We start from the raw sequence: 51,679 nt of genomic DNA on the forward strand, positions 1-51,679 counted from the left end.
ACCTTTGGTCCAGGTGCCGGATACTTCGCCGGCTACCGATTGCTCCGTTGGCGCTGGGTCTACGGGCGTCGGTTCATCTTTGTCGTCGCTGCAACCGGTGATCAGAAATGCCGCGAGGGCCGAAAGCATAAATAATTGTTTCATTTTGAAATTGTTCATGAGATTTAAAATTTTGATGACTGATTAAAACTTGTATCGTACGCCAAGCAGGTAAGAGCGCTGGTAACGGTCGCGGCGGATGAGCGTTTTGCCGGACAAATCCTGATGCGGAATGTTGGCATTCGAAGCATTGATATTCTTCATATACACTTCCATAGGGGTGTCGAGCAGGTTGTTGGCTTTCAGGAACACGCCCAGACCATTGCGGAATGTCTTTTCGACAGACGCATCCATCTGGACGAAGCCTTTTTGCCAGAGGTCATTGTCGAGGAACTGCGAAACGGTATTGATCCGGTCGCCGGTGTAGCCGCCCGCCAATTGGGCGTCGATCCCGCTCTTCTGGTTTTTATAGAGCACCGAAAGGTTAGCTACATGTGCGGATTGTCCGTAAAGCGGTCGGGTCTGATCGACATTGATCGTTTCAAGATCGCCGCTCTCGTTGCGTATGCGCCTGGACTTGGGTGTGGTAATGCGCGAATGGGTGTAGGTATAATTGGCCTTGATCCCGAACTGTTTTACATATTTGATATAATCGATTTCCAACCCATAATTTTTGGCATTCCCGAAGTTGCCCGGCGAGTAGTAAATATCCTGACCGCGGATTGCGTCGCGTTGTAATGTGTATTCGATAGGATCTTTGATCATTTTGTAAAAAACCCCCACCATAAATTGCTCCGAGGCCCGCGGAAACATCTCGTAACGGAGGTCGATATTGTCGGCAATGGCGCGTTTCAGATCGGGATTGCCGCGTTCCTGGTATTCTTCCTGCACAATGCGGTAGGGTACGATCTCGAAGAAGCCGGGGCGGTTGATCGAGCGGAAGTAGGAGGCCCGCAGATTGATGTGCTCTTCGGGTTTGTATCTGAAATGCAGGCTGGGTAAAATGTCGGTATACTTTTGCTTGCCATCTGGCCTGTCTTCCCCGATCGGAAAGAGCATGGAATAGCCCTGGTCTGTGGCTTCTGCACGCACTCCGCCCAATATTTCCAGATTCTTGGTTTCTGCTTTGAACTGCACAAAACCAGCTTTGATCTGTTCGGTCGCATTGTAGTTCAATGCACTTGCTACGGAGCCGCGCGGGTTCTGGATCGTCCAGCGGATTTGGGTGTAGTTGGTGAAATCTTTTCCGTATTCGGCGAATGGATCGGTCGGACGGAGCTGGTAATTGTTGTAAAAATTGGAGCGCGATTTGTCACGAAACAATCCCCCGGCTGTCCATTCCACTTGCGCCGAGCCGATCGTCGTGTTGTAGACCAGGTTTAAATAGCCCGAAATATCACGGTCGGAGTTGTGTTCCCATCTCCGGGAGGCATCACCCACAGTGGTTTTTCTTTCCTGAAAATTCTCCATGACGCCGGTCAGCGGAACAGTCACGTTGTCGGGCACTTCGTTAGTCGCTTTGGAATACACCGCCGACCATTGCAATGCAAGCGCATCAAGCAGTTGATGTTTCCCCTGCAAAGTGCTGTTGAAAATTTGCTGCTTGGTCAGCCGCGAGCGCGTCGAGTAGCCGAGCGTCGCATTGCCAGCCACCGGGTCGTACCCGCCTATCGTGAGCTGCGTGGATTTGACGTCGCGCACCTGCACGTTGGTCAGGTTCATGAATGCATTATAAAACTGGATCTTGTGCTTGTCATTGATCCGGAAATCCATTTTAGAGTGTAAACCATATCGGATCTGCTGTTCCGAATATGCCCGTTCGCTCATTTTGGTGAGTGTTTCACCGCGTAATGTGTCCACCGCTTCGGAGTCGAAGAAAAGGCTGTTACTGCCGCGGTGGGTGTTCTGGTAACTGCCAGCCAGGAGAATTCCCAGCTTGTCGCGCAAAAAACGGTTACCTACCGCTATGCTTCCCAGCAAATTGGGTAGCGGTGTTTTGGATTTGTAATCAACCGGGGCAGTCGAAAAATCAGCCGGAACAGCATTGTACTGATTTCCATTGCGTTCATATGGTGATTTTGACTGGATATTTCTAAAATCATAGCCCATGAACTTCCGGTCCATAAAAAGCTCATTATAGCCGGTGGAAACATTGGCAGAAAGCGTAAACTTATCAGGAGCGTCTTTCATGACCATATTCACCGCCCCGCCAATCGCGTCACCTTCCATCGCGGGTGTTAATGCCTTGTATACTTCGAGTCGTTCAAGAAGGTCGGAAGGGAAAATATCCAGTGGGACGTAACGGTATTTGTTATCAGGACTCGGGATTTTCACGCCGTTGACAAGCGTGTAATTGTAGCGTTTGTCCATCCCACGCAAAATCGCATACTGGCCGTCGCCGTTGCTGTTCCGTTCAATGGAAATACCGGAAATGCGTTGGATCACATTGGCTACGGTCAGGTCGGGCGAAATCTGGATGGTTTTGCCGGAAACGATATTCATCACCTGGCTCGCATTGCGCTCCATGAGGCGGGCGGTATTGTCACTGGCACCGTCACGTTTTCCCGTCACCGCTACTTCTTGTAGTTTCTGGCCTTCGGCAGCGTCCAGCGACAGGTCTATCTGTACGGTTTCACTGCTATTGATCGTGAACTCCTTTTGCATCGGCGCGTATGAAATATGCCGGATGTTAAGGCGATAGGATCCTTTTTGCAGATTGGATATGGTGAAAGAGCCGTCCAGCCCGGAAATGTCGTGCAGGTTGGTTCCTTCAATAGAGATCACAACGCCCAATGCGGGCTCGCCGGTGGCCGCTTCAAGCAGCTTGCCTTTGAGGGTCCCTGCATGCAGGCTTGTGACTGTAAGCAGTAGGAGGAAGGTATGGAGGAAATTTTGGATCATCGCATCAAAAATCTGAGTAAATACCGGTGGCCGGCTGTCCGCGGTCGGCGGTCGGCCCGCCATTCCCGTTGACGATGCGAAGGTGTGCAGAACGAACTGAGTGATCCAAATGTGGCCCGTTAACAAAAGGGCAACAGGCAATTTCAGAGCGTTACATCAAGGCAACAAGGTGTTGTTTCTTCTATTAAGGAACTGATATTCAGCAAGTTAAATGTCTATTTGCTGCCATTATGTTTGTGTTACGACAGTATTAACAAACTGTTAACCAGTTAAATGGACTGGATATAGGCGGAAAGGTTGTCACCCGCAGCAATGTTCAGTTTTTTCCGTAAGCGGTGGCGGATTACGCGTAGGCTGTCCTGCGAAATGCCAAGGAGCGTGGCAATGTCGGTAGAGGTCAGGTTCATTTTGATGAGGGCGATGAGCCGGAGGTCGTTGGCGGTCAGCGGGCCGGTTTGCAGTTGCAGTCGGTCGAAAAACGACTGGTGAACCTGCTCGAATATGCCCCGGAATTCTTCCCAGTGCTGGTTGTCCTGCAAGCCTTCGCTGATTTGTTCAGAAAGCGATTTGATCTGCTTCCGCTGGTCACGCTTGTCGTCCTTAATCATTTCGTCGAGCTTGGTGCGGAGATCTTCCAGGAGCTGGTTCTTCCGGATGATGTGCAATGTGTAACTGCTCAATTCCTGCGTTTTGGTTTCGAGCTGCTGTTTGAGGTTTTCTTCTTCAAGCTTCTTGTTTTTCAATTCAACTTCCATGAGCTGATTTTGCGCCTCATACACCTGCTTATGCTGTGCGCGGAGCTTCTGCTCGTTCCTGATTTTGAGCCGTTGCTGGCTGATGATTAATGCTGCTACGACGATCACAAGTATAATCACGACAACCGTAGCAATGGATATGAGCGTATCGATGCGCCGGGCCTGTGTAAGCTGAGCTATTTCATTGTCCTTTTTTTCGATCTCATAAAGCGTTTGCAGCAAAGCGAGTTGCTTGTTACTTTCTTCGGAGTAAATGTCATTGAGCAGGCTGCGGCTTAATGTGAGGTAATGGAATGCGCTGTCGTTGCGGCTCAGCAGGTTGTATGCTTTGGCCATGTCGTTATAGGCGCTGGAAATCTGATAGCGTTCTCCGTTGCTTTGGGCGAGCTGTAAAGATTGCATGCTGTATTTCAACCCTTCGCGAAACTGCCCTGTTTTACGGAGCACATCCCCGAGATTATTCACGACCTCCACCTGTGCGCGGGCATTGTGCGTCTGTGCATTCAGCGCGTGGGCTTTGTTGAAATAGAAAAAAGCCGAATCGTATTTTTCGAGATCTTCGTAAATGCTTCCGATATTTTCATAAATCTTCGCGGCACCATCGATATGGCGGTCGAGCTGGTAGGATTGCAGGGCTTTTTGCTGGAAGTAGAATGCACTGTCGTACATTTCGCGCTTTTCGTAGAGGTGCCCAATGCGCCCATAAATCTCCGCCTTGCCTGACTCCTGTTTTAAGTTTTTGTAAATGCCCAGGGCTTCGTCATATTGTTTTCGTGCCAGTTGCGGCCTGCGCGTGCGGTAGTAAAGTTCGCCGAGCATATTCAGGTTTTCGGCCAGTGATTTCTTCTCGTTCAGGTTGCGGTAAATCTTCTCGGCTTGCAGCAAGTAATCCAGCGACTGCGGATAATGTCCCGAAATAAACAGCAGTCCGCCGATCTGCTGCAAATACCCTGCGGCTTCCTTTTCGTTGCTTTGCTTCACCGAACTATTGTAATTCGCCTTCAATTGGAGCAGGAGCGAGTCCGGATTCTGGGGGCTGGCCGAAATAGTGTGTTCTGTCTCCACTAATTGGCTGGTCTGCGCAGATGAATGCAATGCCGAAATCATCCAAATCAAGATCAGAATGATGCCGAATAAAACAGGAGGGACGGGATGCTTTTGGGCGCGGCCGGTATACATGGCAGATAGCGCTGGGTTAATTTACATGCAAGTTACACCCGACGGGCCTGCGTGAATGCGAAAAGCCATTGAAATACATCAATGGCTCTCGCAAATTTAATATTTAGGTAATAGCCAGCCAGCGTCTCAGAGGAAACGGCTGATCAGATTTTCCAGGTATTCCTGTTTGCCGGAAGTGGTTGCGGGCTCGCCTTTGGTAGCAGCGTGCTCGAAGAGGTCTTCCAGTTTCAGTGCGCCTTTTTCATATTCGGCACCTTTGCCGCCGTCGAAGCTTGCGTAGCGGTTTTTGCGGATTTTCTCATATTCACCGTTTTGGATGATTTTGTCGGCAATAACCAATGCACGTGCCACGGTGTCGATACCGCCGATGTGTGCGTGGAACACATCGTCCACATCGGTCGAGTTGCGACGGCGTTTCGCGTCGAAGTTGATACCACCACCCTGCAATCCGCCTGCATTCAGGATCACGAGTAATGCCCGTGTCCATTCAGCCACGTCGTTCGGGAACTGGTCGGTATCCCAGCCGTTTTGGTAATCTCCGCGGTTAGCGTCGATTGAGCCCAGGATGCCTGCGTCGGCAGCTACCTGCAATTCGTGTTCGAAAGTATGGCCGGCCAATGTGGCGTGGTTTACTTCGAGGTTCAGGCTGAAATCACCGAGCAGGTCATGCTGGCGCAGGAAGCCGATCACGGTCGCTGCGTCATAGTCGTATTGGTGCTTGGTAGGCTCGCAAGGTTTTGGCTCGATGAAGAATTTACCTTTGAAACCATTGGCACGGGCATAAGCCACGGAGATTTTCAGGATTTGCGCAAAGTGCTCCTGCTCGCGTTTCATGTCGGTGTTCAAAAGGCTCATGTAGCCTTCGCGACCACCCCAGAACACGTAGTTTTCACCGCCTAATGCAATCGTCGCATCCAATGCCATTTTGACTTGCGCACCGGCATGTGCCACTACGTCGAAATCAGGGTTAGTGGAAGCACCGTTCATATAGCGATGGTGACTGAAAAGGTTGGCAGTTCCCCAAAGTAGCTTCACGCCGGAATCCTTCTGCTTTTGTCCCAGATATTCAGTCAGGGCTTGCAGGCGCTTTTCGTTGGTACGAACGTCGTCGGCATAATCCACCACATCCAGATCGTGGAAGCAATAGTAAGGCAGGCCCAGTTTGGTAATGAACTCAAATGCAGCGTCAGCTTTGTCTTTGGCGCGGTCAACGGCATCAGGTTTTTTATCCCATGGGTAAAAAAGTGTAGGTCCGCCAAAAGGGTCGAGACCTGCCCCGCAGAAAGTATGCCAGTAAGCCACCGCGAAACGCAAGTGGTCTTTCATCGTTTTGCCAGCGATGATACGGTTTTCATCGTACCAGCGGTAAGCCAGTGGATTGTCAGTTTCGGGCCCTTCATAAGCGATTTTGCCGATGCCCTTGAAATACTCCTGTTCTCCGAGTAGAATGCTCATTTTAATGTAGTTAATCGTTTTTTAAGGCTAAACAAGAAATGCCGAAGCGAAGCAATAAGGAACGCCATCGTCCCTTCTTCAATCCTCCCTTTTCTCCTTTATTAATTAATAAGTGTAGGATTGACATTTCATACTGCAATACTATCACTTTTTTCGGAAAATTTTGCAGTACAAATAAAAAGAGGAGCAGATTTAATTTCTGCTCCTCTTTTTTGCTGAGATTTTTACTGAAGTCGATCAGAAGAATTTCGCGCGGTGATCTTCGATTTTGGCGTTCTCACGAATGGCCTCGTTTACCAGGTAAGACATACGGCTTTCCAGTGACTGGGTCAGTTGTGTTTTGTACTGTGTAAAGTCTGCTATTTTCGGAGCGTCGGTTTTGTTGATCAGTTCCACCACAAACACACCGTTTTCACCGGTGAACACACCCGATTTCTGACCTGCCTTCAAACCGAATGCTTTTCCAAGCGCGATAGGATCGAAACCAGCGCTGGTCAGGAAGCCTGTGGCAAGAGAAATGTCGTTAGCGGATTCAACCAATGCACCAGCACCATATTTTTTGGCGATATCTTCGAGTGATCCGGTGGCGCCTTTGAGCTTAGCAGTGATTTGCTCTGCTTTAATCTGGTTACGGACTTTGGTAGTCAGCTCGTCGCGGAAATCATCCACCTTCACATCTTTCGCGTCCGATTTGCCGGTCAATACCGCTACTACATATTGTTCTTCTGTTTCAAAAACAGGTGATACGTTTGACGTTTTAGTGTCGTCTTTGAATGCCCATCTTACGATTTCACGTGCATTCTGGATAGCATTGATATTCGTTGCCGATTCAGGAATGCGGTTTGCATTCGCCAGAACCAACGCTTTGTTCTTCTTAACAGCTTCTTCGAATTGTTCGCGGCTTTTTACCGTGTTGGCAAACTCATCCGCTTTTCTGTAAGCCTCGTCGCGGGTTGCCTGGCTTGGCGCGATCGTTTTACCGATTGTCGCGATGCGGTACAACGTGTTTGTTTTCGGGGCAGTTACTTTAATGATGTGAAATCCAAACTGGCTTTCTACCAGACGTGGGATCAGACCAGGGGCAGATGCCGAGAAAACAGCTTCTTCAAATGGCTTTACCATCGCCCCGTTGTTCTGGAAGTAACCCACATCACCGCCACGCTGTGCCGAACCAGGGTCAGCGCTGGATGTTGCCGCCAGCGCTTCGAAGTTAGCGCCTGCTTTAATTTGTGCAAGAATGCCTTCTGCTTTCGTGCGAGCGGCAGTTTTCGCAGAGTCCGACTGGTTTTCCGCACGGATCAGGATGTGGCTCGCTTTTGCCGAGTACACGGAATCAGCACGGGTTCCGCCGTATTTGTAGATATAATAGGTATTGCCTTCACGGTAAGGTCCGTAAACACCACCCGGAACGAATGTTTTTACAGCTTCTTTCAACTGGTCGGTCATGGTAGCGTACGACTGGTTGATCGGTGTAGGAATGTCGCTGTTCATCGCAGCGAATGCTGAGTCGCTTTGTGCGGTAGCAAGGCCGCGTGCGAGTTCTTTGATCTCGTTGTACAACGCAGCGCTGTCGTCTTTCGCAGGCTGAACCGGGAACGTTACGTACTCGATTGAGCGGGTATCGGTTCCTTTATATTCTTTTTTGTGCGCCCCAAGGTATTCTTCGAGCTGCGCATCTGTTACTTTAATGGTAGTATCTACAACCGAGAAATAAGGTACATAAAGGTAACGCAGGTTGGCTTTGGTATTTTGCGCTATGTACTCTTTTTCAGATTGTGCTTTCGGAATGTACGTCGAAAGGCGAAGCATATTTTCATATTTCGCGCGGGTACGTTCTTCCCGAAGGCTGTTCTCGAAGTTTTCCCACGATTTTTGTTGTTCCAGGGGAAGTGTCTTGAGGTTTTTCAGGTAGTTGATCACCGCATTCTTGTCGAAACGGCCAGTGGTCGGATCTGAAAAAGCTTGCAGAATCGATGGGCTGATGTGGTTGCCCTGCACCATATCGTACAGTTCTTCGTCGGTTACGTTCAGTCCCAGTTTATCGTATTGCTTTTTGTAAGCAATGTCCACCACGAATTGGTTCCACGCCTGATCTCTCAGCGAAGCCAGTTCGCCTTCATTCAGGCTGCGACCCGACTGTGCCTCGTAATTCTGGCGGAACCCGTCTACCCGGCTTTGAAAATCTTTGATATTAATTTCTTTCCCGGCAATCTCTCCCACAGTCTGGTTGTCGTTGCCGCCCAAGAGGGAATTAGGGCCCAGCAAATCGCCTCCAACCATAAAAAGAATTAAACTGATAGCGATAACCGTAACGGCTATCCCGGATTTTTCTCTGATTTTGTTAATTAAAGCCATTTTCTCGATTCAAATTAGTGCGCAAAATAAAAAGTTTTCTTGATGGAATGCAAGGCCTTACACTCCTATTTACAATTATTGGCAACATCCGAGCGTTGCGCGGCGCATCAGAGCGAACAAGAAGGGGCATTCAAGGCTTTAATACATGTGTTTCAGATTGAAAGCGTACAGGATAGCCATAAAGATGCTAAAAAAAACACCTGCCATGGCTGTGATGACGCCCATCCAGCCACCGATCATCAATAACGGGGCCGCAAATGCGACGGCTATGCCACCCAGGTAGAGGTAATATCCCCGTCTCTGGAGATTCCACATCAGATAAGCCGCATACAATGACAGTGACTCAAAAATAAGCATGATGATGGCGCCGGTTTTGATATTTTCGGCGGTAGTTTGCTCAATCACCGCTTCGAACATCCTGTCCATGGTTTTGGCCTCGGCGGTTTGTTGCTGGCGGTCGAGGTTTTCACGGACGGCTTCAAACGTTTCGCGCGTTTTGTCGGCGGTAATGCCGGGGTTCCAGAGTCTTTCGGACTGGGTCCAAAGCCCTGAAACGGCACTCATGAAGGTAAGAAAACACAAAATGGTAAGGAACGTGGGGCGATTCACAGCAGCACTCTTTCAGTTAGTAACGATCAGCAGATTGTCTGATGATGGATGTAAAATTTGCGGTTTTCGGTGAAAACACCAAAGGCATTTGAATATTCTTCCAGCGGGCATACATTTGTCGTTTTTTAATCCAATAAAACTCAAATTCTCTAACAAACGGTACTTATGAGCCTTCAAATCCTGACTGACCGCATTGCAAATATCCTTGGAACTGATAGCGGACTGGATGCCACGGTCAAATTTGTGACCGACGAGGGTGTCCTGTTCATCGATGGCAAATCGGTACCGAACAGCGTTTCGAATACCGATGCGGAAGCAGATTGCATATTCGAAGTGTCGGTTAAAAACGCATTGAAACTCATTGACGGCGATCTGAATGCCATGATGGCGCTTATGACCGGGAAGCTTAAAATAGATGGCGATATGGGCGTGGCAATGAAGATCGCAGAAACGTTCGGACGCCGATAGTAGGCTTTGAAGCCGGATGCCTTTTTTCTTGACACCATAGTTTTCAACAAACGATCACACAAATATGGAGCAGGAGAAGGTATCCGGAAAATCTATCAAAAGAAGGGATTTTATGAAAACCGGCGCATTGGCGGCTGGCAGTTTCATGATCGTTCCCCGCCATGTGCTGGGGCGTGGTTTTATTCCTCCGAGCGACAAGCTCAATATCGCTGCCGTTGGCTGTGGCGGCAAAGCGGATGTGAATATCCGGCAAGCCTTTAACAACGGTACAGAAAATATCGTCGCGCTGTGTGATGTCGATGACCGCCAATCCGAAAAGTACCGCAAGCAATTTCCCAATGCACCTTATTATAAGGACTTCCGTAAGATGTTCGAGAAGGAAGCTAAGAATTTCGATGCTGTACTCGTCACCACGCCCGATCACATGCATTACCCGATCGCGATCGCCGCAATGGAGTTGGGAAAGCATGTGTATGTTGAAAAACCTCTGACAAAAGACATCTGGGAAGCCAGAAAACTAACTGAGGCCGCTAAAAAATACAAGGTAGTAACCCAAATGGGCAACCAGGGCAGCAGCAGCGATGGCACCCGCAATACGGAAGCGCTGGTACAATCCGGCGCCATCGGCGATGTGCATACCATCGAAGTGTGGACGGACCGGCCCGTTTGGCCGCAAGGCGTCAAATCTCCCAAAGACAAAGGCGAGTCTCAGCCCGTTCCCTCCGGCGTAGACTGGGACCTGTGGCTCGGCACTGCCCCCAAACGTGACTACCACGAAGCCTACATGCCGTTCCGCTGGCGTGGTTACTGGGATTTCGGTACGGGCGCACTGGGCGACATGGGCTGTCACTTCATCGACGTACCATTCCGTGCGCTGAAATTAGGTTACCCGACTTCCGTCGAATGCAGTGTGGGCTCGGTTTATGCGGATTTCTTTCAACAGGCATTCTTCGACGATCTCTGTCCGCCTTCGGCCAATATCCATTTAAAATTCGCCTCAAAAACACCAGGAAAGGAAATCAGTTTCAACTGGTACGACGGCGGAATGCGTCCGCAATTGCCGGATGGCTGCGATTATAAAACCGTTTTCGGCAGTGTCGACGGGGGGATATTATTCATTGGAACAAAAGGTATTATCAGTGCTGAAATGTTTGGGGAGAACCCAAGGCTCTGGCCGGAAAAGAAATTTGAGAACGTCCGGATCGGCACCAAGCCGCGTGCATTGGTGCCGGGTGGATGGGAAGGACATCAGCAGCAGTTTGTACAAGCCTGTAAAAAGGGATATGGGGCTTATACCAGCTCGTCGTTCGATCAGGCGGGGCCATTGACGGAGATTGTTCTTATGGGAAATTTAGCAGTGCGCTCCTATTTGCACCGAGAGGCTAAGGCCGATGGTAAAGGCTACACATTCCCGGGCCGCCAGCGGTTGCTGTGGGATGGGGCAAATATGAAAATTACGAATTTCGATGTGGCGAATCAGTTTGTCAAAAGAGAATATCGGACGGGGTGGTGATTGGATGCCTAGTGAAACCGTTACTGTCACCCTGAGCGTAGTCGAAGGGTGACAGTAACGTACAGCACTCGGGGCAATGTGCCATTTCGCCATTGCACATTTCACAACTCCAATTCCCGCAAATACATCTGGATCGTATTTTCCAATCCTATATATAATGCATCGCAGATCAACGCATGGCCGATGGAAACTTCGTCCATCCAGGGGATGCTTTGTTTGAGAAAATGTAGGTTGTCGAGGCTGAGGTCGTGGCCGGCGTTGAGGCCCAAGCCCACTTCACGCGCTTTTTCGGCAGCTTTTACAAAAGGGAGCACCGCTTTCTGGCGGTTTTCGAAGTAGCCTGCCGCGAATGGTTCGGTATAAAGCTCAACGCGGTCGGCGCCGCAGATTTTGGCACCTTCCACCATTTCTTCATCGGGATCTACAAAAACCGAAACACGGATTCCGGCGGATTTGAATATGCCCACCAGGTCGGTCAGTTGCGTGCGGTGGGTGATGGTGTCCCAGCCAGCATTGGAAGTAATGGCTCCTAGTGCATCGGGAACGAGGGTTACCTGGTCGGGTTTGTTAGCCAGCACAAGCTCCACAAATTTTTTTTCCGACGGGTTGCCTTCGATATTGAACTCGGTAGTTACGAATTCGCGGAGATCGTACACATCCTGGTAGCGAATATGCCGCTCGTCGGGCCGGGGATGCACTGTGATGCCCTGCGCACCAAAACGCTCGCAGTCCAGCGCAACTTTCAATACATTAGGATTGTCACCACCACGGGAGTTGCGAAGGGTGGCGATCTTGTTAATGTTTACGCTTAGACGGGTCATGGATGTGTAATGTTGAATGACTGAATGATTGAATGACTGGATGCTGCTATTGTGTGAATGTGTGAATGAATTTTGAATGACTTCTTAACGGGTTGTCGGGGAACGGGGGAACCGAATGGTTGAGTGTTTGAACTGAGTTTTCGGGTGAATCATTAACTTTGCCGCTCAGTTACAAATTTAGCATTTGAGTCTACTAAAAACACTTGCACAGCTAAATTTAGGCCTAGATCAATTTAATCACAACAAATAACCGAATGGTAACGCTTGACGATAACATTCATTCATGGCTCCGGCGGTCGGGCACACATTGACTTATTCAAATTCTGACATCGCTCCGGCGACTCATTCACTCATTCAAAATTCTGACATTCAATCATTCAATCATTCAAAATTAATTACCAATGTCACTAAAAACCCAAGTAGAATCAGGCATTAAGGACGCGATGCGTGCTAAGGATCAGGATACATTACGTGCTTTGCGCGCGATTAAGTCGCTTATTTTGCTGGAAGAGACCAAAGGCGGCGCCAGTGGAGAGCTTTCGGCTGAGGACGAATTAAAATTACTGACCAAAGCGGCCAAGCAGCGCCGGGAATCGGCTGATATTTACAAAACACAGGGCCGCCCGGATTTGCTGGAGAAAGAAGAGGCTGAACTGGCTGTGATCGAACAATTTCTGCCGAAGCAACTGAGCGAGGACGAAGTGAAAACGAAATTGCAGGAAATCATCGCCCGCGTGGGAGCTTCCGGCCCTTCCGACATGGGCAAAGTAATGGGCGTTGCTACCAAAGAACTGGCCGGACAGGCCGAAGGGCGTGTTGTTTCCGCATTGGTGAAGGCATTGCTCGCATGAAATTACTGGATGTTCTCATCCTTCTTCCCCTGCTATGGGGCGCATTACATGGCTACCGCAAAGGCCTGCTGATCGAGATTATCGGCATTTTGGGCATGGTGGTAGCCATGGTTTTGGGTTTCAAATTTTTGGGCCTGGGGATGGAGGTCCTCACGCCGTATTTTAGCGAGGGCGTCGCGCGGAAGATCCTGCCTTATGTGGGTTTTTCGGCAATTTTCTTTCCTACTATTTTTCTTTTGAACCAATTCGGCTACACCATCCGGCGGTCGCTCAGGTATTCTATTTTGGGTACTTTCGACAGTTTTGCGGGCGCTATGGTAGGCGTTTTTACTTGGGTTTTCGGGATCAGCGTGTTTTTCTGGTTGGTGGATGCCATTGGCGTGAAAATACCCGCGCACCGAACCGAGGATACTTATCTTTACCCGCTCGTAGTGCCCGTTGCCCCCACGGTAATCACCAAAGCATTATCATTAATGCCCCAGGGCACCGACATTATCCGCGACTGGAAACGTGATTATCTCGAAAATTGAACTTTCGAATTTCTGTCCGGGTTAAACTTTCATCATTGACTTTCAGTACCTTTGCAGAAAATTACAGTTGAATGCCCTGTGTGTTTGACAGATTATAGCAGAAAATGACCACGATACAGCAAAAGCAGGACATCCGTAAACTAAATGTCGACCAGATCAAAACCTGGATGACCGAACACGGGGAGAAGGCTTTCAGGGCAAAACAGATATATGAATGGATCTGGAAAAAATCAGCCCATTCATTCGATGAAATGACCAACCTCTCGCTCGCCACACGGCAGCTGATGAATGAGCATTTCCTGATTCACTCACTCGATGTCGCCAAGAAGCAGCACAGCAACGACGGCACGATCAAATCCGCATTCAAACTTTTCGACGGCAACCTCGTGGAGGGCGTGCTTATTCCCGCCACCGACCGCATGACGGCCTGCGTAAGCAGCCAGGTAGGCTGCTCGCTGACCTGCAAGTTCTGCGCGACGGGCTACATGGACCGCAAGCGCAACCTCGAAGCCGGTGAAATTTACGACCAGGTAGTGGCCATCGCGCGCCAGGCCGAAACGACGTTCAATGCGCCGCTGACCAACATTGTATATATGGGAATGGGCGAGCCGTTGCTGAATTATGCGAATGTGCTTCAATCTATCGAATACATTACTTCCCCGGAAGGCCTCGATATGTCGCCGAGGCGCATTACCGTTTCGACGGCCGGCATTGCGAAGATGATTAAAAAGTTGGGTGATGACGAGGTACGGTTTAGGCTGGCATTGTCGCTGCATGCGGCTAATGACGAAAAACGGAACCAGATCATGCCGATCAATGAGTCGAATTCGCTGGATAACCTGGCCGAGGCATTGAACTATTTTTATAAGAAGACCGGTAACCGCATCACCTTCGAATACATTGTTTTCAATAATTTCAATGATACGTTGCAGGATGCGAAAGAGCTTTGGGAGTTTACCAAGCGCGTTCCGGCAAGGGTGAACATCATCGAGTACAATCCGATCGCGGAAGCCGATTTTAAAAATACCGAGGCCGATAGATTGGATAAATTTGCCGCATTCCTGGAAGACAGGGGTGTTTCGGTACACGTGAGGAGGAGCCGTGGAAAGGACATCGATGCGGCTTGCGGGCAGCTGGCTAACAAAGAAACAACAGAAGCAAACCCGGCTTAATGATTTCTTAACATTGCATCGGGTGATTATAAGTAGTTTTGCGTCAGTATTTCAACCTATCAACTTCTGTTATGTTTGGTCTCGAAACCGACATTTTTATCCTCCTCGCGTTTAGTATTTTAGCGGCCTGCGCATTTGAGTTTGTCAACGGTTTTCACGATACCGCCAACGCCGTTGCAACTGTTATTTATACCAATTCCCTCAAACCGAACATCGCGGTGATCTGGTCGGGTTTTATGAACTTCTGCGGCGTGTTCTTCGGAGGTATCGCTGTAGCCATGGGTATTGTAAACCTGCTGCCCGTCGAGCTGCTGATCGATCAGAATGTTTATCATAGCGCGGCGATGGTGTTCGCATTACTGTTCAGCGCTATTATCTGGAACCTTGGAACCTGGTACTTCGGATTGCCAAGTTCGAGCTCACATACGCTCATCGGTTCCATTTTGGGCGTGGGTCTTGCATTTACATTAATGCCTGAGAATACACAAGGAACCGGCGTCAACTGGTCGAAGGCGGAAGAGCTTTTTATGTCGCTCCTGAGTTCGCCGATCTTCGGTTTCGCGCTGGCAATCATTATCATGTTCATTTTGAGAAGATCGTTGTCCAAGCAGCTTCGCGAGGTTGTTTTCAGCGAGCCTAAGAAAAATGAAGCGCCGCCACTCTGGATCCGCGCTATTTTGATCACCACCTGTACACTCGTTAGTTTTTTCCACGGTTCCAACGACGGTCAGAAAGGCGTGGGCCTTGTGATGCTGATCCTCATCGGTATTGTTCCGGCGCATTTCGCATTGGATAACTCGAAAGACCCGATCGAAATGAGAACCGATCTTGTCGGTATCGAGCAGGCCATTGGCCGCATCGATTCGACCCGCCTTTCCATCTCCGATCGTCATAATCTGCACACCATCAAAAAGGAAATAGTAACATTAAAGGCGCAGATCAACCATCCACTTCCTGAGCACCGTCTCCCGAAAGAAGAGCGTATGAACGCACGTCGCTCACTGCTGCTTATCAGCCGAAATACAAAAACCATTTTGGACAATGGCCAGGCAAATCTCAATTCGGCCGACTTTGCATTCCTGAAAAAACAATCAGGTAGTGAATCCGGTATCAGAAGATACACCGACTACGCCCCTGACTGGGTTATCCTGATGATTTCGCTTTCGCTTGGTCTCGGGACAATGGTAGGCTGGAAACGTATCGTGGTAACGATCGGTGAGAAGATCGGTAAGCAGCATTTAACCTACGCACAAGGTGCTTCGGCTGAGCTTGTGGCGGCAAGTACCATTGGAGTGTCGTCTTATTTGGGACTTCCAGTAAGTACAACCCACGTTTTGTCGTCGGGTATTGCCGGTTCGATGGTGGCGAGCAAAGGGGTGAAAAACCTTCAGGGGGGCACTATTCGTAACATTGTGATCGCCTGGGTGTTGACATTGCCGGTGACCATGGTGCTGTCGGGTACGCTGTATGCATTCTTCCGCTGGATATTGTAGGATATTAAGTGATACAAATAGTCGAAAGCCGCCGGGACCCGTTCCGGCGGCTTTCGTTTTAGGGCAGTGGCCGCACTTTCTTTGCTTTTCATTGGTTTAATATCGTAAATTCGGCATGGATTTTAGTATTAAATAAAAGCCAATTATTCACCATAATGACTACAATTGAAGCGCAGGTTAACCGCTACGGATATGTGACGGAGGCTATTGCAGAAGATATCGATCTCGTTGCGGAGATCAACCGCCTGAAAAAAGAAAAGAATGCGGTAATCCTGGCGCATTATTATGTGGACGCGGAAATCCAGGACCTGGCCGATTACATCGGCGATAGTCTCGGGCTTTCTCAGCAGGCGGCCGCTACCGACGCCGACATGATCGTTTTCTGCGGCGTGCATTTTATGGGCGAAACCGCCAAGGTTTTGAGCCCTCATAAAAAGGTGGTGATCCCGGATCTGAATGCGGGCTGCTCCCTGGCCGATTCGGCGCCTGCCGACAAGTTCGCGGCGTTTAAAGCACAATATCCCGATCATATCGTGATCAGCTATATCAACTGCTCGGCGGAGATCAAAGCATTGACGGACATCGTTTGCACATCGTCGAATGCGTTGCATATTGTTGAAAGTTTGCCAAAAGATCAGAAGATCATCTTCGCGCCCGATGCGAACCTGGGCCGTTATGTAGCCCACAAAACCGGCCGCGACATGGTGCTTTGGGATGGAGCCTGTATTGTACATATCGATATTTCAAGGGAGAAATTGGCGCAATTGCGGGAAGAAAACCCGGATGCGTTGCTGATCGCCCACCCGGAATGTAAAGAGGATATTCTGAAACAGGCGGATTACGTGAGTTCGACGACCGGCCTTTTGAAATTCGTGAAGGAATCACCGCACGACAAGTTTATCGTTGCAACGGAAGCCGGCATCCTGCATAAAATGAAACAATCGGTGCCGGACAAGAAGCTGATCCCTGCACCGGGTTCCGACAATAATACGTGTGCTTGCTCTGAATGCCCTTATATGAAAATGAATACCCTTGAAAAGGTCTACAATGCGCTGTATTACGAGCAGCCGGAGATCTTTGTGCCCGAAGACATCCGCCTGAAAGCTTATGATTCCGTAGCGAGAATGCTGGAACTGAGCAAAGGCATCTGACACCCGATTTAAATCCCTATCCCTGAAATTATGCCCCAGTTTGATTTTCTGATTATCGGTTCGGGAATTGCCGGACTTAGCTACGCAGCCAAATTAGCCCGCCATTTTGATGAACTGAAACAGGAAGTTTCCATCGCCGTGATCACGAAGGTGCAGGCCGATGAAACCAACACCAAATATGCCCAGGGAGGCATTGCGGTCGTTTGGGCGGAGTCCGACTCGTTCGAAAAGCATATTCAGGATACGATGGATGCGGGGGATGAGGTCAACAAAAGGCATATTGTTGAAATTGTTGTACGTGAGGCACCCGAGCGCATTCAGGAGCTGATCGACTACGGAACCCGCTTCGATAGGGAAAAGGGCGGAGAATATGACCTGGCTAAAGAAGGAGGGCATTCTGATCACCGCATTTTGCATTTCAAAGACATCACCGGAGCGGAAATCGAGCGGGCATTGCTGGAAGAAGTGAACCGGCACAAAAGCATTCAGATTTTTACCCATTATTACGCAGTCGAACTGATCACCCAGCACCATCTGGGCGAAACCGTATACCGCTATCGCGAGGACATCAAATGCTTCGGGTCCTATGTGCTCAACAGACAGACGGGCGAGGTAGAAAAGTTTTTAGCCAAAACGACCTTACTGGCGACGGGCGGCATCGGAAACATTTACCAAAGCACTACCAATCCAACAATCGCGACCGGCGACGGCATTGCCATGGCCTACCGCGCCAAAGGCATTTGCGATAATATGGAATTCATCCAGTTCCATCCTACCAGCTTCCATCAACCCGGTCAAAAGCCTTCTTTCCTGATTTCGGAAGCAGTGCGCGGTTTTGGGGGTATATTAAAAAGGGCCGACGGCAGCACATTCATGGAAAACTATGACAGCCGTCTTTCCCTCGCTCCCCGCGACATCGTAGCACGCGCTATTGACTCTGAAATGAAGAAAAACGGGGTAGATCACGTCTATCTCGACGTTCGCCATTGCGATTACGAAAAGTTTTTAGAGCATTTCCCAAACATCACGGAATACTGCCTGCAACAGGGTATCGATGTGCGCAAGGACATGATTCCCGTCGTGCCTGCGCAACATTACATGTGCGGAGGTGTGCGCGTGACTGAATGGGGCAAGACCAATATTGAATTTCTCTATGCCGTAGGCGAATGCTCCTGCACCGGATTGCACGGTTCCAATCGCCTGGCTTCCAACTCACTGCTCGAAGCTGTTGTTTTTGGGCATCGCGCCTATGAAAGTACAGTCGCCAATTTTAAAGATGCTGTTATCCCCGAAAACATCCCGGAATGGGACGACTCGGGCACGACGCATCCGGAAGAGCAGGTGCTCGTGACCGAAATGACCCGCGAGCTGAACAGCATTATGTCCAACTATGTCGGCATCGTTCGCACCGACCGCCGTTTGAAACGGGCTTACAACCGTTTGGAACTGCTTCATCAGGAGCATGAGGATCTTTATCGTGAATCCAAAGTGTCGGTGGCGATATGCGAGCTGCGGAATATGATCTCGGTTTCGTATCTGATCATTAAAATGGCCATGGCCCGACGCGAGAACATCGGGCTTCATTATAATGCTGATCACGTGTAAGCTCAGGGTTTTGTGCTTTGAGCGAGCCTATTCCTGCTTTTGCGGGTGATCGCTTTTTGCCAAACGTTTTCGCCCACTTTCTGACCTAAATGCGTGCCTTCCTCGACGCCGTCGCGGTAATGAATGCCACCGTATACCCGGCTGATGGAGGCATCCCAATATGCCTCTTCAAAAGACTTAAAGGATTTCACACCGTGTCCGTATTTTTTTTCGGTCGAGTCTGTGAAGGCCACATTATGTCCGATCAAATGTGTGAGCACTGTGCCGCATGCGGCCGAAATAGAGCTGTGGCCGCTCACGTATTCGGGGAATGCAGGCGTTTCAAGGAAAGGCCTCCAGTTAGGGTCCCAATTATTGTTGATCACCGTTTCCGGCCTGATGCGCACGCTACGGTACTTTTCGTCCCAGCAGGAAATAAAAGCGTCGTAAATCGAGAGCGCACCCAGCGTATATGCTTCTATCGACTGCATTAGATCCAGCTTTTTGTCGAGCGATACCGTTCTGATGATAGCCATCCAGTGACCGGCCGGCGTCATTTTTTTATTAGCAAACATCGCGTGGCCTACCACATTGGTCACAAAAGCATTGTCGTCCCAGAAGTAGGCCGTGGCTTTCTGATCTTCGGTCAGGGTTTTACCCGTATTATAAACTTCCATTGCGAGCTGCATAAACTTGCTGTCTTTCGCCAGATCGTATTTTGCAGGGGTCGGGCAGCGAAACTGCGTCACAGAATCGAGGGCGAAAGTCCTAACGGTATTCCACATAGGTTCGCAGGCGTCGGCGTAAGCCGGTGGAGTAGGTACCCATGTGCCGGGTTTGTTGGTCACCGTATAGCGATAACCGCGTATTTCCTTGTAGTGGTCCTTGGCCGCATAAGCCATTACATGCTTCGCTACCGTATCACCGTATGCGATAGAGCGTTCGTATACGTCCTCAGGAATTCCCATTTCCAGGTATTTCTTGAAAAGTCCCTTTTCATAGTCGTCCCACATTTTACCGGAAAAGGTGAGCGTGCGCGCCACTACGGTGAATGCCTTGATGCTTGCAAGGGGGAAGCAATAGGCAAGAGTAGTGTCTGGCCGAGGCGGAGTTTTGAATTTAATTAATTGATTTCCAAGTGATTGGTACTCTTGGTGCCCGGGCGATATTGCTTCGTAGGCAGCAAGAAACGAATATCCATAAATGCGGCTTGCGACCGGCGGCTTGAATATATCATGGATAATGACATCTGTGAGATACGTCGCTGTTTCATGGAATAATTGTGGATCGGCCGCTTTGGCGTTGTATTCGTCCGGCGAGGACTCTTTTTTACACCCACACAGATAGCAAATAAACAGAAGGGAGAGTAAGCGGAACTTCATTCGATATAGGTAGGGATTTTGTAACTGAACCGGTCTACGAATATAGCAAGAAATGGGAATTCGGTGATAATTGTGTATAAAAGAATGAATAATTGTAACTTATATGTAACTAATGCTAGAAAATGTTGGCTGAGTGCCATAATTTATTGTTATTTTTTAAGAATGCATATTCATTAAACGGGAAACCTTTTTTTTGTTAAAAAATTAATATCTTTTTGTACAATCAAACGAGTATAACAAACCCAATGGTACTTCTCCTACAAACTAATGGAGTATCCGCATGTAATTGTGTATGATATACACTGTTTGAGATCCTGAACTCTGATCGATGGAAGTAACCACCCTAACGCCTCAAACTACCCTATGTAAAAAATTCTCCAAGCTACACTCTTACTAATCCGCCGCGGCAGATTTTCGGAATGGAAATCACTGTCCGACTTTACGTTCCGTGCTTATACGGTTAAGCAAACATTCTTACTACAACATTTTAAATCTAACTATTAATCTATGAGATTTTCTACTGGATGGACGCCTCGTGCTGTATCACGAAGTGTTTTTTCTCTTTGTCTCGCGCTGGTGACCGTCGTGGGCGCATTCGCCCAGAACAGCATCAAGGGTAAGATCAAAGATGAACAGGGACAACCGCTGCCTGGTGTGAGCGTTGTCGTGAAGGGCACAACCGCAGGTACAGTGACCGACAATGAGGGGATTTATACAGTTAACGCTGAAAGAAACAGCACGCTGGTATTTTCATTTATCGGATATCTTACACAGGAAATATCGATAGGTGGCAAAAGCGCCGTCGATGTGACCCTTCTTGCCGATACCAAAGCACTTGAAGAAGTGGTGGTGGTAGGTTATGGTACTGCGAAAAAAGCTACGCTTACTGGTTCGGTAACGGCTGTGAAAGGTACTGAGCTTCAAAAGGCGCCAGCTGCCAACTTATCCAATACCCTTGGTGGACGTCTGCCAGGTATTTCTGCTGTTCAATCCAGCGGTGAGCCCGGTTATGATGGTTCGGCGATCCGTATCCGCGGTACCAACTCGCTGGGTAACAGTAATGCGCTGATCGTTGTGGATGGTGTTCCCAACCGTTCAGGCGGTTTGGACCGTATCAACCCTGCCGATATCGAAAGTATTTCAGTACTTAAAGATGCGGCTGCGGCAATCTATGGTTCACGTGCAGGTAACGGGGTTATCCTCATCACCACCAAACGCGGTAAATCGGGTAAACCTCAGATCTCTTATGACCTGAACCTGGGTATATCACAACCAACCCGTACACCTGAAATGTCTAATGCTGCAGAATACGCTACAATCCGTAACGAACTGCAAATTTATGATAACCTGCCGGTAGGCGAGTGGCAAGGTGCATTACAAGGTTTCAATTCAACCGGTTCTTACACGAGAAAAGACAATGGAAACGTGATCGCAGCGGTTTTCAGTCCCGACGACATGAAAAAATTCTCCGATGGCTCCGATCCTTTCCTGCATCCCAATACCGACTGGTATGGCTCTGTCATCCGGAACTGGGCACCTCAGCAGCGTCATAATCTGCAATTGACAGGTGGTAGCGAAAATATCAAATATCTCGCTTCGATCGGCCACATCAATCAGGATGGCTATTATGTGAATTCGGCAACGGGATACAAGCAATATGATATGCGCGTCAATCTTGACACAAAGATTAACAAGTATATCACTGCCAACCTGGGTATTACATTGCGTGAGGAATTCCGTCACTTCCCAAGTGGTGGTAACGGGGCGGGAGCAATCTTCCGTATGCTGATGCGCGGTAAACCAACCGAGATCGCCATTTGGCCGGACGGACGTCCGGGTCCTGATATCGAGAACGGACAGAATCCTGCGGTTATTACAACTAATACCACGGGTTACAACAACGACAAAAGGGATTATATTCAAACGAACGGTGGTCTGGAAATCCAGGTGCCAGGTGTACCAGGTCTGAAAATCAATGCGATGGCGGCAATCGATAAGCAGCTACGTCGTGTGAAGAACTTTGAAACACCTTGGACATTGTATTTCTGGGATAAGAAAACTTATGAAGCAGACGGTAAAACTCCTTTCCTCACAGGAACAGTGCGTTCGACGTTTAAAGATCCGCGTCTGACAGAGACTTCTGCGCAGGAATTGTCTGTTCAGCTGACAGGTCAGATTTCATATGAAAAATCCATTGATGGCCACAACTTCAATGTGATGGCAGGTGCTCAGCGTGAAAAAGTGGATGCAGATGGTTTCTTTGCATTCCGTCGCTACTATATCTCGCCTGTTGTAGACCAGCTTTTTGCAGGTGGTACGCCTGAGCAAAATATCGGTAACTCGGGTACGAACAATGGCGATCTTTACAAGCGTGCACGTTTGAGCTACTTTGGTCGCGCTGGTTACAACTTCAAGGAGAAATACCTCGCTGAGTTTCTATGGCGTGTGGATGGTTCTTATATTTTCCCGAAACAAGGCCGGTTCGGTTTCTTTCCGGGCGTATCAGCAGGATGGCGTGTTTCGGAAGAAGGTTTCTGGAAAAACAGCATTTCCCGCTACGTGAACAATGTGAAATTGCGCGGTTCATGGGGTCAAATGGGTGCCGAACCTTACTTCCTGAATACAGAGACGCTGGCTGAATATCAGTATTTGTCTACGATGGGTTTTGGAAGCTACATTATCAATGATCAGGTGGCAAAAACATTGCTTGAAAGCCGGGTGGTCAACCCTAATTTTACCTGGGAGGTTGCCAACAACATCAACTTTGGTATTGAAGGTACCTTGTTCAACGACAAGCTGGCATTCGAGTTTGACTATTTCGTAAACAACCGTTCTAAAACGCTTATTCCAAAAGCTGGTTCTACACCTTCCAGCGCAGGTATCGACGGAAAACTTCCACCTCAAAACCTTGGGAAACTGCAAAACAAGGGATGGGAATTCAAGGTTAGCTATGATGGCAATGCCGGAGATTTCTCTTATTCTGTGAGCGTGAACGGTGGTTATGCCAAAAACAAGATCAAGTATTGGGATGAAACGCCAGGCGCACCTTCTTATCAGAGAACTACCGGAATGCCCTTCAACTCATTCCTCGTGTATCAGTTTGACGGTGCATTCAAAAGTCAGGAGGAAATCGATGCGAACAAGATCGATTACAGCCCGATTACCGGTAACCTGCGCCCGGGCGACATGAAGTTCAAGGATGTGAACGGCGATAATAAGATCAATGGTGACGACCGTATCCGTTCCGAAAAAGTACAACGCCCATGGTTTACAGGCGGTGCTTCGATCAATCTGGGTTACAAGCAGTTCGACCTGTCGATGTTGTTCCAGGGTACATTGGGAGGGCTTCAAATTGTAGGTCTGACAGAATCCGGCGACATTGGTAATTATTTGAAATACGACTACGACCACCGCTGGACGATCGACAATCCGACCGACAAATACCCACGTTTGACCAACCGTAACAACCGTTACTACACCAACACAGGTCAGGCCGGTATCAACAACTACTTCCTGAAAAGCAACAATTACCTGCGTTTGAAAAATGTAGAGATTGGTTATAACCTGCCTTCGGAAATTGGTTCAAAAATCGGCATGAGCAGCTTCCGCATTTACGTGAACGGATTGAACTTCCTGACTTTCGATAAGATCAAAGTTTGGGATCCCGAGGCGACTACCACCAGCGGCCAGTACTATCCGCAAGCAAGGGTTCTCAGCGCAGGTGTACGTGTAGCATTTTAACGAAAAAGAAATATGAAATTGAAATATAAAATTTTGTTGGTTGCTGCACTGATGGCGGGAGGTTTGTCATCGTGCGACACTGATTTCCTTGACGTAACACCTCCTACTGAAATCCCAACCGAGGAAGTCTGGAAGGACGGCGCATTGGCGGAAGGTTTTGTTACGGGTATTTATGCCGGTTTGCAGCAGGGCGGTTTCAGCGAGCAAATGCTTGCATCGCTTACAGATGAAGCCGTATTTACCCATACCGGCCGGAACATCAACACTGTAAACGAAGGCAGTTTAAGCCCATCCAACCTCGGTTGGGTGGATGCTACCTATGGTTGGAGCCAGATGTATCAGTACATCCGTGCTTCCAACATCGCTCTTGCTAACCTGGGGACGTCGTCTATGACCGACGACGCACTGAAGGCCCGATTGAAAGGGGAGTCTTACTTCATGCGTGCTTACTACTATCAGCAGCTGGTACGCTATTATGGTGCCGTGCCTATCATCAAGAAAGTATTTGCATTGAACGAAGACTACTCCGTTCCACGCAATACGTTCGATGAATGTATCAAGCAGATCATAAGCGACGCCGACAGTGCTGCACTTTTGCTGGATGGGAAAACATTGGCAAAAGGCCGGGCAACAAAAGCAGCTGCATTGGCATTGAAATCACGTGTATTACTTTACGCAGCCAGCGATCTGTACGATGTCCCTACTGCCAAAGCAAAATCGGCAGTGCTCGCTGCTTTCACGAACCCTGAATTCCTGGGTTATCCTTCCGGCGACCGCAAGGCGCGCTGGCAGGCTGCACAAGCTGCTGCGAAGGTTGCATTGGATGCAAGCGGTGGTGGCTATAAGCTAAATCTGACAGCTCCTGCTACGGCGGAGCAAGGTAAGATCAACTACATTTCTATGGCAATGGCCGGAGCCAGCGCTGACAAAACCTTAGACGCTTCCGCTGCCAGCGAGATTATCTTCGGCCGTTTCTTTACAGCCAGCCAAAATGAAGGTGCCCGTCAGACCGGTTTGAACAATGGGCCTAACGGCTATCACAACTGGGCAGGTAACACGCCGATCGGAACGCTGGTAGATGATTACCAAATGATGGACGGAACAGCGTTCTCATGGACCAACCCTACTCACAAAGCGAGCCCTTACGTAAACCGCGACCCACGTTTATACGCAACCATCATGTATGACGGTGCAACGTGGAAACCACGTCCTTCGGATGCAAAAGACCCTGCCAACCAGATACAGACCGGAGCTTATGATTTGCTGGATGACAAGGGAGCGTTAATCAACCGCAAAGGGCTGGATACCCGCAGCAGCAGCATCGAAGACTGGAACGGAAGCCGCACGGGTTACTACATGCGCAAGTTCATCGATCCAAACCCTTCATTGTACGATAACACCGACCGTCAGAATATTCCATGGCCGTTTATTCGTACTACGGAGCTTGTTTTCAACTATATCGAAGCGAGCATCGAAGTGGGCGACGAGGCCATTGCATTGGAATGGTTGAACAAAATCCGTTTCCGTGCAGGGATGCCCGCAGTGAAAGCGTCAGGAGCGGCTCTGAGAGATGCTTACCGACACGAAAAACGGATTGAAATGGCTTACGAAGAGCAACGCTACCACGATGCCCGCCGCTGGATGATTGCGCAAACAACGTTGGGCCGTCCGTTGCAGTATATTAACGTAATCGGTAAGTTCAAACCCGGTAAGTCGATGAAGGAACCATATCACTATGACACTTCTGTGTACGACTACACTTATACGCCGGTAGAGGAGAAATCCCACGAAAACCGCACATGGGTCGACAAGATGTACTTCCGTCCGTTCAGCCGCGATGAGATGAACCGTAATGCAAAACTGGTTCAAAACCCAGGGTACGATAAATAGTTATATTTTATTGACTAATTTTACTGAAACTATGCCTTGGCTTACAAGGCATAGTTTCTTTTTTATCTCCTTTAACTCTTCGTTTCTGTGATGAAGCAAATATGGCCCTGGAAAGCAGGCAGCATGATTCTGATCGCTGGACTGGTTCTTTCCGGTTGTGACAAATCCCCTGATTCCAAAGAAGAAAAGAAAGGCTCCGATGGGCCGCCCCTCTTCACCCTCCTGACGCTTGAGCAAACCAAAGTCGATTTTACCAATACATTGACCGAAGGTTTGAACACCAACGTGCTGATGTACGAATACTTTTACAACGGCGGCGGTGTCGCGGTAGGAGATTTGAGTGGCGACGGGCTGGACGATATTTATTTTACCGGCAACATGGTGCCCAACAAATTGTACCTGAACAAAGGTAAAATGCTGTTCGAGGACGTAACAGCCATTGCACAGGTAGGCGGTCGCGAACGTCCGTGGAAAACCGGGGTAACGATGGCCGATGTGAATGGGGATGGCAAACTGGATATTTATGTGTGCTATTCGGGTGCTGTATCACCTGAAAGCCTGAAAGACCAGCTGTTTATTAATAAAGGCAACAATGCCCAGGGCGTACCGCAGTTTGAAGAAGTAGCCGAACAATATGGCCTGGGAACCCCCAGCAACAGCACACAGGCCGCATTTTTCGATTTCGATAAGGACGGGGACCTCGATATGTTCCTGCTCAACCATAACCCCAAAGCGCTTCCTATCCTTGATGAGGCCAGCACGGCAGATATTCTCAAAAAGGAAGACCCGATAACAGGCGTCAGACTGTTTCGCAACGATCCACAAAACGGTACACCACATTTTACAGACATTACCCAAAAAGCAGGTATCCACAGCTCGCAGCTAACCTATGGCCTCGGCATTGGCATTGCCGACATTAACCAGGACGGCTGGCAGGATATGTATATTTCCAACGATTACTCCGTTCCCGACTTTTTATATATCAATAATGGCAACGGCACATTCACGGATGCGCTCGACGCCAGTATCGGCCACACGTCCCACTCTTCAATGGGCAACGACATTGCCGATTTCAACAACGACGGCCTGCCCGACATTTTTACCCTGGACATGCTTCCTGAGGACAACCGCCGCCAGAAACTGCTGACGGGTCTCGACAATTACGAATTGTTTGATTTCAATGTCAAAATGGGCTTTCATCATCAGTACATGCGCAATATGCTGCAATTGAACGAAGGTCTTGGCAAAGGAACGAAAAAGCCGGTTTTCTCTGAAATAGGGCAGCTTTCCGGCGTTTCCAACACCGACTGGAGCTGGGCTTCGCTTTTTGCGGATTATGATAACGACGGCTGGAAAGACCTTTTTATTACGAACGGAAACCTCCGAGATTTTACGAACATGGATTTTGTGAAATTTATGGGAGACCATTTGAAGCGTATAGAGGGCCAGGTGAAACGCGAAGACGTCCTGCAACTGGTATATCAAATGCCTTCTTCCAACATGAAGAACTATCTTTTTCAAAATAAAAAAGACCTGACTTTCGCAAACGTAGCGGATAGCTGGGGCCTGGGCGAGATTTCCAATAGTGGCGGCGCAGCTTATGCCGATCTTGACAATGACGGCGATCTCGACCTCGTCGTGAACAATATCAACAAACCGGCATTCATTTATCAGAACGACGGTGATAAGCATTTGAAAAACGATTATCTGAAAGTAAAACTTACCGGTGCGGGCCGAAATACGCTGGGACTTGGCGCTAAGGTGATCATTTACCAAAAAGGGCAGCAGCAATACCTGGAACAAATGCCGACGCGCGGCTATCAATCAAGCGTGTCGCCGATTTTGCATTTTGGTTTGGGTAAATCCGGCGCGGTCGATTCGCTGGTGGTAACCTGGCTGAGTGGCAAGCAGGAAAAGATTGTTAATCCCAAAGTGAATACCACATTGGCGCTTTCGGAGGCGAATGCGAAATCCAATGCCAAGGCTGAAAAATCGGTTGCGCCGCTGTTTACGACCGTCGCGTCTCCTATTGCATTCAAAAGTCCGGCTGTGAAACTGAATGATTTCAAACGTCAGCCAATGCTCATTAACCCTATTTCTTTTTCAAATCCGTGCATGAGAAAAGGCGATGTGAACGGAGATGGATTGGAGGACGTATTTATCGGCGGGACATCCGGTGAGGCGGCTAAGCTGTACATTCAGCAGAAGGGGGGCACATTTACTTCGAGGCCTGTATCCGCATTTGAAGCAGATAAGAAAAGTGAAGACACCGATGCATTGTTCTTCGATGCGAACGGTGATGGTGCACAGGATATTTTTGTTGCCAGCGGTGGCTACGCTAGCTTTTTGCCGGAAGATCCACTGCTGCAAAGTCGGTTGTATCTCAATGATGGCAAAGGCAGCTTCACCAAAAGCGCAGCCGCATTACCCGCTATGCTCACAAGTACGAGCTGTGTAAGGACCGCCGATATCAACGGCGACGGTAAGCCCGATCTTTTCGTGGGCGGCCGTGTGATTCCGGGCAGATATCCCGAAACTCCACGCAGCTATATTCTGATCAATGACGGCAAAGGGAAATTCACTGACCAGACAGCCGCTATTTCAAAGGGACTGGAACGCATTGGCCTCGTTACCGACGCTGCCTGGGCAGACCTGAACGGCGATAAAAAGGCAGATCTCATTGTAGTAGGCGAATGGATGCCGGTGACGGTTTTGATCAACAACAATGGCAAGCTCGAAAACAAAACCACCGAGTATTTCGATAAACCTTATAAGGGCTGGTGGAACAAAATCCTCGTCGAGGACCTGAATGGCGACGGGAAAGATGACCTCGTGATCGGTAATATGGGGACTAATACCCAATGTAAAGCAAGCGACACCGAACCGGTTGAAATGATCTATAAGGATTTTGACGACAATGGGTCTATCGATCCGATTATGAGCTTTTACATTCAGGGCAAAAGTTATCCATATGTAACCCGCGACGAAATGCTGGACCAGATGAGCATTATGCGGACGCGGTTTCAGGATTACAAGAGCTATGCGGATTTGACAGTAAAAGAAATTTTTACCAAAGAAGAACTCGAAGGCGCACAAGAGCTGAAAGCCACTTACCTGAAAACCGTCTATTTCGAAAGTAGCGCAAATGGTAAGTTTGCTGAGAAGGTGCTGCCGCTACAAGTGCAGGTCTCACCCGTTTACACCATCACTTCATTGGATTATAATGGCGACGGCAAAAAAGACCTGCTGCTTTGCGGTAATGTGAGCAAAGCCAGGCTTCGTTTTGGGAAATACGATGCGAATTACGGAATACTACTAAAAGGCGATGGCAAGGGTCAGTTTCAATATGTGCATCAGGATCAGTCGGGTTTTGGCTTGAAGGGTGATGTAAGAAGCGTGTTGCCGCTGGGCAATAAATTGTTATTCGGGATTAATCAACAGGAAATTAAAGCGTATCAAATTGGTAAAGTTCAGTAACCTTCTCTTTGGAATGCTGCTGGCTGTGAGCTTCGCGGCCTGCAAAAAAAATGAATCAAAAAAGGAGATCGCTCCGTCGGTGATCGGCCAGATTACGTCACAGATGACCGATGTAATGGTTCATGACGTCACCAACCCGCCGCTGGGTGCACGTTTCTACTCTTACGCCTGCCTGGCCGGATACGAAGTAGTGGCTTTGAACGACAAGCAATACGCCAGCATGCATGGTGTATTGAATGATTTTCCCGCAATCGAAAAACCCAAGATTGAGGAGTATTCCTACCAGCTGGCGGCGGCATTGGCGATGCTGGAAACGGCTAAGAAAATGCAGCCATCCGGCGCGACGCTCCTCAAAAAGTACCAGCAAAGCCTTGTCGATTCTTGTAAAAAAATTGGTTTCAATGAAGAGGTCATTGCTGGCTCGCAGGAGTATGCATTGGCAATCAGCAAGCAGATCTTGAAGTATGCCAAAGCGGACCGCTACAACAAGATCAGCAACTTTCCGCGCTACGAACCGCACGGTGGGCCAGGCACCTGGTACCCGACGCCTCCGGGCTATTTCCCGCCGGTAGAGCCGTATTTCAAAACCGTAAGGCCATTTACGCTCGACTCGTCATCGCAATTCAAACCGGCACCACCCATTGCGTTTTCGGAATCGAAAAGTTCAGAGTTTTACAAATTGATGAAGCTCAATTACGACGATACCAAAAAGGAGGAACACCGTGTGATCGCCGCATTCTGGGATTGTAATCCATTTGCATTGGAAAATAAAGGGCATTTGCTGGTTGGAATGAAGAAAATCTCCCCGGGCGCGCACTGGATGGGTATTACCGATATTGCCTGTCTGAAAGCAAAGACCAATTTTTCAAAAACAATGCTGATCAACACCTCGGTGGCGATTGGTTTAATGGATGGTTTTATGGCTTGCTGGGATGAAAAGTACCGGAGTAATAGGATCCGTCCCGAAACGGCTATTCGCAAGTACATCGACCCATCCTGGAAGCCGTTTCTTCAAACTCCCCCTTTCCCGGAATACCTGAGTGGGCATTCGGTGATTTCCACCGCCGCGGCAGTGATCCTGACGCATTACTTCGGCGATAATTTCGCTTATTCCGACACGGTAGAAGAGCGTTTCAATTTGAAAGCGCGTCCGTTCAAATCTTTCATACATGCCTCGCAGGAATCGGGCCTGTCGCGGTTTTACGGCGGTATCCACTTTATGGATGCTATTGAGAATGGTCAGAAACAAGGACAGCAGGTGGGCGAATGGGTGATCACGACGCTGGGCAACAAGGCTGTCGTTTCGTCACGAAAGTAGGGTATTGGGCTCGTTCAGGAGTGCTTTGGTAAATGCATATCCGGTTTGAAACAACTGATCTGCTTTCCTGAAATCGAAAATACTGAAACGGCTTAATGCAGGTGGCTCGATGAGCAGGTCACATTGAGCGCCTCTCGCCTTGGTTTTCGTGTGCATGGCCAGGATAAGACTTCGATAAACGATTTCCGTCGTACGTTTCAAAGGCTTGTCGAGATTGAAAGGGTTGCAATGGCTTCCGATCAGGTAATCTGCTTTGTCGAGTACCGGTTCGACGGGCAGATTGTTTAAAACCCCACCATCAACCAGCTCGTGACCATTGTAATGCATCGGACTGAAAAGCCCCGGAATGCAGCAGGAAGCCAGCACCGGCAACGCAAGTTCGCCGCTTCGAAACCGGATTTCCTCGCCCGAGACAATGTCGGTAGCAGTGACGATGAGGGGCGTTCGGAGGGATTCGAATGTATTTTCAGGGATGAATTTGCGGAAAACGTCTTCCATCTTCCGCATATGCAAAAGCCCATTGGCCCCAATGCCGAACCGCAGATAAGGATAAAAACTGGTGTCGCGGATGATTTTCAAAACCTCCGTCGGCTCATAGCCATGTCCCAGCAAGGCTCCCACGAACGCGCCCGAGCTCGTCCCACTGATCACATCCGGTCGCACGCCGCGTTCCCACAACGCCTGCGCTACGCCCACATGTGCAATCCCGCGAGCACCCCCGCCGGAGAGGATAAGGGCTGTTTTCATTTGCTAAACCAGAAGTTCGAGTGTTTCAATTCTTTCAAAATGCTTGATATTTAATGTGGCAAGCGGTAAGCCATGATGCACCGCTGTTGCAGCGATAAAGACATCTGCCATGCCGATCAGTTTGCCTCGCTTTTTAAGAACTATACCAATGGCGACGGCTACGCGTGCTATTCCTTGTCGGAGGACAGAACGTACGTCCTGACTAGAAATTCCTCCCAATATGCTAAAAACCTCCCTTGCCAATTTTAGTAGTCGGGAATTTGCCTTGTCGGATTTGCGGAAAAGTCGATGAGAATAGATGTGTCAGCTAGCGCTAGATTGTTCGCCATTGGTCAATTGCCTTTCTGGTTTCTTCAATCGTTGTGATTTGATTTTCAGAGAACGTAGGGGCTGACAGCAAGAATTCTTCGAGTGAGTTGTCGACAGAGCTTGCTTCAAGGCGATCCAGTTCAAGCCTCTTACCTGGGCCGTCAGTTGATCGAATTGTATGTCTTTTGGAGTGTGCATAAATCAAATATAATGAATACTACCACTTACTCAACCAGAAAGCCCTTCAACGTCCCGCGTTCCTTCACCCTGATTCCCTTCTCAGTCTGTTCAACCAGCGCCGCTTCGTAAACCGGATCGTGCTCAAAAAACAGGATGCATTGCTCCGTGACGGCCTGTTCGAGCATGCGTTGTTTTTCCTCCATTGTTTGCAGCGGACGCATATCGTAGCTCATGACCCAGGGAATAGGGACGTGGTACGACGAGGGAACGAGATCCGCACAATAGATAATCTTCTGATTTTTGTATTGGATGACCGGCAGCATCATTTGCTCGGTGTGGCCGTCAACATGGATGAGGCTGATGCCCAGGAACGGGGATTGGCCATTTTCTACAAACTGTAATTGCCCTGATTCCTGTAATGGAAGTATGTTTTCCCTCAAAAAAGAGGCTTTCTCACGCGGATTCGGATGCGTGGCCCATTGCCAATGCGCTTCATTGGACCAGTAAACCGCATTCGGAAATGTGGGGTTGAGGCGGGAGCCGTCGCGGCTGAACTGCACAGCGCCGCCTACGTGGTCGAAATGCAGGTGGGTAAGTAGCACATCGGTAATGTCATTCGCACTAAAACCTTTGGCCTCGATGGATGATAGCAGGGTAGCGTCACCATGCAGGTCATAATGGCCGAAAAACTTGTCGTCCTGTTTGTTTCCCATTCCCGTGTCGACTAATATCAGTTTTTCGTTGTCTTCGATCAGCAGGCATCGCATGGCCCAGGAGCAGAGGTTTTTTTCATCGGCCGGGTTTTGCTTGTTCCAAAGCACTTTGGGCACCACGCCGAACATGGCACCGCCATCGAGTTTGAAAAAACCGGTATCGATGATGTGGATTTTCATAGGGTTTTTAGGATTTAAATCGTCTTGTTCACAGGAGTATCAACATTCTATCGACCTAACATACCATTATTTTTTCGATCTTCCGCCCTGAATTCTTAACAAGCCTAACCATGCGCGTATCACTCCTCTCGGCCAGTTTACTGTGTCTGACAACGTTTTTTGCTGATAATCAATCCTGTGCGCAGAAAATGCCTCTCGATTATGTCGCAACAATGATTGGAACGGCGCCATCCGCAACCGAGAGTGCAAAAGCGCATAGCGAGGCCGGCAGTGAACTGAAAGGGCAGACAATTCCGGCCGTAGGCGTTCCGAATGGAATGACCCAATGGACGCCGCAGACACGGGCGACAGAGACCAAATGCATTGCACCATTTTATTACAACGATAACAAATTCCAAGGCTTCCGCGGCACGCATTGGCTCAATGGCTCGTGCGTGCAGGATTACGGGTCGGTGACGGTCATGCCGATGTCGGGAGAGCTTATTACCGACGCTGAAAAGAGAGCCAGCGTTTTCAGCCACGAAAAAGAACAAAGCACGCCGGATCACTATGGCGTATGGTTACAGGACCATCAGATCAATGCGGAAGTGGCGGCGTTGGCGCGAACGGCAATCATGCGCTTCAAATTCGAAAGCGGTGAAGAGTCATTTATCGTCGTCGAACCGAATAGCGATGAGGGGGAAGGTTTCATAGAGGTGCTGCGCGAGCGGGGTGAGATTGTTGGTTACAATCCGGTACATCGCATTTACCAGGGTTCGGGGCAGCCGGCGGGTATCAGCGGATATTTTGTGTTGAAGTTTGATACAAAATTCACACAGTCGGGAACGTGGCTGGCGGATACCATCACCCCGATGGGCAGAATGCTCACGGGCAAAGGAAAACGCGAGAAGCTGGGGGCTTATGTAGGTTTTGGGGATGAAAAACAAACCATTATTGTCCACATCGGAACCTCATTTACCAGCATCGAGGGCGCTCGCGCGAATCTCGAAAGGGAAATGGGTACAAAAACTATTGAGGCTGTCAGAAAACTGTCGCAAAGTGCCTGGAATGAGGCATTAGGCAAAGTGCAGGTAAAAGGTAGTGAGGATGACAAGTCGCTTTTTTACAGTGCATTATACCGCACAAAGTTATCGCCCAGACTATTTTCGGACGTCGACGGCAGCTACCCGTCGTTTGCAGGCGGTACACCACTTCAAAAGGCTGAGGGTTTCGATTATTATTGCGATTTCAGCATGTGGGATACCTTCCGGGCCGCCATGCCGCTGGAAATCCTGCTCGAACCGCAACGGGCAGGAGATATGGTACAATCCCTCGTGAAAAAGGCCGAGCAAGGCGGCTGGATGCCGATTTTTCCGTGCTGGAACCATTACACAGCTGCGATGGTCGGTGATCACGCGCTATCGGTTATCGCGGATGCTTATGCAAAGAAGGTCCGGAATTTCGATGTGAACAGCGCATATAACTACCTCCGAAAAAATGCATTTGAAGTAAACACCAACTGGAAAAGCTACGAAGCAGGGCAGGGGCGCAGGGCATTGAAATCCTATTTGCAATATGGCTACGTGCCGCTGGAAGATAGCGTCTGGCAGGCATTTCACAAGCGCGAGCAGGTTTCGCGCACGCTCGAATATGCCTATGATGATTTCTGCCTTTCAACATTAGCGATCGGTCTGGGCAAAGCTGAGGACGCCAGCCAGCTAAGCAATCGGGCACTCAATTATCGGAACGTCATCGACCCATCCACCGGCTATGCGCGGGGACGGTATGCGGATGGCCGCTGGATCACCGGTTTCGACCCATTCGCCAAGCGGGTAAGTTTCATTACCGAAGGTTCACCAGCGCAGTACACATGGTTTGTCCCGCAGGATATTGCAGGGTTACAAAACATCATGGGCGGCAAAAGTCATTTTATCGATAAGCTGGATACATTATTTAATCAAGGCCATTACTGGCATGGAAACGAGCCCAATCACCAGATAGCTTACCTCTACGCTTTCGCCGGGCAACCATGGAAGACGCAGCAGTGGACGCGGACTATCATCCGCAGTGAATACGATACGAGTGTGGGCGGTTTGAGTGGCAATGAGGACGGTGGGCAAATGTCGGCCTGGCTCGCATTCAGTATGATGGGTTTTTACCCCGTGGCCCCTGGTACCGACGAATATGTGCTGGGAAGTCCGGTATTTGGCGAAATGTCGGTGATGACGGGTAAGAATAAAAAATTCACAGTTTCAGCCCTGGGCGTTTCCGATAATGCGCGCTACATTCAATCGGCTACTTTAAACGGAAAACCTTTTACCCGTACATTCATCACCCATGCGGAGCTTTTGAAGGGTGGCACGCTCGTGCTTCAAATGGGGGATAAGCCCAATAAGGAATGGGGCACTCAGAGTGCGGACATGCCTTTTTCTCTTTCTCAACAGAAAGTGTTCAAGTAGCAATGGCATAAATTGGATTTTAAGAAAGAATATTTTGGTATTTTTCTAACTAGCGATATAAAATTTGCAAACGTAGCGGTTGGTTCTTAATTTCCACAATCCCATTACTATTCACTCCAACCCAATGAATCGCAGAGATTTTTTTGAAAAAGCCGTTCCGGCCAGCTTCGCATTAGGCGCCGTTGCTACTTCTTGTGCGCCCAAAACTGAAATGAAGTATCCCGACAAGCATTATCATATCAGTCGCGGTTACCACCATATTCCCAAACTGCGGCTCTCGATGGACCGCATTGTGAAGGAAACGGTAGGCTTACGGCCGTTCCGGGCGTCGGGACCGCGCCTGGATGTGGAGAAACTTGGTAATAAGACGATCGTCCACAACTATGGTCACGGCGGTAGCGGCTGGTCGCTTTCGTGGGGTACGGGTAATATTGCCCGGAAAAATGTGCTGGCAACCGGAGAGAAGAAAGTGGCAGTACTGGGTTGCGGAACGGTGGGTATCGCCACTTCGCGGTTGCTGCAGGAAAGTGGTTGTGAAGTAACAATCTACACGAAAGATGTCCCTCCCAATATCACGAGCAACCTGGCGACTGGCACATGGTCTCCGGCTTCGAGGGTTTGTGATAAAAAAATAGCTAAGCCGGAGTTTCAGGCAATATGGGAAGATGCGACCCGCTTTTCGTTCCGCAGGTTCCAGTTTCTGTTAGGTATGAATGACATTGCCTGCTGGGCGGAAGAATATGGTGTTTTTAAAGAGGCACCAGTATATACTCCCGGAGCAGGTGGCGAAGATTTCGAAATACATGGTCTATTGCCTGAACGCGTGCGCCTCGAAAAAAAGGAGCACCCATTCAAAGCCGATCATGTGACGCGGCGTACGAATATCATGTTCAACATCCCGACCTACTTGCGGCACCAGTTGCAGGATTTCACAATGTTCGGAGGGAAAGTCAAAATCCAGGAGATCAAAAAGCTTGACGATATCGACGCATTGCCGGAAAAGGTGATCGTGAACTGCATGGGGCTGGGGGCGAAGCCGGTATTCAATGACGAAGAGCTAACGCCTGTTTCCGGGCAGCTTTCTTGTCTGATTCCCCAGGGAGATGTGAATTACAAATTGTACACACAAGGCGCCAATTTTATCGCACGAAAGGATGGCATTTACATCGGGAGCAATGGTATCGTCGGTAACTGGGATACCACACCAAGCAAAGAGCAGACAGAGAAGACAGTCGGGATATTAATGAAGCTAATGGAAGAAATGAGGGGATAATACAAATTTGAACCTTAGGCTACTCTTCTTTAAGCAGATAACGCCGACGGATTTCGTTAATCAGGAATTTTTTGTGCCCGGTAAAACTTTCGGGATGCATCGTCTCGAAAAGCCCGCTCCATTCCTGGAAGCGCAAAAGATCGCCCTTTTTGAAAGCTTCCGAATCTATTTTTTTTGCTTTCAGATATTCTTCGAATTCCATTTTCCCTGATTTTGCGTGCAATATAGCCGTTTAAAGTAATGAATGCCTGCTGCGGAAATCAGCTTTAACAACTAATTTCGCGCAAAATCACGGAGAATTTAAAATCGACACATCTTTCAAATGAAAATTGATTTGCGCAGCGACACCGTCACCAAGCCCACAAGGGAAATGCAGGATGCCATGTGGGCGGCGGAAGTGGGCGACGATGTTTTGGGCGACGACCCGACAGTGAATGCATTGCAGGAAAAGGCGGCAAGGCTTTTCGGAATGGAGGATGCGCTTTTTTGTCCGTCGGGCACCATGACAAACCAGCTGGCAATCCGCGTGCATACGCGACCCGGAAGCGACGTCATCTGCGACAAACATTCCCATATTTATCTTTACGAAGGTGGAGGCATCATGCTGAACTCCTTTTCATCGGTAAAGCTTCTCGACGGCGATCGCGGAAGGCTCTCTGCGCAACAGGTCGCAGAGGCGATCAGTCCCGAAAATGATGTTCATTCGACGCTTACCAGGCTGGTTTCCCTCGAAAATACGATGAACAAGGGCGGAGGGTGTTATTATGATTTTAATGAAATTGAGGCAATTCGCGCAGTCTGTACCGAGCGAAATATTCCGCTCCATCTTGATGGTGCGCGGCTTTTCAATGCGTTGGTTGAAACCGGTGAAACGCCGGCACAGTACGGACGAGTTTTCGATAGCATTAGCATTTGCCTGTCCAAAGGCCTGGGCTGCCCGGTCGGTTCATTGCTAATCGGCACGCGAGAAGTGATCCGTGATGCCCGGCGTTTCCGGAAAGTAATGGGCGGAGGCTGGCGGCAGGCTGGTTTCCTGGCGGCCGCAGGCATTTACGCGCTGGACAGTCATGTCGACCGCCTGAAAGAGGACCATAGCCGTGCGAGGGCTATCGGTGAGATGTTTGCAACCAGGGCCGAGGTGGCGGAAATTTTTCCGGTGGACACCAATATCGTAATCATCAGATTGACAGATGGTATTTCCGAAAAGGCATATGTAAACAGGCTGGCCGACGCCGGTATCCTTGCGGTAACTTTCGGGAAGGGCCTTGTAAGGTTTGTAACGCACCTGGATTTTACGGACGACCACCTCGAGACCATGCGCGACCGACTTAAAAGTCTCTAAATTTCCGGGATCGCTTCCTCATATTCATATTCGGAATTGGGCCCCTGATAAATCACTTTCATGCCCGCTAAATCGGCGACATACGTGTGAATACCTGCGTCCCCGATTTCGCGCAAAAAGGTAGGATAGTCGGTAAGTCCATCCTGATTGCGTTTAATTGCCGCTTTTACCTCATCGAGTTTGAATGCCTCCGCACATTCGAACTCGGGCAGATCAGCCGGGACAATGAGCTTGTCGCCATTAACGGACGTATAGGTACGTTTGTGGTTTCTGACCTTTACTTCATAATTGTCGACCCCAATGGCTTTCAGGTTCCTCACAAAATGCGGATAAGGCTGGCCGGCAGACCGTTGCTCGGCTGATTGGATGAGTTCGTCAGTCAGTTCGATCATTTCCATGGTCATTCACTTTAATTGTCCTTTTGATTAATTAAAATACCCGTGCCAAGTGCCTCAGGGCATATTTTTTCAATTTAATGATAAAGCCGACGACAAAAAAATGTTGCCCTGCCGATAGACAAAGCAACATGCGTCGCAGGTTAATTCTGCTTACTAATGCGCCATATCGTCGTCTTCCGGGTGATGGACAATGAGTGAACTACGTGTATCGAGCTTTCTGATCATTTCATTTGACATAGCATCGGCGTACACACCGTAACTGCTTACCAGCGTTCCTTTTAATCCGTCCTTTGATTCGATCGCATACAAAATCGACATGTCCGACGGGTTCGTCATTCCCTCAAAACGGTATACGTGAACGATATCAAAGTCCTCGGGGGACAATGTCAGGCAAATCCCGTCGTCTTTATGTACTTCCAGGGAATGAGCCGTCAGGTTAAAATCGTAGGTATAGCCCTGCTCCTGTAAATCTTCAAGTGTTTCGATGAGCGTATCGGGCTCAGTCATGTTTTTGTTGTCAGGATGCGGTTTCTTAACCTTACCCTGATCTGTTCCTTGCAAGTCCATAGTATTTATTTTAAGATTGATGATCTGGTTCGCTAAACTGACAGTAATTTTTCTTCTGACGGGAAAAAAGCATGCCTTGAAGCAGGAGCGATCTTAGGAATGAAATGGCAAGCAGGTGATGTACATTTTGAGGTGCTTTGACCTCAATTTGCCAGATTTTGTAGAACAAAAATAGGATATATATAAGATTATTTGGGACGATATATGACCTGTCCGGAATTGTATGATGCAAAGCAGCCCAGGCCGCCATCAATATTAGTGTAGATCAAAGAAGGCTCGATAAACGGATTATCCGAATCGCCGCGCGTTTGCAGCGAACGGTGGTATTTAAAATAATGCTCATCGGCATTATAAATCTCCATGGTGACCGAAACGATCTTGCTTTTGGGATAAATGTAAAAGGAATTCCCGTTTCCAAAGTCATAGGACGTCCCAACTGGGAGGTTCACCCGGCCGATTGGCGAGTTAAAGCTGGCTCCGTCCAGGTTGACGTCGTTACGAAAATCATTTCTGCCGATCGTATCGTCCCAGTTGAAGTTAAAACGGTTCCTGATCCTTTTTTCCTTAAAATTTTCTGGTGTGGTGCCGTCGGGCACGCTGTATTCAAGGTCAATTGACGCACGTACGCGGTAGTAGTTGGTTTCCTGGGCGATGTCGTACCAAGTCATTTTTACAGTTAATGACGTATCCCGGTTCGTAATCGGGCCTGAGTAGGAACTGTCGATTTCGTAGGTTGCAGCCCGTATTTCATTAGCTGGTACGGTGCAGGTTGCTTTTACCGATCGGACGCCGTCGGTTACCGAAAGGGAATAAGTTTTACCTGCTGAAATCGTAAACAGCGACTTGTCGATCGAGTAAAGCTGGCTGGCGGTATCAAAAGGTACCACTACCTCCTTTGCGCCATCGGATAGCTTCACGATGGCATTCCGGATCACGCCCCCTTTCAGGTAGTCAGGTTCTGCAAAAAGGGGAATGGATTCTGTCACGACTACATTCGTGCGCGTGGATTGCGGGGAAATGAAGCATTGCACTACGAGCTTCGAGTCCACCTGTGGAAGTTTGGATTGATCGATATCAGTAACAAGCGACTCGCATGCTGCCAGGACCAATGTCAGGAAAAGTAGAATGAGTTGTCTGGAAAACATGGTTGCCGTTTTAAAACTTGAAATTATAGCTGAAATAGGGAAGGACCGGAAACAGCGAGTAGCGTTTCAATTTGTACGTCGCGACGGGTGTGGCCGGAGTTACGTTAGGCATTATGACAATGTCTTCTTCGATGTTGTAAAAAAACGGATTCCGCCGATTGTAAGCATTGTAGACGCCAAATTCCCAGGTCCGCTCGTGTCGTTTTTTCTTCTTGCGAAACTGTACGGCGATATCCATCCGGTGGAAAGGCTCGGCGCGATAACTGTTTTTTTGGCCGTATTCGCTCACCCTGGGGCCAAACCAGCTGACCACCGGCTTACCGTCCCCGTTTGGCCGCGTCGTAAAATTATCCGTTGCCGCGCGATAGCTTGACACCGGCAGCGTTAATGCATTGCCCGTACCGTACACCCAGGTTGCCGATAGTGTGACCCTTTTGCCCAGCTCATAGATGCCCACCACAGAGAGATCATGCCGACGGTCATAGCGGGGGAAGAATGTTTTTCCGAAGTTGAGTTCGGGGAATTTCCAATAGGTCCACGACAATGTATAACCAACCCAGCCAGAGAACCGGCCAGTTTTCTTTTGTACCAGAAACTCACCGCCATAGGACCAGCCTTTGCCCGATGTTACATTATCTTCCCAGCTTAGCTCGTTCGCATTCTCTCCATTGATACTCAGGAATGAAGAGCCCTCTTTGTAATTCAGGATATTGCTCATCTTTTTGTAGTAGCCTTCCAGCGTAATGGTGAGCGCCGGGCGATCGAGATCTTTGGCAAAACCCACCGCTAACTGTTCGGATTGCTGGGGCGCGACGCGTGCAGTGGTAGGAACCCAAAGATCGGTTGGAAGCCCAAGGCCGGTATTCGATAGCAAATGCACATATTGGTTCATCCGCGCGTAGGAAGCCTTGAATGAAAGGTTCTCCGCCAGTCGCAATGCAGCCGCAAGCCGCGGTTCTGGTCGTACATAAGTTTTGACGTCCGTCTGGAAAGTACTCATCCGGATCCCCGCATTGATCTTCAAAGCATCCAGCGCCTGCCAGGTGTCTTCGATGTACAGCCCGGTTTCGAGTGAGTAAACCGGCTTGACGGACCGCTCAATGGGATTATCGATAAAGGTGCCTGCAATGGCCAATGCCGAGGGTACAAACTTGTGAAAAGTAGCCTGGCCTCCAAACCGGACGGAGTGTTTGGAAGACGGATAAAAGTCAAAGTCCGTTTTTACGCCCAGGTCGCGGATGCGTGAATCGTATTCGAGGCTGAACTCATCATCGAGGGAGCCGTCGCTATTCAATTCCTTTGAGTAACTGGATACCCCGAATTTGAAATTACTGAAAATGAAGGATGTGTTGACAAACAGTTTCTGGTTCAAAACGTGGTTCCAGCGGATGGTGGCCGTTGCATTGCCCCACTCGAGACCAGCGCGGGTCTCCGAGGTGCTGCTTTTTTCATTAGCGTGGAACTTGTCCCGACCAAAATAGCCGCTGATGTAGAGCTTGTCCTTGGAGCCAAGGTCATAGTTCATCTTGGCATTGAGGTCGTAAAAGTAATAGCCGGGTTTCACCTGGCTGTCTTCTCCTCTCTGTTGCCGGGCAATCAACGGGGCGGCCAGAACATCGATATATGTGCGTCTTCCCGAGATGAGAAAGGATGATTTACCTTTGGAAATAGGGCCTTCGAGGGTCAGCCGAGAGGAAATGAGGCCAATGCCGCCTTCGCCATGCAGCTTATCCTTGCTGCCTTCTTTCATATTCATTTCCAACACTGAGGAAAGCCGGCCGCCATAGCGAGCCGGAAATCCGCCTTTGGTTAGTTCCACACTTCGGAGTGCGTCGGAATTGAAAATGGAGAAGAAGCCGAAAAGGTGGTTTGCATTATACACCACTGCGTCGTCGAGCACTATGAGATTCTGATCGGGCCCGCCGCCGCGTACGTATAAGCCGGTTTGCCCTTCGGTCCCTTTCTGGACGCCGGGCATGAGTTGCAGGATTCGCAAAACATCCTTTTCACCAAAGAATGCAGGGATTTTTTTCAATTGCTGGATCGGTATCTCCACTTTGCTCATTTGCACCGTCCGGCTCACATAATCCTCCTGTTTACGTGCCGATACAACCACTTCTTCCAATTGTGTAATGGTAGGAAGAAAGATATTAAGTTCCATGTCGCGCCGTAGCGTCACCCGTCGCTCCTGTTTTTCATAACCTACAAATGAAAATGAAACCGTAGCAGAATCGGTCGCGGGTACTGTAAGAGAATAGAACCCGTATGTGTTGGTAACTGCGCCATAGGGTGTGTTGTTTATATATACGTTGACACCCGGAAGTTGCTCCTGGCTGCCTTGCTCCCTCACAAAACCACTGATCGTAACGCGATCCTGGGCAAAAGAGATGATGTGGAAAAGGAAAAGAAAAGCCGTAAAGGTCAGACGCATAGGTTGAGCCGTAGTTAGTTTGAGTAACGAGTCGGTGGGTTATCTAGTATGGAAGTATTGTATTTGACCATGACGATATATACTTGGAATCCGTTGCACAGGATTAAAAAAGAATGGCGGAATTTCCCGGATTACCAGGAAACCCCGCCATTGCAGCGTATAGTCAGATTACTTTACGCCTTTAACCCTCATTTTCAGTCCATACACCGCCGTTTCTGCTGTGATGAATAGTAAATCCCGGTCTTTTCCGCCAAAGCATACATTGGCCGTCCAGCCCTTATGGACCGGGAAATGCGCAATTTGGGCACCTGTTTTGTCAAAAACTGTAACGCCATCACCTGTAATGTAAAGGTTACCCTGGTCGTCAAGTATCATTCCATCGGAACCTTTGGATACGAAAAGCTGGCGGTTGGTCAATGTTCCGTCGTTCTGAATATCGTACACGTAGGTTTTATTGTCACCAATGTCGGCCACGTAGAGTCTTTTGCCGTCCGAAGTACCGATGATCCCGTTTGGCTTTTTCAGCTTTTCATCCACGCGGGTCAGTTTTTTGCCGTCCGGACTAAGGTAATAAACATGCTGGCCGTCCTGTTGCATTTCCGGGTCACGTTTCCAGTAATCCCGTTTATACAGCGGGTCGGTAAGATAGATACCACCCTTCGGATCAATCCAGAGATCGTTGGGGCCATTGAGCAACTTGCCCTCATAATCTTTCACCAGCACAGTCGGATTACCTTTTTGATCGAAAGACCAAACCTGGTTTTCCTCGTCCGAACAGGCTACCAGATTGCCTTTTTTATCAAAATACATCCCGTTTGCCCGGCCCGATTTGTCGGAAAATGTGCTGAACGCGCCCGTTTCGGCATCCCAGCGAATGATTTTATTATTGGGTTGGTCGGAGAAAAACACATTACCGCTTTTATCGGCGACGGGGCCCTCAGTGAACTTATACCCTTCGCCCAGCTTCTCGACCTGCGCCCCCGGCGCTACAATTGACTTAGAATCCATGATTTGTGCGGATAGTAAAACAGGAGAAAACAATGCGGCAAGACACGCCAGAACCGGAATAGTGATCTTTGATTTTTGCATAATAAAACCGAGCCCGGAAGCTTTTTGACCGGGTCTGTGTATTAAAGTGTGGATGATAGTTTGCTTTACTGTTTGATGCCCTAAAATAGATATAGAATGGATAGGGAGATTGCTAAGTCACAACAAAGTCAAACTTTTTGCCAAGGCCGATTTCAGGAAGACGATATAATGTCGATAGCTGAATATCAGACTGGCCATTTTCTATCCGCTCTTAAACCACTACCTTCTCCAACAACTCATCCAGTCGAGCATAGGAATCAACGACGCCGCGTTCCATTCCCGATTGCACCATGCCGTCGCGGTCGGCAACTGATTGGAATACAGACTGAACTGTGAGGCGGGTTTTACCGTCGGGTAGTTCTTCGAAACGGGATGTTTCCAGTATCACGTGACCCTTTTCAGGAAGTCCTTCGAATTCGAATGTCTGAATAATCCTCTCGGGAGCTGTGTGTTCGTGGCACACTCCATGGAATGCAAATTCCATCCCATTGGCCGGAATGGTGTTGATGAAGCGATAAGAGCCACCAGCGTACGGCTGGAATTTCTCGTAATGCACCGTCATTTCGTTTGGTCCGGCCGCCCATTGTACGAGCAAGTCCTCTTCGCTGAATGCGCGGAACACGATCTCGCGCGGTGCGTCGAACTCGCGGATAATGAAGAGTTCCTGTTTTCCCTGTTCGACTATGATTTTGGTTTCATTTTTGGTTGCCATGATTTTCGTTTTTTAAAATGTTGATAATGTTGTCCAGTCTATCAAACCGGTCTTCCCACATCTTACGGAACGGCTCGATCCAATCGGCCACTTCCGCCAGCTTTTTTGGCTGCACCGTGTAATAGCGTTCCCGCCCTTGTGGATTGATGGTAAGCAACCCACATTCCAGGAGGATCTGAATATGCTTCGAAATAGCCTGACGGCTTACATCGAAAGATTCAGCCACAGCATTGGGCGTCATCGGGCTTTTCGCGATCAGGCCAATGATATCCCGTCGCGTCGGGTCTGCAATGGCCTGAAAAACGTCTCTTCTCATTTTCTTCTGATTTATTGCGCAATCGATCGATTGCAAATATATGTGCAATTAATCGGTTGCGCAATAGTTGCTGAGAAATTTTTCAGATGGTTTAAGCGGCTTGAATAAATCTTGCCTGTAATTTGTAGAATCGTCGGGAATGAGAACCGTAAATTCAGTACTTAGTCGTCGAAAAATGCCTCATGTAAGGCATTTATTTTGGAAGCCAGAATTTCGACCAGTTCTTTGTCCATAAACTCATACTCATCCGGAATATCAAGTACTTCGATAGGAGGCAGCTCCAAATGGTTGTACAATTCCCTGATCTTGGCCTTGTGATCACTCTCCATTACCAAAGCAACATCAGCCCAATTGAGGTCGCCCTCAGAAATCTTTCGATTACTCTGAGGGCTTAATCCGGCTGAACGAATATTAAAGCGGTCGTCGTTCTTGAAAATGTATTCGGCTGTACGGCTACGGCGTTTGTTTTTACCGCAGACGACCAGCAGATTGGGACGGGGCATATTGTTTTTCTAATCTTTACTTCGCAGCCAACATCACCTTCGCCCCGCCCTTACGAATGGACTCATACACCGCGTCTACCACAAGCATATCTTTCAATCCTTCCTCACCGCTCACATTAGGGTCAGGTTTGTTGTTGAGGATAATATCAGCGATGCCATCCATTTGGAGCGTCTGGTGCGTGACGACTGGCTGGTTCATCGGCCCGAGGTGCGTGCGGCCTTTAATCGGGCCGTAGCCGAATGCGGGGCTGAGTTCAGCAAAGCCTTTTTCCCCGATTACATATAGCCTTTCGTAGTTATTGAATGCATAGGTAGTTCCGCAGTTCGCTACAATGCCGCTGGGGAAGCCAAGTTGGAACATAACGGTCTCGTCGACTTCCTTAAACTTGACTGGGTCTGTCTTCGTTTCTTGCGCAGTTACCCAGATCGGCTCTTCGCCTGTTGCGTAACGGGCGCCGTTCAAGGCATAAATGCCTACGTCCATCATGGCACCGCCGCCGGCTAATGCCTTTTTGAGTCGCCATTGGTTCGGGTCGCCGGATTTGAAACCCATGTAATTATTTACATGCATGATCTTGCCCAATTCACCCGCCTCACGCATGCGTATAAGCTCCCGCGTATGCGGCTCGAAGTGCATCCGGTAGCCGATGTAGAACTTCACACCCGCTTTTTTGCATGCTGCGATCATCTCGCGGGTTTGTTGCGCATTGTCGGCAACCGGCTTTTCGCAAAGCACATGCTTTCCCGCCGCAGCAATTTGAAGCACATGCTTATGATGCAATGAATTGGGGGTGGTAATGTAAACGATATCGATGTCCGGATTATCCTTGATCTTGCCGACCGTTTCGTAGCTATAAGTGTTCTTTTCAGGGATATTGTATTTCTGTTTCCAGGTTTCCAGCTTGGAAGGCGTGCCGGAAACCGCCCCGACGAGCGTTGCCATTTTGCAATCTTTCATCGCCTCAGCCACGCGGCTGGCGTAACCGCCTAATCCCATTAAGGCGACACGCAATTGTTTATCGGCCTTCGGACCGGAATATAACTCACGTGCAGATGCGGGAAGGTCGCTCAACGCCGTTGCGCCGACGCCTAATGTCAGTTTTTGCAGGAAGTCTCGACGAGAGTCCATATTAATGAGTGATTTTCAGTGAGTAAAGAGATATTTAATGGCAGGCATTCAAAAGGCAAAGTGAATTGCTGCGTTGTTCTCCTTAACTTTTTGTAACTCATTTATTTGAAAGTGCTATTTCGGCGGGGTAGGAACACGGCTGTCGACTGCGAGTGTCGTGACTATTGCTCTGAAGGTACCAATGCATTTACGGATCTCACCCTGAGCGTAAGTACTGTGCAGGATATAATTAATATTTGAAAAGGATGGTGAGGAGACACAGATTTCCAGGTGTGATTGATGGAGATATGTACGTACACAATAATGAGATTTATTGAAAATGTCAAAGCGAAACTTTCATCTAATACTTTTCGATTTTCAAGCGTTTATGAATAAGCAAAAAGCGGCGCCTCCCGCAATGGGAAGGCGCCGCCAGGCAATTTGTATTTTGAACCCTTAATTAACTGTCAGAACACGTTCCACTTTTTGGTCGGCCAATTCGAAAGTTTTGGTCTGGATTTCGTTGCCGCTGATGATGTCCAGCTTGTATTTGCCGGCTTCCATCGCGTCCAGATTCAAGGTGCGTCCAAATTTTTTGTGCTCTTTTGAGACTGTTTCGCGATATACGACGGTTCCCTCTGAGTTTTTGAGCAACAATGTGGTTTTGGAATCATTGGCTTTATCAACGAGTACGTTGATCTTGCCGGTTTTGGTGGCATAAATGCCGGTTCCGAATGTGGAAACTTTTTTGGCTTCTTTATCTCCAGCATAGGCGGTGAAAGAAGCGGCTGCAAGCGCAAGGGCGCAGATGAAGGTGTTAACTGTTGTTTTCATGATAATTTTATTTTTATGGCTATAAGTTTTGTTCTATTTTAAGAACGGGACAAAGGTAAGATCAGGCTCGTGTACACCGGTAAGCAAAGTACACGAGCGGATTTTCGGGTGGGACAAGTGGTTGATTCCCAGCATAAGCAATTAAACGGTCTCTCATGGCTATTTTTTAATTTAACCAAGAGATGGATGTCGGGGCGGGAATGTTGCTTGGAAAAGTGTTAATAACTGTTAAAAAAAAACGGCCCTCCATCTATGGGGGCCGTTTTTAACTAAAACTAAAACCGAAACTATTCTTTTTCTACAAAGTCCATGTCCTTTGTAAATGTCTCTTCGAGGAAATACAGGGCTATTAATGCGATTACCGCGGTTGCAACCCCTATAATTAGTCCGCTCTGGATTACACCCAGGTCGGATTTGAAATTCACGAACAATGCCGCGAGCGGAATGGTCGCGCCGCGTACGAAATTAGGTACCGTCGTTGCTACTGTTGCCCGAAGGTTGGTACCGAAAAGTTCTGCGGCGATCGTAATGAACAATGTCCAGTAACCATTGCAGAATCCGAGCAAGGTACAAAGCAGATAGAAGGAGAACAAATCCTGCATTGGAATCAGCAGATATCCGACCACCATTGCAAGCGACAGTACGATAAATAATCTGATCACTTTCTTTCTGCTCCGCATATACTGGCTCAGTAAACCACTGACGATGTCACCACCAACTTGCCCTGAAAACGCCAGCATGACGGCTTTTCCTGCATTAATCCCCTCAATCCCCTTTGCAGCCCCGAATTCAGGCGAAAAAGTAATAAGAATTCCTACTACAAACCAAATTGGCAGACCTACCAGGATCGCCATCAGGTATTTACCCAGGCGCTTGCTGTTGGTGAGGATCATCATGATGTTACCACGATCCACCGAACGCTCCTTGGCATGTTTGAACATTCCGGATTCAAAAACATTGAACCGCAAAACGAGCAACAGGAGCCCCATGCCCCCTCCGACGAAGTAGGATATGCGCCAGGCAAACAAATCGGCTACGAAATAAGCCAAAATTGCTCCCAAAACGCCGAGGGTAGCTACCAATGTGGTGCCATAGCCACGGATCTCTTTGGGGAGTACTTCTGTAACGAGTGTAATGCCCGCACCCAGCTCTCCGGCAAGTCCTACACCCGCAATAAAGCGAAGAATGGCATACTGATCAAGCGAGGTCACAAATCCATTGCCGATATTGGCGAGCGAATACATGATGATCGATCCAAACAATACAGAAAGGCGGCCTCTCTTATCCGCAATGATTCCCCATAGCACACCGCCGATCAGCATCCCGGCCATCTGATAATTTAATAAGCCGATACCTTCTGTCAGCAACTGGTCATCAGCCACGCCCAGCGCTTTGAGGCTCGGTACCCGTACCACACTGAACAGAAAAAGGTCGTACATATCGACCAGGTAACCCAGCGCTGCGACTATCACCGGCACTTGCAATAGCTGCGAAAGCAGGGAAGGATTGGAATTGTTGGTTGTTGACATAGGGTTAGGTGTTGACTTCGGCTGCCGGTATGAGCCGGCAGCCTGATGTTGTTTAAATGTCAATCAATTCTTTTTGACGGCTGACGGCCGACCGCCGAAAGTGTCGACCATGGACCATGGACTATTGTTTCTTACAGGCGGTCGATCAGCATTCCGCCATCCACGCCGATTACCTGGCCGGTGGAGTAGGGGAAGTCGCCGCGGGTGAGCGAGGCGACGGCTTTACCGACATCTTCGGGTGTTCCCCAGCGTGGCTGCAATGCAATGCCGCTTTGGAACAGGCCATCATATTTTTCCTGCACCTTGGAAGTCATGTCCGTAGCAATAATGCCGGGTCGGATCTCGTAAACGGGGATGTTGTATTCGGCCATTCGCACGGCAAACAGGAGGTTGGTCATCGCAAGGCCTGCTTTTGAAATACAATATTCTCCCCGATTAACAGACGCCACGGTCGCAGAAATAGAGGTTACAAAAATGATTGCCGCTTCAAATGCATGGTTATTCTGTTTCACGTGGGCCATGCGTTTACCGATGGCTTGTGTGAAAAAGAAGGGCCCTTCCAGATTCGTGGTCATCACCTCCTGGTAATTCTCGATCGTCGTTTCAAGCAGGTCTAGGCGTGTACGCGGGGCAATGCCTGCATTGTTTACGAGCAGATTGATCTGCCCGAAAACAGCAAATGCTTTTTCAATAATAGCTTCGCGGTCGGTGGCGTTTGCAATGCTACCCTGACAATAGGCCACTTCTGCCCCTAATTCGCGGAGTTCGTCCAGCGCTGCGGCGGCATCGGCTTCGTCACGGACACCGTTGATGGCCAGGTCATAACCTTCTTTAGCAAGAGCTTTGGCAATGCCAAAACCAATGCCGCGACTGCCGCCAGTGATCAATGCTGTTTTTTTCATAGTTCCTGTACGTCTACCCATTGGCGTTTTTCCCAGCTTTCGAGCCCTTTTTCGGCCAGTTGTACACCTCTGGCACCCGCTTTAAGATCCCATGGGAAAGGCGTGTCTTTAACAATGTGTTTTAAGAATAGCTCCCATTGTGCCTTGAAAGCATTGTCGTATATCTCCTGTTCAGGTACTTTCGACCAGCCGTCGAAGAATGGGATCGGTTGAGCAATATCGGGGTTCCAAACTGGCTTTGGCGTATTACCATAATGCTGAACATAGCAGTCACGGAGACCGGCGACAGCTGACCCATGCGTACCGTCCACTTGGAGTGTAAGCAGATCGTCGCGGCGTACACGTACTGTCCAGGATGAATTGAAATGAGCAATAACATTATCTTCCAGCTCGAACGTCGCATAACAGGCGTCGTCGGCGGTACATTTGTAGGTGTTACCGTTCTCATCTACGCGTTCCGGAATGTGCGTTGCGCCGAGGCAGGATACTGCTTTTACTTTTCCAAACAGATTGTCAAGTACATAACGCCAGTGGCAGAGCATATCCACGATAATACCGCCGTCGTCCTCCTTGCGGTAGTTCCACGAAGGGCGTTGCGCCGGAATGCTGGTGCCTTCAAAAACCCAGTAACCAAATTCACCTCTTACGGAAAGGATCTTTCCAAAGAAACCGGCTTCCATCAGTCTTTTCAATTTTACCAAACCCGGTAACCAAAGCTTATCCTGCACCACACCATTTTTTAGGCCGGCTTTCGTTGCGAGTTCATATAGTTCCAATGCTTCCTCCGTGGTAGTACCGGTTGGTTTTTCACAATAAATGTGCTTCCCTGCCTGAATGGCCTTCTTTACGGCAGCTGCACGACGGCCAGTTACCTGCGCGTCGAAATAGATCTGATAATGCGGATCAGACATCACCGAATCCAGGTCGGTTGTATATTTCTGCACGCCCGACTGCTTACAGAGTGCTTGCAACTTGGCTTCGTTGCGACCTACCAGGACCGGATCAGGAATGATCACCTCGTCGGACGAGATTTTTACGCCACCTTGTTCAATAATCGCTTTGATTGAACGTAGCAAATGCTGGTTGGTACCCATACGGCCGGTTACGCCGTTCATGATAATGCCAATGGTATGTGTTGTCATTGTTTTTTTTATACAGTTTTAAGAAAAGCCTCAGTAATCTCATTCAAAAACAAATGCTGGTCTTTGGCCCAATGGATGTCCGAGAAGATCTCGACCTCGCAAAAACCATTGAACCCGGTCGCTTCCACCCAGCTTCTGATCTTTTTCAAATCAATACATCCTTCGCCCATTAGTCCGCGGTCGTTCAGCAGATCAATAGTATTTACTTTCCAGTCGCAAACGTGGTAAGCCAGCAGGTTGCCATTAGCCCCGCATCTTGCAATTTCTTTTTCCAGATCACCATCCCACCACAAATGGTAGACATCCACGGCCACACCCACAAACGATGACTTGAAATACTCAGCCATATCATTGGCCTGTGCAAGCGTGTTAATGGCCGAGCGGTCGGCTGCATACATCGGGTGTAGCGGCTCGATAGCCAATTTTACACCCAGTTTTTCAGCCAGCGGAAGAATCGCCTCGATGCCCTCTTTGATCTGCTCGCGCGAAGTTTCCAACGATTGGTCAGGCGACGCTCCGCATACGAGGACGATCATAGGTGCGCCCAGAGCTGCGGCCTCTTCGAGGAGCTTGCGGTTATGGTCGATCGCCTGCGCCCTTCCGGCGCTGCTGGTATGCGGGAAAAACCCGCCACGAACATAAGAGACAATTTCAAGCCCGGCCGCACGGATGATTTCTCCCGCACGATGCGGCCCAATCCCCTCCGTCGCATTCTGCCAGACGCTAATGCCCTTCACGCCGGCACTGGCATAATTTTCCACCGCCTCGGAAAGTCCCCAGGGCTTGGTAGTAATGGTGTGGATACAGCACCGGTCGAGTGTTATGTTTTCCAATATGTTATTGGTTTAAGGATTTTACAACTGCAAGATGTCATTGTCGCCCTGAGCGGACCGGTCTTCGACTGCGCTCAGACTGACAATAGGGTTACCTGACTGCGCTCAGACTGACAATAGGGTTACCTGACTGCGCTCAGACTGGCAATAGGGTTACCTGACTGCGCTTAGACTGACAATAGCGTTACCTGACTGCGTTCAGACTGACAATGGCGTTACCTGACTGCGCTTAAACTGACAATAGCGTTACCTGACTGCGCTTAGACTGACAATGGCGTTACCTGACTGCGCTTAGACTGACAAT

Annotated in this window: 41 protein-coding genes (1 of these 41 running past the window's edge); 15 read left to right on the forward strand and 26 right to left on the reverse strand. The window is 48.9% G+C overall.

The window, feature by feature from the left end:
- The 6 genes from LZD49_RS29315 to LZD49_RS29340 form a co-directional block, all read right to left on the reverse strand.
- Nucleotides 1–144, reverse strand: the 5' end (the start) of a protein-coding gene (locus tag LZD49_RS29315; RefSeq protein WP_234671513.1) for a right-handed parallel beta-helix repeat-containing protein. The gene continues 1,119 nt to the left of window position 1, outside the view; only the first 144 of its 1,263 coding nucleotides appear in the window; the start codon lies at nucleotides 142–144; its stop codon lies beyond the left edge, outside the window.
- Nucleotides 145–183: 39 nt separating this feature from the next.
- Nucleotides 184–2,940 (reverse strand): TonB-dependent receptor, encoded by a 2,757-nt coding sequence (locus LZD49_RS29320; protein ID WP_234671515.1) that lies wholly within the window; start codon nucleotides 2,938–2,940, stop codon nucleotides 184–186.
- Nucleotides 2,941–3,209: 269 nt separating this feature from the next.
- Nucleotides 3,210–4,874, reverse strand: coding sequence for a tetratricopeptide repeat protein (locus LZD49_RS29325; protein ID WP_234671517.1), 1,665 nt, complete (start codon nucleotides 4,872–4,874; stop codon nucleotides 3,210–3,212).
- Between the two features lie 126 nt (nucleotides 4,875–5,000).
- A complete protein-coding gene (gene xylA, locus LZD49_RS29330) occupies nucleotides 5,001–6,329 on the reverse strand; it encodes a xylose isomerase (protein ID WP_234671518.1) in 1,329 nt (442 codons plus the stop codon).
- A 237-nt stretch (nucleotides 6,330–6,566) separates the two neighbouring features.
- Entirely contained in the window at nucleotides 6,567–8,684 is a 2,118-nt protein-coding gene (locus LZD49_RS29335) for a peptidylprolyl isomerase (protein ID WP_234671519.1), read from the reverse strand.
- A gap of 138 nt (nucleotides 8,685–8,822) precedes the next feature.
- Entirely contained in the window at nucleotides 8,823–9,248 is a 426-nt protein-coding gene (locus LZD49_RS29340) for a hypothetical protein (protein WP_234671520.1), read from the reverse strand.
- A gap of 210 nt (nucleotides 9,249–9,458) precedes the next feature.
- On the opposite strand from LZD49_RS29340, the gene LZD49_RS29345 reads away from it, so the two are divergent.
- A complete protein-coding gene (locus LZD49_RS29345; RefSeq protein WP_234671521.1) occupies nucleotides 9,459–9,761 on the forward strand; it encodes an SCP2 sterol-binding domain-containing protein in 303 nt (100 codons plus the stop codon).
- 64 nt (nucleotides 9,762–9,825) lie between these two features.
- The gene (locus LZD49_RS29350; protein WP_234671522.1) at nucleotides 9,826–11,274 is read left to right on the forward strand and encodes a Gfo/Idh/MocA family protein; all 1,449 of its coding nucleotides are present in this window, start codon (nucleotides 9,826–9,828) and stop codon (nucleotides 11,272–11,274) included.
- A gap of 101 nt (nucleotides 11,275–11,375) precedes the next feature.
- On the opposite strand, the gene LZD49_RS29355 is transcribed toward LZD49_RS29350, so the two are convergent.
- Nucleotides 11,376–12,095, reverse strand: coding sequence for a pyridoxine 5'-phosphate synthase (locus LZD49_RS29355; RefSeq protein WP_234671523.1), 720 nt, complete (start codon nucleotides 12,093–12,095; stop codon nucleotides 11,376–11,378).
- 401 nt (nucleotides 12,096–12,496) lie between these two features.
- Here LZD49_RS29355 and LZD49_RS29360 point away from each other — a divergent pair, with 401 nt between their 5' ends.
- The 6 genes from LZD49_RS29360 to nadB all read left to right on the forward strand — a co-directional run bounded on the left by LZD49_RS29360 (nucleotide 12,497) and on the right by nadB (nucleotide 18,897).
- Nucleotides 12,497–12,946, forward strand: a complete 450-nt coding sequence (locus LZD49_RS29360; protein WP_234671524.1) for a GatB/YqeY domain-containing protein — start codon at nucleotides 12,497–12,499, stop codon at nucleotides 12,944–12,946.
- Nucleotides 12,943–13,476, forward strand: a complete 534-nt coding sequence (locus LZD49_RS29365) for a CvpA family protein (protein WP_234671525.1) — start codon at nucleotides 12,943–12,945, stop codon at nucleotides 13,474–13,476. Before LZD49_RS29360 ends, LZD49_RS29365 begins: the two co-directional genes overlap by 4 nt.
- Nucleotides 13,477–13,580: 104 nt before the next feature.
- Complete coding sequence (gene rlmN, locus LZD49_RS29370) at nucleotides 13,581–14,648, forward strand: 23S rRNA (adenine(2503)-C(2))-methyltransferase RlmN (protein ID WP_234671526.1); 1,068 nt, start codon at nucleotides 13,581–13,583, stop codon at nucleotides 14,646–14,648.
- A 71-nt stretch (nucleotides 14,649–14,719) separates the two neighbouring features.
- Entirely contained in the window at nucleotides 14,720–16,141 is a 1,422-nt protein-coding gene (locus LZD49_RS29375) for an inorganic phosphate transporter (RefSeq protein ID WP_234671527.1), read from the forward strand.
- A 155-nt stretch (nucleotides 16,142–16,296) separates the two neighbouring features.
- Nucleotides 16,297–17,292: a quinolinate synthase NadA gene (gene nadA / locus LZD49_RS29380; protein ID WP_234671530.1), complete on the forward strand. Its 996-nt coding sequence runs from the start codon at nucleotides 16,297–16,299 to the stop codon at nucleotides 17,290–17,292.
- Nucleotides 17,293–17,322: 30 nt separating this feature from the next.
- Nucleotides 17,323–18,897: an L-aspartate oxidase gene (gene nadB / locus LZD49_RS29385; protein ID WP_234671531.1), complete on the forward strand. Its 1,575-nt coding sequence runs from the start codon at nucleotides 17,323–17,325 to the stop codon at nucleotides 18,895–18,897.
- 2 nt (nucleotides 18,898–18,899) lie between these two features.
- Here nadB and LZD49_RS29390 read toward each other — a convergent pair whose 3' ends face one another.
- A complete protein-coding gene (locus LZD49_RS29390; RefSeq protein WP_234671533.1) occupies nucleotides 18,900–20,258 on the reverse strand; it encodes a vanadium-dependent haloperoxidase in 1,359 nt (452 codons plus the stop codon).
- Between the two features lie 507 nt (nucleotides 20,259–20,765).
- Between LZD49_RS29390 and LZD49_RS29395 the strand changes: the two genes are divergently transcribed.
- From LZD49_RS29395 to LZD49_RS29410, 4 genes are all read left to right on the forward strand, one after another.
- Complete coding sequence (locus LZD49_RS29395) at nucleotides 20,766–23,999, forward strand: TonB-dependent receptor (RefSeq protein ID WP_234671534.1); 3,234 nt, start codon at nucleotides 20,766–20,768, stop codon at nucleotides 23,997–23,999.
- 12 nt (nucleotides 24,000–24,011) lie between these two features.
- Nucleotides 24,012–25,889: a RagB/SusD family nutrient uptake outer membrane protein gene (locus LZD49_RS29400; RefSeq protein ID WP_234671535.1), complete on the forward strand. Its 1,878-nt coding sequence runs from the start codon at nucleotides 24,012–24,014 to the stop codon at nucleotides 25,887–25,889.
- A 90-nt stretch (nucleotides 25,890–25,979) separates the two neighbouring features.
- Complete coding sequence (locus tag LZD49_RS29405; protein ID WP_234671572.1) at nucleotides 25,980–29,366, forward strand: VCBS repeat-containing protein; 3,387 nt, start codon at nucleotides 25,980–25,982, stop codon at nucleotides 29,364–29,366.
- Between the two features lie 13 nt (nucleotides 29,367–29,379).
- Nucleotides 29,380–30,684 (forward strand): vanadium-dependent haloperoxidase, encoded by a 1,305-nt coding sequence (locus LZD49_RS29410; protein ID WP_234671574.1) that lies wholly within the window; start codon nucleotides 29,380–29,382, stop codon nucleotides 30,682–30,684.
- Here the strand turns inward: LZD49_RS29410 and LZD49_RS29415 are convergent.
- From LZD49_RS29415 to LZD49_RS29425, 3 genes are all read right to left on the reverse strand, one after another.
- Complete coding sequence (locus tag LZD49_RS29415) at nucleotides 30,673–31,431, reverse strand: patatin-like phospholipase family protein (protein WP_234671536.1); 759 nt, start codon at nucleotides 31,429–31,431, stop codon at nucleotides 30,673–30,675. The genes LZD49_RS29410 and LZD49_RS29415 overlap by 12 nt on opposite strands.
- A gap of 3 nt (nucleotides 31,432–31,434) precedes the next feature.
- Nucleotides 31,435–31,674: a type II toxin-antitoxin system VapC family toxin gene (locus LZD49_RS29420; protein ID WP_234671537.1), complete on the reverse strand. Its 240-nt coding sequence runs from the start codon at nucleotides 31,672–31,674 to the stop codon at nucleotides 31,435–31,437.
- A gap of 290 nt (nucleotides 31,675–31,964) precedes the next feature.
- Nucleotides 31,965–32,813, reverse strand: a complete 849-nt coding sequence (locus LZD49_RS29425; RefSeq protein WP_234671538.1) for an MBL fold metallo-hydrolase — start codon at nucleotides 32,811–32,813, stop codon at nucleotides 31,965–31,967.
- Nucleotides 32,814–32,923: 110 nt separating this feature from the next.
- On the opposite strand from LZD49_RS29425, the gene LZD49_RS29430 reads away from it, so the two are divergent.
- Nucleotides 32,924–35,251, forward strand: coding sequence for a GH92 family glycosyl hydrolase (locus LZD49_RS29430; RefSeq protein ID WP_234671539.1), 2,328 nt, complete (start codon nucleotides 32,924–32,926; stop codon nucleotides 35,249–35,251).
- A 124-nt stretch (nucleotides 35,252–35,375) separates the two neighbouring features.
- Nucleotides 35,376–36,524: an FAD-dependent oxidoreductase gene (locus tag LZD49_RS29435; RefSeq protein WP_234671540.1), complete on the forward strand. Its 1,149-nt coding sequence runs from the start codon at nucleotides 35,376–35,378 to the stop codon at nucleotides 36,522–36,524.
- Nucleotides 36,525–36,543: 19 nt separating this feature from the next.
- Here the strand turns inward: LZD49_RS29435 and LZD49_RS29440 are convergent, their stop codons facing one another.
- Complete coding sequence (locus LZD49_RS29440; protein ID WP_234671541.1) at nucleotides 36,544–36,726, reverse strand: hypothetical protein; 183 nt, start codon at nucleotides 36,724–36,726, stop codon at nucleotides 36,544–36,546.
- A 120-nt stretch (nucleotides 36,727–36,846) separates the two neighbouring features.
- Here LZD49_RS29440 and LZD49_RS29445 point away from each other — a divergent pair, with 120 nt between their 5' ends.
- Nucleotides 36,847–37,866 (forward strand): low specificity L-threonine aldolase, encoded by a 1,020-nt coding sequence (locus LZD49_RS29445; protein ID WP_234671542.1) that lies wholly within the window; start codon nucleotides 36,847–36,849, stop codon nucleotides 37,864–37,866.
- Here LZD49_RS29445 and LZD49_RS29450 read toward each other — a convergent pair.
- From LZD49_RS29450 to LZD49_RS29515, 14 genes are all read right to left on the reverse strand, one after another.
- Complete coding sequence (locus LZD49_RS29450; RefSeq protein WP_234671544.1) at nucleotides 37,863–38,264, reverse strand: DUF1398 domain-containing protein; 402 nt, start codon at nucleotides 38,262–38,264, stop codon at nucleotides 37,863–37,865. The two genes, LZD49_RS29445 and LZD49_RS29450, sit on opposite strands and share 4 nt — an antisense overlap.
- 153 nt (nucleotides 38,265–38,417) lie before the next feature.
- Nucleotides 38,418–38,831, reverse strand: coding sequence for a hypothetical protein (locus LZD49_RS29455; RefSeq protein ID WP_234671545.1), 414 nt, complete (start codon nucleotides 38,829–38,831; stop codon nucleotides 38,418–38,420).
- Nucleotides 38,832–39,019: 188 nt separating this feature from the next.
- The gene (locus tag LZD49_RS29460) at nucleotides 39,020–39,976 is read right to left on the reverse strand and encodes a DUF4249 domain-containing protein (protein ID WP_234671547.1); all 957 of its coding nucleotides are present in this window, start codon (nucleotides 39,974–39,976) and stop codon (nucleotides 39,020–39,022) included.
- Between the two features lie 10 nt (nucleotides 39,977–39,986).
- Nucleotides 39,987–42,407: a TonB-dependent receptor gene (locus LZD49_RS29465; RefSeq protein WP_234671549.1), complete on the reverse strand. Its 2,421-nt coding sequence runs from the start codon at nucleotides 42,405–42,407 to the stop codon at nucleotides 39,987–39,989.
- A gap of 168 nt (nucleotides 42,408–42,575) precedes the next feature.
- Complete coding sequence (locus LZD49_RS29470; protein WP_234671552.1) at nucleotides 42,576–43,415, reverse strand: SMP-30/gluconolactonase/LRE family protein; 840 nt, start codon at nucleotides 43,413–43,415, stop codon at nucleotides 42,576–42,578.
- Between the two features lie 292 nt (nucleotides 43,416–43,707).
- Nucleotides 43,708–44,208: an SRPBCC family protein gene (locus tag LZD49_RS29475; protein ID WP_234671554.1), complete on the reverse strand. Its 501-nt coding sequence runs from the start codon at nucleotides 44,206–44,208 to the stop codon at nucleotides 43,708–43,710.
- Nucleotides 44,192–44,524: a helix-turn-helix transcriptional regulator gene (locus LZD49_RS29480; protein ID WP_234671556.1), complete on the reverse strand. Its 333-nt coding sequence runs from the start codon at nucleotides 44,522–44,524 to the stop codon at nucleotides 44,192–44,194. The genes LZD49_RS29475 and LZD49_RS29480 overlap by 17 nt, the downstream gene beginning before the upstream one ends.
- A 161-nt stretch (nucleotides 44,525–44,685) precedes the next feature.
- Nucleotides 44,686–45,027 carry a low molecular weight protein tyrosine phosphatase family protein gene (locus LZD49_RS29485; RefSeq protein WP_234671558.1) on the reverse strand — a complete coding sequence of 114 codons (342 nt, stop codon included), beginning with the start codon at nucleotides 45,025–45,027 and terminating at the stop codon, nucleotides 44,686–44,688.
- 16 nt (nucleotides 45,028–45,043) lie between these two features.
- Complete coding sequence (locus LZD49_RS29490; RefSeq protein WP_234671559.1) at nucleotides 45,044–46,156, reverse strand: Gfo/Idh/MocA family protein; 1,113 nt, start codon at nucleotides 46,154–46,156, stop codon at nucleotides 45,044–45,046.
- 435 nt (nucleotides 46,157–46,591) lie between these two features.
- Complete coding sequence (locus tag LZD49_RS29495; RefSeq protein WP_234671560.1) at nucleotides 46,592–46,969, reverse strand: hypothetical protein; 378 nt, start codon at nucleotides 46,967–46,969, stop codon at nucleotides 46,592–46,594.
- Nucleotides 46,970–47,256: 287 nt separating this feature from the next.
- Entirely contained in the window at nucleotides 47,257–48,498 is a 1,242-nt protein-coding gene (locus LZD49_RS29500; RefSeq protein WP_234671561.1) for an MFS transporter, read from the reverse strand.
- A gap of 131 nt (nucleotides 48,499–48,629) precedes the next feature.
- Complete coding sequence (locus LZD49_RS29505) at nucleotides 48,630–49,400, reverse strand: 3-ketoacyl-ACP reductase (RefSeq protein ID WP_234671562.1); 771 nt, start codon at nucleotides 49,398–49,400, stop codon at nucleotides 48,630–48,632.
- A complete protein-coding gene (locus LZD49_RS29510) occupies nucleotides 49,397–50,542 on the reverse strand; it encodes a Gfo/Idh/MocA family protein (RefSeq protein ID WP_234671563.1) in 1,146 nt (381 codons plus the stop codon). Before LZD49_RS29510 ends, LZD49_RS29505 begins: the two co-directional genes overlap by 4 nt.
- Before the next feature lie 8 nt (nucleotides 50,543–50,550).
- Nucleotides 50,551–51,375 (reverse strand): sugar phosphate isomerase/epimerase, encoded by an 825-nt coding sequence (locus LZD49_RS29515; RefSeq protein ID WP_234671564.1) that lies wholly within the window; start codon nucleotides 51,373–51,375, stop codon nucleotides 50,551–50,553.
- Nucleotides 51,376–51,679: the final 304 nt, after the last annotated feature.

The sequence above is a fragment of the Dyadobacter sp. CY261 genome, from assembly GCF_021440085.1.
Lineage (GTDB): Bacteria > Bacteroidota > Bacteroidia > Cytophagales > Spirosomataceae > Dyadobacter.

Bases quoted from the DNA above. Each gene is read 5' to 3' on its own strand.
- rlmN (WP_234671526.1), top strand. From the start codon at position 13,581: ATGACCACGATACAGCAAAAGCAGGACATCCGTAAACTAAATGTCGAC.
- LZD49_RS29390 (WP_234671533.1), bottom strand. From the start codon at position 20,258: ATGAAGTTCCGCTTACTCTCCCTTCTGTTTATTTGCTATCTGTGTGGG.
- LZD49_RS29425 (WP_234671538.1), bottom strand. From the start codon at position 32,813: ATGAAAATCCACATCATCGATACCGGTTTTTTCAAACTCGATGGCGGT.
- LZD49_RS29405 (WP_234671572.1), top strand. From the start codon at position 25,980: ATGAAGCAAATATGGCCCTGGAAAGCAGGCAGCATGATTCTGATCGCT.
- LZD49_RS29430 (WP_234671539.1), top strand. From the start codon at position 32,924: ATGCGCGTATCACTCCTCTCGGCCAGTTTACTGTGTCTGACAACGTTT.
- LZD49_RS29450 (WP_234671544.1), bottom strand. From the start codon at position 38,264: ATGGAAATGATCGAACTGACTGACGAACTCATCCAATCAGCCGAGCAA.
- LZD49_RS29480 (WP_234671556.1), bottom strand. From the start codon at position 44,524: ATGAGAAGAGACGTTTTTCAGGCCATTGCAGACCCGACGCGACGGGAT.
- LZD49_RS29475 (WP_234671554.1), bottom strand. From the start codon at position 44,208: ATGGCAACCAAAAATGAAACCAAAATCATAGTCGAACAGGGAAAACAG.
- LZD49_RS29495 (WP_234671560.1), bottom strand. From the start codon at position 46,969: ATGAAAACAACAGTTAACACCTTCATCTGCGCCCTTGCGCTTGCAGCC.
- LZD49_RS29465 (WP_234671549.1), bottom strand. From the start codon at position 42,407: ATGCGTCTGACCTTTACGGCTTTTCTTTTCCTTTTCCACATCATCTCT.
- LZD49_RS29470 (WP_234671552.1), bottom strand. From the start codon at position 43,415: ATGGATTCTAAGTCAATTGTAGCGCCGGGGGCGCAGGTCGAGAAGCTG.
- LZD49_RS29435 (WP_234671540.1), top strand. From the start codon at position 35,376: ATGAATCGCAGAGATTTTTTTGAAAAAGCCGTTCCGGCCAGCTTCGCA.
- LZD49_RS29375 (WP_234671527.1), top strand. From the start codon at position 14,720: ATGTTTGGTCTCGAAACCGACATTTTTATCCTCCTCGCGTTTAGTATT.
- xylA (WP_234671518.1), bottom strand. From the start codon at position 6,329: ATGAGCATTCTACTCGGAGAACAGGAGTATTTCAAGGGCATCGGCAAA.
- LZD49_RS29335 (WP_234671519.1), bottom strand. From the start codon at position 8,684: ATGGCTTTAATTAACAAAATCAGAGAAAAATCCGGGATAGCCGTTACG.
- LZD49_RS29445 (WP_234671542.1), top strand. From the start codon at position 36,847: ATGAAAATTGATTTGCGCAGCGACACCGTCACCAAGCCCACAAGGGAA.
- LZD49_RS29320 (WP_234671515.1), bottom strand. From the start codon at position 2,940: ATGATCCAAAATTTCCTCCATACCTTCCTCCTACTGCTTACAGTCACA.
- LZD49_RS29355 (WP_234671523.1), bottom strand. From the start codon at position 12,095: ATGACCCGTCTAAGCGTAAACATTAACAAGATCGCCACCCTTCGCAAC.
- LZD49_RS29500 (WP_234671561.1), bottom strand. From the start codon at position 48,498: ATGTCAACAACCAACAATTCCAATCCTTCCCTGCTTTCGCAGCTATTG.
- LZD49_RS29340 (WP_234671520.1), bottom strand. From the start codon at position 9,248: ATGAGTGCCGTTTCAGGGCTTTGGACCCAGTCCGAAAGACTCTGGAAC.
- LZD49_RS29345 (WP_234671521.1), top strand. From the start codon at position 9,459: ATGAGCCTTCAAATCCTGACTGACCGCATTGCAAATATCCTTGGAACT.
- LZD49_RS29455 (WP_234671545.1), bottom strand. From the start codon at position 38,831: ATGGACTTGCAAGGAACAGATCAGGGTAAGGTTAAGAAACCGCATCCT.
- LZD49_RS29325 (WP_234671517.1), bottom strand. From the start codon at position 4,874: ATGTATACCGGCCGCGCCCAAAAGCATCCCGTCCCTCCTGTTTTATTC.
- LZD49_RS29395 (WP_234671534.1), top strand. From the start codon at position 20,766: ATGAGATTTTCTACTGGATGGACGCCTCGTGCTGTATCACGAAGTGTT.
- nadB (WP_234671531.1), top strand. From the start codon at position 17,323: ATGCCCCAGTTTGATTTTCTGATTATCGGTTCGGGAATTGCCGGACTT.
- LZD49_RS29415 (WP_234671536.1), bottom strand. From the start codon at position 31,431: ATGAAAACAGCCCTTATCCTCTCCGGCGGGGGTGCTCGCGGGATTGCA.
- LZD49_RS29505 (WP_234671562.1), bottom strand. From the start codon at position 49,400: ATGAAAAAAACAGCATTGATCACTGGCGGCAGTCGCGGCATTGGTTTT.
- LZD49_RS29410 (WP_234671574.1), top strand. From the start codon at position 29,380: ATGCTGCTGGCTGTGAGCTTCGCGGCCTGCAAAAAAAATGAATCAAAA.
- LZD49_RS29440 (WP_234671541.1), bottom strand. From the start codon at position 36,726: ATGGAATTCGAAGAATATCTGAAAGCAAAAAAAATAGATTCGGAAGCT.
- LZD49_RS29485 (WP_234671558.1), bottom strand. From the start codon at position 45,027: ATGCCCCGTCCCAATCTGCTGGTCGTCTGCGGTAAAAACAAACGCCGT.
- LZD49_RS29400 (WP_234671535.1), top strand. From the start codon at position 24,012: ATGAAATTGAAATATAAAATTTTGTTGGTTGCTGCACTGATGGCGGGA.
- LZD49_RS29360 (WP_234671524.1), top strand. From the start codon at position 12,497: ATGTCACTAAAAACCCAAGTAGAATCAGGCATTAAGGACGCGATGCGT.
- LZD49_RS29350 (WP_234671522.1), top strand. From the start codon at position 9,826: ATGGAGCAGGAGAAGGTATCCGGAAAATCTATCAAAAGAAGGGATTTT.
- LZD49_RS29460 (WP_234671547.1), bottom strand. From the start codon at position 39,976: ATGTTTTCCAGACAACTCATTCTACTTTTCCTGACATTGGTCCTGGCA.
- LZD49_RS29490 (WP_234671559.1), bottom strand. From the start codon at position 46,156: ATGGACTCTCGTCGAGACTTCCTGCAAAAACTGACATTAGGCGTCGGC.
- LZD49_RS29510 (WP_234671563.1), bottom strand. From the start codon at position 50,542: ATGACAACACATACCATTGGCATTATCATGAACGGCGTAACCGGCCGT.
- nadA (WP_234671530.1), top strand. From the start codon at position 16,297: ATGACTACAATTGAAGCGCAGGTTAACCGCTACGGATATGTGACGGAG.
- LZD49_RS29365 (WP_234671525.1), top strand. From the start codon at position 12,943: ATGAAATTACTGGATGTTCTCATCCTTCTTCCCCTGCTATGGGGCGCA.